Below are 41,564 nucleotides of genomic sequence, written 5' to 3' on the forward strand. Positions count from 1 at the left end.
TCACCTGGTCAACTCCTTTCACCGGCGCGGCATCCACTTCAAGGCCCTGGACCTGGGCATCGACACCACCACGCCGGCGGGCAAGTTCATGCTCTCCATCTTCGCCTCGCTGGCCGAGTACGACCGCGAGAGCATCCTGGAAAAGACCAAGGCCGGCCAGCAGCTGGCTGCGGCGCAGGGCAAGCACATCGGCCGGCCAAAAGGCTTGGATGCCGAGAACTTAGCCAAGGTGAAAAAGGCGCTGGAAAAAGGCTTGTCTGTGACTGAAACCGTAGAGTTGACCGGCATCAGCCTCTCCAGCGTCAAACGCTACCGCAAGCACCTGCTGAGTGCGCTTACCTAATGTCACGGCTACCCGGAAGGGCTTAGCGTAATTTTATCCCCCGCTGCTATCAAGAAGGCCAAAACGGCATCTGTTGAAAAACCAAGGATATATTCAGTATGATACTTCCTTAGATTAAGCTTGACCCCTGCTTATTTGGAAGCAGTACAATCTATATGACAAGTGGCAGGCAAGGCGTTGCCCGGATTATTCCAACAACACCCGGACCGCTGCTGGGTGGTGGGACACGCGCAGCAAGTACAGTCCCCGGGGCAACCCTTGCAGGTCGAGTGACAGGGCACCGGACGTGGCGGGCGTCACCGTGGCCCGGTACACGACCCGGCCCAGCACGTCCCGAAGTTCCATCGGGGTTGGGCCCCGAAACGCGCCCTGCACCGTAAGCAGCCCTTTCGAGGGATTGGGCGCCACCGACCACGGGCTTGGTGACCGAGACGCCGTGCCCGCGGCCAGCGCAGTCGTCAGGACGACCGTAAAATCGCGCACCTGCCCCAAACTCTCCTCCCGCTCGCACGGACCCGGGGGCGACAACAGCCGGTTATACGGGTCGCCGGCCCATTGCACCACGCGCAGGCGCAGCGGCTGGCCGGTCACGGCGGTGGCGGGAACCGCGAGGGTCCCCACGATGGCATTTTGCCCCTGACCAGCCTCTAGCGAATTGAACACCAGTTCGCCCGGCGCCTCGAACACGCCGTTGTCGTTGGCGTCGAGCCAGGCAAAAAAGCCGGCGCCGGCGGGGTTAGAATCGACAAAGCGCACAGGGTAACCCACGCCCCGGACCAGGTTCAGGGGCGCCTGCGTACAGGTTTCGTCCCGGTAGCCGGGCGAATTGTGGGGCTGGTGGTACCGGAAGGCCGGGCCAATGCGCAGCGTGTCGATGCCGTGCTGGCCGGCGGTGCGGCCCGCCAGCGGCGAGGGCAGGCACTGGGCTGGCCGCGGCCCGGCCGCCAGGGCGCTGACCCGCACATAGCCCGTGCGGGCCAGCGTGCGAGTGCCATAGGCGTTGCTGGCCTGTAGCGACACGGTGTAAGTGCCCGAGGCAGCGTACCGATGCAGCGGGTGCTGCTGCGGCGAGTTGCCGCCGTCGCCAAACGCCCACTGCCAAGCGGTGGGCGCAAACCAACTCGTGTCGCGAAACTGCACCAAGCCGTTGCAAGCAAGCGGCAGGTCGGCGTGAAACCCGGGCTGTGGGGCAACCGGAGGGGGAGTAATGACGACGGTGTAGTCCTCCACGGCCCCGTTCAGGAACGAGGGGGTGCAGGCCGCCGGGTACACGTACTGCGACGGCTGGTGGATGATAGCCCGCAGCCGGGTGGCCCCGGCTTTGGCCCCGGCCGGCACGCGAAGGGATACGAGTTGGGGGCTGAACTGGGCCACGGGCCCGGCGCGCTCCGACTGACTGAAGACGCCGTCCTGGTTGTAATCTATCCACACGCTGACCGCGGTCGGGGGCGCGCTGCCAGAGAAGGGGTACGGCGGGGTCTCGGTGCGCAGCGGGTAGCTCTGGCCCGCCTGCAAGGTGGCGTACTGGTTCGTGAAGTCCCGGTAACCCACGCCGGCCCCCCGGAAGTCGCGGTTGTCGAGTTCGGCCAACTGCAGGCGCGTGAAGTACAAGGGGCTGTTGCCCGAACCGCCCGTGCCGCCTGCAACGCAGTAGCTCGGGCAGGCGGCCGCCACGGCCACTTGCTGGCGAGCCGTATCGCGGCCAAAGGCATTTTGCGCCACCAAGCGCACCTCGTGCACGCCCGGCGTGGCGTACGTGTGGGACGGCGGATTGGGCTGGCTGGCAGTGCTGCCGTCGCCAAAGTCCCAAGCGTAGGCAGTAGCCCCGCCCGTGGTGGTATTCGTCAGGTTCACGCGCACCGGGCCGCAAAGCTGCTGGTATTGCAACGCGAACGAGGCCGTGGGCCGGGCAGCGTTGGGCAGTAGCGTAACCGAGTAATCTTCCACTTGGCCCGACTGCACGGCCGTGCAAGGGCTGGTGCCGGTACTGCCTGCCACATCGGCGACAATGCGCAGGCGCAACGCCCGGTGGTAAATTGGGGCCAAGGTCGAGGCAATGGTGAAGGGTACCGTGGGGCTCTGCACGGCCAACCCTTGATAGAGCAGCTCCGAAGTGCTGCTAAACTGACCATCGTCGTTCAGGTCGAGGTACACGCGCACGTCATGCGGGCTCGGGCCGGTTGTCAGCTGCAGCAAGTTGGGCTGGTCGGCTGTAAGCGTGGCCCGGGCAGCGCAACTAAAGTCCTCGTACCCAGCTTGCCCATCGGCCGAAGCGTGGTCGAGGCCAGCCAGACGCACGCGGGTGATTCCATACTGGCAGCAGTACGCCGTGGTAGCCGGCCGACAGGTGCTGGTCCGGGGACCGTCGGTGCGCACCCGCACGTAAGCGGTGCGGGTAAGTGAGTCGCAGCCGCTAGCATTACATGCGCGCAATTGCACTGCATAGGTACCAGCCGTTGCATAGGTGTGCGTAGGATGCTGCTGAGTACTCGTGCCGCCATCTCCAAATTGCCAGAGCCAAGTGGTGGGAGAGTTCAGCGATGCATCTTGGAAGGCCACTACGCCGCTGCAGGTCATTGTATCGGCCGTGGCAAAACGCGAAACTGGGGGCGCATTGCCCGCCACGATGCGCACTTGGTAGTCTTCGGTTTGGGAGTACTGCGGCGTGGAGCAAGCCGTGGGAACGGAGGCGTTGGCATAGTCAGCCGCGATGCGCAGCCGCAGGGGCTGGTTGAGGGTCGCAGTGGCTGGCACCGTGAAGCTGGCGGTGTGGGCCTGCGCGTTGAGCGAGTACATCACCCGCTCACTTGGAGCGAAGGTGCCGTCGTTGTTGTAATCAATCCATGCCACCGCGTTTTCGGCGGCCGAGGTGCCCGTTTGCACGCGCAAGGTGTAGGTAGAGCCTTGCAACATGTTGGCCCCGCGCCGGCAGCTGTAGTCGCGGTAACCGTCGGTGCTGCCGTTGGTGGTGGTGTCTAAGTTGGCTAGTTGCACGCGGTAGATGCCCATGCCGAACGCAGCGCTAGCGGCCGGGACGGAGTTAGGGGTGCAGATATTAATAATGGGACATTGGGCATTGCAATCAATGCAGCAAGTGCTAATAAAATAGCAACAAGCAGCGAATATGAATGGGCTATCAATACATCCGATTTTTTTCATATTTTATTGTAATTTTTACTGCAATAATTGAATTATTTGCAAGTTAGCCTTGCTTAATGTTGGTTGTATTACCTCTAATAACACACTATTGAATATAAGAAGCAGGCAATAGTGTTATGCAAAAAAATTATTTAACTATGGATAAATTATAACTGTAACAGTCCTTGCAACTGCCTTCTATTTTAACCTTTTTTACTAAAAATACAGCATTGATTGGAGTAAGGAAATGCGGTTTTGTATTCATGAGGCTATCAGGTATTTCAAGAAAATTTATTACCGAATTATTGTAGTCAAATGACTCAAAATCTTCTTCGTAAACAATCTCATTGTTCAGTGTGAATATCATTCTTCTGTAATCATCACGCACGCCATTACCATGGTAATGAATTCCCGTAACCTTGCTAATCGAATCTGAGGTAATCCATGCCCCAAAAAAGTAAAGCCTATCCCATTGAAAAGGTGTCACTTCTCTTAACGACAGGTTGCATATGGGTTTTTCTATATTGCCACAATCTTGACTGACTTTATTTATTAGCCTGTCTGTCATGCCTGTCTTACATCCCGTAATAGCGGTAACAAAAAGTAAAATACTTATTTTATTACTTATCATTGATTTTGTTTTAATTAGGGTGAAGGAATTACTAGTATTTATGAGAATAGCACCTGCTCTATTCTTATAACAGTCTATGGATGGTACCCTACAGTCTAAAGACAAATGTGTTAATCTGTACTTGCTTGCATATGCGCTATTTTTTGGCATTTCGGTTGACGTACTTAATTGTCCAGATATTGTGTATTAAACAAGCTGGCAATGAATAATGTGTTCACGCCTACCTTACATGGAGCATCATTTCATCGTGTTTGGCTTTATCTGCTTGAGCTTGTTCGGTTTTAGTTCTTCCAGCATCATTAAGCTGTTGAAATCTTGTTTGTAAGGACGTATACTGCTGAGGAGATAATTGACTCATTCCTATTTGATATGAGCCATCCTTCTGTTTAGTAACTGTCCATAGCCCGTCAGTCGCAAATTGTTCTAGTACTTTGCCAGCAATATCTTTCATGCCCTGCCCCGAGTTTGCTGCCCCGATATCTCTTCCAATTTGATTGTTTAACAAATCAACATGCATATCAGCCTCATTCTTTGATGAAAACATTGTCTGAGAAAGGTCAGCATTTGGATTTCTTTCGTGAGCATCTGCAAATGTTTTGGCATCATCTGAGCCAAATTGACTTGTCATAGTACCTGACCATAACGCATGCCTAAAGGCATTACTTTGATTACCATCATCTCCTAATAATACAGAGTGTTTAGAGGCATCTGATGCCCCTCTTGTCGCAAATCGTTCAGAACTCATCGAAATATTGGAAGAGCCCTTAGTCGGTTCACCAATCCATAAAGCTTCAAAAGGATGTGCCAAGGCTGCTAGATACATTCTTACTCCGGAAGGTAAGCTGGGCGGGTCGTGTGGGCCGTCATGAGAATCTTGAGCAGCCATCCCATCAGGGTCGATGAAGCGAATGGGGTTGTCGAAAGCGTAATTATAAGGGCTATGCCGCCGCATCTGGTCCGCCAACGGGTCCACCGCGTGCCACCGCCCAAGCTGCGCATCATACATCCGCGCTCCATAGTCAGTCCAGTTCAGCCCAAAGTCCTCCTGCTTCTCTTTGCCGTTGTATTGGTACTTGCTGTCGTAAGCGCTTGACGACTCAATGCCGACCAGATTCAAGCCAAAGGGGTCGTAGTGGTTTTCCTGGACCACGGGCGAAGTCAATCGCAGCTGCACGTCGTCAAAGTAGGCTGGAGTATCGCTCTCGTTGATTAGGCTGACCTGCACGTAGCCGGCACTGTCCGCTCTTAATCCGGTTTGCAGGTGCTGCCACTCGTCCCGGGCCGTGCGCCGCAAGGGCAGGGTTCGGGTCGCCACGAGCTGGCTGTCCCGATTGAAAAGCTCGTACCGCAGGAAGGCCGTGGGCACTTCCGCCCGCCGTGAGTGAAGCAACTCGGGTACCACCGCCAGCGAAGCCCCCAGAAAGGGCAGGCGCCGCCGCTTACCCGGCAGGGCTTGCTGCTGGTCAGAGGCGTTAACGTTGGGATTGCCTAGGACGGCCGCCCCGGCAAGAATCGTCCCTTTTTGCCCGAAGGAAACGAGGGAGGCGGTACGGTCGTAGCGGCCATAGGCTTCCGTATGGACGCTGTCCCCGGCGGCGATGGCCAGCCGAATGCTGGGGCCCTGCCGGCGTCCGCTGCGGGCTTCTAACCGGGCGACGTAGTCCCCGCTGCGGGCGTGGGCCGCGTCGCGCAGGCGTGTTTCAGCCACGTGCGCAAACTCCTTTTCCTCTTGCGTGCCGTTGGCCGGCTCCATGCCGGCCGTGCGCTGCAAGGTGTTGTCGCCTTCGTCGGTGAAGGCGAAGCGCAGGTTGCCCAGGTGGTCTTTCAGGTGGTATTCGTACTTCCAATGCAACGAGCCATTGCTCGGCACGTGGGTATACAGCATTCGTCCTTCGGCCGTGGGCGTGAATTTTAACACCTTGTCTTCGTAGACGAAGCTGCCGGCATAATCGGTGTTGTGTTCAAAGGAGTACGGCTGACCGGGCGCGCCATAAGCGGGGTTCATCTTCCAGGTGTGCTTCTGCAGCTTGGCTCCGCTGGCCGAGTACGTGAAGCGGATGCTCTGGCGGGTATTATTACGAATCAGATAAATCCACTCCGGTTTATTGAGCACGTTGTAGGTAATGTTGGTGATGCCCTTGTTGCGGTCCGAAGACAGGTTGCCCATTTGGTCGTACGTGTACTCGGGGGCGCTCGCCGGACTGTTGGCCGTCGCGGGAGTGTAAGGCCCGGTGAGGTCCTCAAAGTCGTGGGTCGCCGCCGTGGCAGGAACGTCGTCCACCGCGACGAGTCGGTTGCCCTCGTGGGCATACGTGAGTTGGTCGAGCACCCCCCATCCCGCCGCTTGGCCGGGCGCGGAGGTTTGCCCCATCCGTTTCATCGTTTTCAGGTTGCCGTTCGCGTCGTAGGTGACGTTGTCAACCGAATAGTTCTGGTTGTTGTATATACCCCACCCGCTTGCTCCGTCCGTACGGTAATCAGCGGCACTAAGCCGGTTGGCGGCGTCGTACCGGTAAGCGTACGCGCGCAGGGAGTTTCCCGTGGCGGCGTTCCGCGTGTGCCACATCACCCCTGAAATGTTCCCGTTGTACTGGAAGGGAGTGGTGCCAATGCCGTCGTTGAGGGTGTTGTACATGAGTTCCATGCCAAACAAGTCGGGTTGTTCCGAGGGCCGGTCCGCGTTGGGGTCGGCCCCGTTGAAGGAAGTTCCGTTGTTGGACAGTCTGCGGTCGTTGATGTTGGCCAGCCACCCCCGGATATTATACCGGTGGTCCACTGACTGCAAAAAGGACACCCCTTTCCCGGCCGGGGTCAGGTCCGTGCTGTGCAGCTTCTTGTCGGTCATCTGGCCGACTTCGTTGTAATCGTAGTGAGCCAACACGATTTTAGCCTGCCCCGTTACTTGCTGGCGGATGTCGGTCAAGCGGCCGGCATGGTCGTAGTCAAACTCCTGCAGGACTGTCTGGGGAATGGCCCCGTTCTGGCTGTTGGTTGGGTAGACGTGGGTGGTCAGCGACTTGGTCGTCCGCCCCGCAAAATCCACGAGCTGGGTGGTGCGCTCCATGCCACTGGGCGCACTTGAAGTCAACGAGTATAAGTCCCGTTGCGTTTGAATGGTCCGGTAATTTTCGTCGTAATACGTAACCGTAGTGAGCCAGGGAGTGAACCAGGGACTGGCGTTGGCGCCGAGCACCCTTTCCGAATACCCCGTTATCTGTCCGTTAACGTTTAAATTACGCTTATCCACCGTGACGCTGTTTTCGTCCACGAACGAATAAGCGGCTAACGCCGTGTGGTCATAGGAATCGTAGTACGTGCGGGTGAGCACGTCGTATTCCGTCGCCGAGGTCGGAACCGAGCGCGTCAGGGTGTAATCGTACTTGGCCGGATTCGCTGAATTGGGCACGGCGTCTTCCCACTGGCCAACAACGCCGTCAACCTGGGCCTGCAACGGGATGCGGCTTAGAGAAGTCAAGTACTGGCCGGTCATGATGGGGCGCCCTAATGCGTCGTACTTTATGAATTGCCACGTATTGCCCTGGTTGGCCCGATTGGTTAGCACCACTTGGTCCCGGCGGTTGTACACCAAGAGCTCCGGACCGGCGCCGGGCACCTGCTTTTCCACCAAGCGCCGGAGGCCATCGTACTCGTAGCGAAAGCACCACGTATCCACGAAAGCGGAATTGAGCCGAATGGCATCGGTGGACAGCCGGCTGCTGGGAATGGGCTCCTCTTCGTTGCCGTCGGGCATCCTCCATTTAACCGCAAGGTTGTCCCCTCCATCATATTCTTTTTGCAAGGCTTCGATGTAGTAACGTTGCCCGCCAACCAGCGTCACGGGCGCCGACTGTTGGGTGGCCTCCCAACTCCAGACCCGGGAAGGGGTCCAGTTGTTGACCGCCGCAATCCGTTGCTTTTGCCCAGGGCTTTCCGATGCGCTGAGCCACAATTCCGAGTTATCGTCCGAGGCAATCCAAAAGGTGTATTGGCCCGAAAGGGGCGCCGTCACATACCCTCGGACCCGTTGGCCATATTCATCCGCTACGTCGGTCGGCGCTTCGAAAGAGAAAAGCGCTTGAGCAGCATTATTGGAAGGCACCGCAATGGGGGTGCGAAAATTATCAGGAACGGCGCCCAGCGGAATATTCTTGACCTTCAAGCCCGGAGCGTTAATCCAAACTTCGCGGGCCAGCTGGCCCGCTCCACCGGCCTGGGGCAGGCGCCGGGTCCCTTCGGGAGAGATGACCACCCGTAAGTTTCCCAGGTCGTCGTGTACATACTGAGTAATCAAAAAACTCGCGTCGGCGCTGGTGGAACTTGCGGCAGTTGCTTCCTGCACTTTTTTCTGAACCACCCTGCCTTGTGCATCGGTGTAGGTCACCGAGAGTAGGTCGTTTTCATCGCGGGTTTCGACCACAAGCAGCTGGCCCGCGCCGTAGTAGCCGGGGGAAGCGACGGCTTTGGGCTCCAAGCCGGCTTCCCACTGGCGCACTTCGCCCGGGCGGTTGGTGCGTTGCACCGTTCGCTGCGTGTGGCCCGTGCCCGAGGCGTTGGGCTGCCAGGCCGTTCCGGGGGCCCCTTGCTCGACGGGACGGTTCAGCGGCGAGGCTTCGAACACCGTTTCGGCAAAAGCCGCCGCGTCGTGGGCCACGTTTAAGTTCCCGTTCTGGGTCGTCCCGGTTTGGCCGTTGGTGTTATAAAAGGCCGGTTGGCCGGTCGTGGGGTTGAGCGCATCGGTTTTGAAGTCGCCGTTGGTCCCTTTCACGTAGGGCAAGTACGCCCGGGGAGAACGACCAAATGGGTCGTAGGCCACGGGCACGACCACGTCCTGCGAAGCCGGGCTTCCTTGTTTGACAACGGTTTGGTCAAGCCGGCCCAGCCCATCAAAATACTGCGTGGTTACCTGCAGTGCTGCCGTGGAAAGTTGGTTGAAGTCATAAGGCGTCTGCAGCCCGGCGATTTGAGGAGTACGCGTGGTGACAAAATTGCGATTGGACTGAATCACTCGCACCGTGACCGGCGTTTTCACTTGCTGGCCGTTGCAGTACGTTGCCGTCACCTGATACGTCGTCGTCTGGGCAGGAGACGCGCCAACATTGCCCCCGCTGTTCGCGTCAAGGCCGGTCGCGGGTTCCCACTTGTAATCCGTAGCAATTGCCCCGTTCAGTTGCGCTCCCAATCGCACCGCGTTGCCCGGCGACACGTCCACGGTGCCGTTGCTAACGAGGTTGCTTCCGACATAAACGTTTAGAATGGGCACGGCGGGCTGGGCGGTCATTTCCACGTGCAGAGCTCCCATGGCCGTGCCCGCACCTTCGGCAATGAGCTCGTACTCCCCGGCGGGCAGCGCGACGCGCAGCAGCGACGCGCCGTTGGAGCACGTGGCGCCGGGCAAGGCCCCGTTGTCGTTGTCCCACAGTTGCCCCGTGGCCACGGACCGGAGGTGCAGGTACGTGTTAAACCCCGACCCGCAGGTAGTGGCCACGACCTGGCAGTCGCGCGTAAGTCTGAAATGGTAGAAAACGTCGGGAGACGGCTGAGCCGCTGCGTTGTTGGGAACGGATAAGGTACTGCCCGGAAAGTAATCATTCAGAAAACAACTGTTGGCCGTGTTGACGTCGCTCACGTAAGGGGTTGGGACGGCGGTGGGGCAATTCCCGACATCGCCCCATTCGAACGGGTTCTGCGACGTGGCGCCTAACTCGGGTCGACACGCGACCACGTTAATGTTAAGAGGATACCTTCCCGAGCGAGCAACGTAGGTGATTTGCGCCGGACCCGTGGCCTGCCAAGTCGCCATTGCCGTGACCAGGTCATTGGGTGGAGGCGCCGGCGCTAGCACCCCTTGGCCGCCTGTGATTTCCCAGCGCAGAAAATCGGAGGGGTCCACTCTGCCCAGCCATCGGTATTCCACCGCCGTGTTGACGGGGGTAAACCGCGCGTCTTCGCTAATGGAAATCAAGGGCCCTTGCTGGGCGCGGGTTGACAGCACCCCTGGCCCCGCCAGCAGCGCCACCACGAACCCAACAGTTGCCATTAGACGGGCAAGAGCACCGGCACCGCGTACTTTCGGGCGACTGCGGGTATAAACGTTTACCATAATGCAAAAAGGTAAGAGAAGAGCAGCTAGGAGAGCCAGGCCGCTTACTGCTGGAAGTGATAATCCAATGCTTTTATGATGTTACCCTGGGGGTTTCGGACGAGCTTCAGGCGCTGCAGCCCATCGTAGTCATACCGCGTGGGCTGATTGTTGGCATCGGAAACGCTCGTCACCCCCACTTGCGGGGTGTGCGTGTAAGTCGTCATGAGGGCGCCGACGGGGTGCAGCCGTACGTCGTCCACGTCCACTTCCCGCCCGTAGGCATCGATGCTCACCCCCGTGCCTTGGTTCACCCGCACCCGCACCCGCACGAGGCGATAGCCCTGCGCGTTGGCCGGTCCTTCGGACCGGCTCAGTTCTTGGCTAACGAACACCGCCACGTTGGCACTGCCTCCTTTGGCCCAAAAGCTGACTTCGTAGTCGCCAGCGGGCAGGTTGCCGCGCCCAACGCCCCAGGTGCCGTCCAGCCGGTAGCAGCCCTGGCCAGTGAAACCGCCACTGGTTTGCAAGTGCGTTATTGAGCCCGGCCGAGGGTCGTACTCCCAATTATTCGGGTCAAAGGTGACATAAGCGTTGTTGATGAACTGGCCCGGCACGTCCGCCTCAAAACCTGCGTAAGCAAATTGGTTAGGGGCAGCATTTTGTACCACTGCCACGGGCAGGGACTTGCCGTAATCCCACAAATAGCTCGCCGGCGCCTGGCCGGTTTTTGTTATGCTGCGGACATTCCCTGCCGCGTCATAATTGTCAATTGTTTGGCGCAATTTATACCTTCCGTCCACATTCAGGGGAATGAAATTGCTTGCTGAAGATGTAAAGGACGCAGGGGTGTATTGCGCAGGGTCGAGGGGCCCGCTTAACTCCAGTTCAAGGAATTGAAAGGGAACGGGAGTCGCGTTCGTAGTCGCGGGAAGCGACAGCGTTCCGCCAACAATCAGCCCGTTTCGGTAGCGCACCGTTTCAACGGGTTCGGATATCATATTCTTCCCAACGCTTACTGCTATACCCCGGGTGATGGGCAGCAGAGGGTCCGGGCCAACGTACGGGATATCCGGCGGGTACCGGTACGTCGTGCTCAGGCTTTGTCCCTGGCTATCGGTGGTGCTCTGCCCGCTGACCAACCGGTAGGCGTTGTACTCGTACGTCGTGGTGGTCACGATTGGAGCAGAGCCCCGGGAATACTGCGTTTCGGTGCGTTGCTTCAGGGAAGGATAAAAGGTGTACACCTTGTAGGCCGTGGCCCGGACGAAGGGGAGCCGCATGCCAAAAAAGAGCACCGCTCTTATATTCTTGACATACTCGTTATAGCGGTTGGGGTCGTCGTTGTAGGAGTTCTCCGTTTTTCGCAGCAGATTACTGCCTTCGTCGTACACTTCCGTGGCCAGCAACAGCCCCCGCTCCAACTCCCGGGACGTGACCGGGTCCCTAACCACCAGGGAGCTGAAATTGCCAAGGGAACTTACCGGGTCCTCATCGTGGTAGAGTAGGTCGTTGCTGGCGCTTCGGGTGTCGGTGTTGGTATACTTGTAAACGGTGTAACCGTTTCCTGGGCTTTTTTCAACGACCCGCGAGTAGGTTACGTGGTTGCCGTTGGTGCTGCTGAGCGGAGCCTGAGTGCCCTCCGAGATTATATATAAACCTTGCGTAACAGATTTGGGGTCAGGGTCAGGAAACAGAAAGTTTTTATTGTAAAGTGCCCAGTACTCATAGGAGTTGTATCCTTTAGTCCAGTATACTGGGAGACCGGATAATACACCGCTGGAAGTATTATTCTCATTAACATATGAGTACTCCCGCACCCTCGGGTGGGGGTCAGTGGCCGAAGTAAAGGAGGTAATGCGACGGATGCGCAATCCGCCGGCCATGGTAAAAGAACTAGGGGCGTTATCGAGCGTGAACAGGTATTGTCGCGCTATTTTGGAATAATCGTGTGGCTCAAACTCAAACGTTGTCCAGCCGCCGGTCGGATAGGTGATTCTGTGCAGTTGTTCGGCCTGCATCTTCACCGCATCGGGCGCGCGGTAATCAAATAGATCCTGATTGTACTGTCCGGACGTGGGGAAGTTGCTGTTGAAGTTGTCAAGGCTCTTGCCGTTGTAGAACCCCCAGTTGTCGGTCTGTTTGGAATTATAGGCGGGAAGAAACAGGGCATTCGGATTGTTGTTGTAGGCAAACTGGTACTTGACAGGGGCTGCAACGGCCCCGTTGGTCGCCTCCACACTCCCCAGCCGCAAGCGCTGGGTGGCGTTGTTGACGTAATTGAAAGAGATGGTGCGAACGCCCTTGACTTTGATTTGATTGAGTTGCAGCAGGTAATTAAAATTCAAGTAATCCGGATTCCACTGGGCAAGGTTGCCCAGGTTGCGAAACAGGATATCAATGTCCTTTTCAGCGTTGGGGGGAGTGGCGGCGCCGACGGGAGTGTAGTCGTAAGGGAGCTGATATGACCTGTCGCTGACAAATTCCACCTCGGAGCCGTCAGGCGCTGTGATTTTGGCCAAGTAGCTTGGGCTCTGTAGGGTGTACTGAACCTGGTTGTCGCTGGTAACAGAATTATTATTCGAACTGACCGAGGGGACCGCCACTAGACGATTCCGGACGGTGCTTTTGGCAAAAAAATCGCCTTTTCTCTTGTAGTGAAAATCAACAGCATGGCCTTTCGGGGATTCGATTTTTGTCAGCAGCCAACTCGTTGCCAACGTTGCGCAAACGTCCTTTCCGTGGAGAGCAGTGTTTAAGTCTACCGCCCCCAGGCTGCCCCCAAAGTAATACTTGGTGCCATCGGTCCGGGTAATGGCAAACCCGATGAATGAGCGGCGCAGGGTTACTTCCGGCGTGCCCTTGTACGCATAAGCGAATCTATTAATTTCTTTGAATACTTCCAGGCGAAGCGGGGCCGTCGAAAGGGTTTGCTCTATTTTTAAGTATTCACCGCTCTTAGATTTTACTTTGACCTTCAAGGCATTACTAGCGTCGCGACACATAAAGAAGCTGCCGCTCAAGTCTCCGGCGTTGAACATGAACTCATCGGCTTCCCCGTCGTAAGGGCTTTGTTCGTTGTTCCAATTGCCGTTGCTTGTCAGGTATGGCCGCAGGAAAGCCTCCTCGCCCCAGTCCGAGCGTTCAAACGTATTGGAGCGAAAGAAGTACCCATACTCTTGGTTTGTAGGATAGGGCAGAGGAGACCTGGGAGAGAAATTTGCAGGGTAGGGATAAGGAGACGCGATGTTGACAACTATGGGGGCGTTGATTTCTTCGACCGTTACCTCGTCGGGGCGTCCGTTCACAATCCGGGTGATGGCCCCGCCCGCGTTGAGGTTCCAGCCCAACCCCACCCAGCCCGGATACGCATCGGGCCGGTTGCCCCCGGCATGGTAAGTCAACTCAATCGGGATGACGATGTCCCGGTACTGGAACGTGTACAGGGGCACCGCAATGGACGGCAACCCGTTGAAGAAACTCACGGGGACCTGCCCAAATTCGCCCAGTGAGGCCGCGTTGGGCGTCGGAACGTCGGCGGTGGATTTTGGCTGGGCGCTGACCGGAGCCGTTGCGCTCATGCATCCCACGAAGAAGGCCAGCAGGGCCAGCCGGACCCGGTAGAACCAGGTAATAGCGGCGTGCGAAGGCGGCTTCCTTTCGGGTTGGCGCAGTAGCTGGGCGTCCGGCCCTACCGGCAGCAGCGATTGGGTAACGTAGAAAAACATAGGTAAGAGACGCATGGGGTTAGCAGAGCAAGAGAAGGGATGGCGGAATTACAAGACGATGACTCATTGCCGACCGGGCGTGTCCCCAAACTGTAGCAGATAGATCTCGGGGGTGGGGTGCCCATGGCCACTTGGCTCTCTGAGTCCACGCGCACGGGCAGGGCGCGCACCAGGCGCACGCCGTCCCACAGCTAGACCATCGCGGCGTGGCCCGCCAGTGGGGTCACGCGGGCAGCAAAGGTCTCGCACCTGCCCGCCTTCCGGCCAAAAGCATGGTTCAGGCACCGCGGCCGAGGCATCGCCGTCACCCAGCACCTGCATGCGGAGCCGCCGCTTCCCAAACATCAAGTGCAATGCAGTAGGGATATTCAGCAATTGGTCTCGAAACGCTCCGGAACACGTCACGATGTCCACGGCCGTGAAGCGGGCCTGCGGTCGTGGCGGGGCCGTGGGAACAAGCGCGTTGGTGTGGTCGGCCGCAATGCGCAGGCGCAGGGGCATGTCCGTCGGCGCGGGCGCAGTGCATAAGCCGGCACGAACCGCTGGGCAAGCACCGCGCCCGCGCAGCCGTTGAGACCGGGGCACCCAGAACCAGCCAAGCCGTAGGGGCCAGTTGGGGCCGCGGTTGCAAAAAAAGCACGTAGCGTTGTTATCATCCAGGGGTTGAAAAAGAAGTGAAAGCCCCGCGCTTCATCGGCGTGCCGGCTGCGGGTATTGCGCGGGCCGAGCGCCCCAGCCACGCTGAGCCATCGGGCAACAAAATGCCTGCACCCAGCGCGCGGGTGGCTTGCCAACAGAAAACCAGAAGTGCGCCTGTAAAGGGCACGCGCAAAGCGGCTGCCTACGGGAATAGGGGGTAAAGCAACGGGTAGACACGGGGCCGGGCCAAAAATAGGCCGACCGGGCCCGCAGCGTGCGCGCCCGGTTTCCCTAGAACGGGAAACACCGGGGACTCACGAGCAGCAAAGGGACTGCAGTGGATAGCCAGCAAGTGTGGAAACAGTGCTGGACAGGATAATACAACCGGCCGGTGAAGGAACGAGCGGTTACGGATTCAAAACAACAGCGCCGCAGTGAACTTTCCAATAGGCAACAATAATAAATATATTTTCCTATTTTTATTATCAAAATAAAGTGTTATAATTCAAACTTGATTTACCAGTGTGGTGGATAACAGGTACGCCCGGGAAACAATGACCTGCTGGCACTTTAGATAAAGTTGGCAATGTGAAAAGCGAGCACATGTTCATGACAACAGCAAAAGGACGCTTTGCGTGAGGCTTTCTTTTCAGCCCGTCATTTTTGACGGCGCAGGTGCATAACGGCACAGATGACCAATGCCGTGTTGTGCGCTCAGACGGCCCGCCCGGGGGCAGTGCGGTATCCCAGCCGCCCCGCGCCTGCCCCTGACACCGGAGAGCCCGATCGGCTGCAGCCCCTTCTTTTGAACAGCACAGCGAAGAAGCCGCTGTGGCGCGCCGGACGTCTTTGCTACCGCCCGCAACCCAGGCAACATCCCGGCTCGTGCAAAAAGTCGTTTTAATTTTCTTCACTAGCAGAAGACTTGCGCCGACGCTCAACAAGGAGACCAATCCCTGCCGGGGCACGCCGCCGGACAAACTGGGCCGTTCGGCACGTGCTAGCGGGTGGCAGTCTTCGTTACGACGCTGCGAATCCCGCCGTTTTCACTGGTGGAAATCACCACCAGCTTCTGCGCCGTCAGTTCGGACACGTGGTCGGCGGCGGCCGGGTAGCCCGGGTAAGTGGTTGTCAGCGTCGTGCCGCGGAGCGTGTAGGTAGCGATGACGACCTGCGCCCCGTTCGAGGCGCGCGTTACGTTGCCGCCGGCGTCGTACGTGAGGTCGGAGCCGGCGGGGTAGGCGGAAACAACGTCGGTGTCGGGGCGCGCGCTGCCCAGGTAGGTCGCGTGGACGCGAACGGTTTGCAGGGCCCACGTGCCGACAATCGGGCGGCCGTAGTTGGCCGCTGGGTCGGGCGGGGCTTCGTTTTTTTTGCAGGCAATGAGGAAAAGCAGCAGCGCGGGCAGCAGGCATCGTTTCATTGAGATAGGGAAAAGCAAGGGGTGAGCGGGGCAAAATAGCAACAAAACCAGCAGTTTCCGTTTCCCGGCCGTCCCGACCGCTGCGACGGCAACCCGTAACGCCCTTCCCCTGAGCTCCCGCGCGGGCGGGGCGTTAGGTGGTTTCGCGGGCAAAGTGGCCCGCTGCCGGCGCCCGTTGGGTGGCCCCAGCGAACCACCGCCGACGCAATGAATGCCGGCTGGCGGTTCGGTCCGGCCGGCATCAGCCCCTCCAGCGTCAAACGCTGCCACAAGCACTTGCAGGCAACGCTTACCTGATGGCACGACTGCCGGGAAAGGCTTAGCGTAATTTTATTCCCCCGCTGCTAGAAGAAGGCCCAAATGAAGTTTGGGCATCAACCTAACTCTATCAATCAACTCCCTAATCCCTCAACAGATACTCAAAAAGCCAGCAACGGACCGCTGTGCGACGCTAACGATGTTTTCAGGCTACCCCGCCTGCCGCGTCGTTTACAGCGCGTCCCTGGGCTTTTTCCGATTGGTGGCCTAACGAAGCCTTGGCAAATCCATTCCAATCACAAATCGTCAAGTTTTTACTAGGGTGTGTGGACAGTTAGCGTAGCCAATCGAGTGCGGCGAGCAGGTGGGCGGTGGCTAAAAAGGAGGCGGCCGTTTTCTCGTAGCGGGTGGCCAACCCTCGGGCTTCTTTGAGGCGGCCAAAGAAGCGCTCGGCCTTGTTGCGGTCCGCGTAGAGGTTCTGGTCGTACGCCCGGGGCTCGTTGCGGCTGGTTTTGGGCGGAACGACGGGCTCGGCGTGGCATTTTCCAATGGCCTGCAACACGGCATTGGTGTCGTACGCTTTGTCGGCGACCACGGCGCCGGGCGAACGGCGCAAGGCGCTCAGCAAGGCGGGCAGTTGCCTGCAGTCGGCCCAGTGGCCCGGCGTCAGCACCAGGTGCAAGCAGTTGCCCAGCGCGTCGACCACGGCGTGCAACTTGGTGGAAAAGCCGCCCCGGCTACGGCCTAAGCTTTCGGCCGCGGGCGTGCTTTTTTTTGCCCCGCGGCGGCTTTGTGGGCCTTGACCGTGGTCGAATCGACCAGCACCCAGGCGTAGTCGGGCTCCTGCACGGCCTGAAACAGCGCTTCCCACACGCCGGCTTGGGCCCAGCGGCGAAAGCGCCGCGCCACCGTGTTCCAGGGGCCGAACCGCTCGGGCAGGTCGCGCCACGAAATACCCGTTCGCACCCGGTACAGCGCCGCGTTGACAAACAAGCGGTTGTCGCGCCCTCGACTCAACCGGCCCAGCGTGTGGGGTTCGACGGCTTTCCATTCGTGTTCACTTAATTCGTGGCGGCGCATGCGTCAAAACTACCCCTTACTGTCCACACTCTCTAGTAAAAACTTGACAAAAAAGGCTTAACCCTTTAACTACTCATTGCTTTCGGGCCGTCGTCCCTGCTGGATACGCTGCCGGCGCTGTTGCTCTTGCTCCCGCGCCTGGGCCGGCCGGGGTGGGGCCGGGGCAGCGCCAGCAAAGAGCAACTCCAAGGCCTCCTGCAGGGCTTGCTTCTGGGAGTAGGTATACTCTCCCTGGGCGCGGCGGGCATGGACGTAATCGCGCAATTGCTCCAAGTGGCCCCGGCTCAGTACAAATGTTTGACGTACCCCATCCGGTGCAGTCTTAGTGGCAAGGGATGGGAATGGGGAAATGGCATCGGTTACTTCATTGGTATTACCAGTTTTACCCATGTTACTCGTATTACCTATGTTATCGGTACTACGCACCGATTTCAGCTGCTCAGTGGGCTTTTTCGCGGGTGCTGGCTCGTCGCTAAGGTCAAAAAAGTCGCGTTCGGATGTGGGCTTGGGCGCGTTCGGCTCACCGGGGCGGGGCAGGTTTTTGAAGGTCTTGGCCATGAAAAGCGAACGGATTAGCTGGTGAGAATTTCGGCTACCAGCGCCTGGTAGTCGGCCGCCCCGGCGCTTTGCGGGGCGTAGGTAAAGATGTCCTGGCCGAGGTGCGGCGCTTCGCCTAAGGCAATGCTCTCGCGGATGAAACTGGTCAGCACCAGCCCCGGATAGAGCGTCCGCAGTTCTTCCGCCGTTTCGCGGCGCAGCACCTTACGGCCGTCGTGGCGGGTGAAAAAGATGCCGCCTACCGACAACTCGGGGTTCAGCCGCCGCCGCACCCGGCCGACCAGTTCCAACACTTTCTCCAATCCGTCGGCAGCATACATCTGGGCTTCCAGCGGCACGTAGAGCGCCTGGGCACAGGCGTAGGCGTTCAGCGTGACCAAGCCCAGGGCCGGCGGGCAGTCCAGCAGGATATAGTCGCAGCGCTCGCGCACGGGTTCGAGCAATTCCTTTAGCAGAAACTCGCGGTCCAGCTCGTCGCCTTTGACCTTCTCAAAGCCCGACAAAGCCGGGGAGCCGGCCACCAGCGCTAAGTTCTCGTGCAGCGAATAGGCTTTCAGGCGGTACTCGCCTAGCAGGGCGCCGTAAACATTCTGCTCGGCATCGACCAGGCCCAGGCCCTTGGTCAGATTGGCTTGCGGGTCCAGGTCCACCAGCAGCACCCGCTGGCCGGCCCGGGCGAGGCCCGCCCCAACGTTGGCCGTGGACGTGGTTTTGCCGACCCCCCCCTTTTGGTTTGTAAACGCCAGAATCTTGCTCATGCCGTAAACATACGCAACCGAATGTTACTGGTATTACTTGTATTACCTATGTTATCAGTGTTACTCTAATTGAAAACCTTCTAAATCACCAAACAGGCCTATAGGGCCTACATTTAGACGAAGTACTTTGTAGTGGATTCCTGCTTTTACCTCATGCCATTTGAATACCCCACGGCTTATCTAGCCCTGCGCACCTATTTAAAGTCCCTGCTTGCGGCCTCCACCGACCAAGCCTTTTCCGACATTCCGGCGGCATTACGCTCCAACCTGGCCGTGTTCATGGAAGGCAAGACGGTGTATCAGAATAGCGCCGGGCAGCGGATGGTGTACGCGGCAGACTTGGCGGCATGGGCCAATGAGGTGGTGCACGGGTCAGGCCTGGCTATTGCCCTTCCGCTGGCCTCCCTCAGCGTGGCCGAGTTGCAAGCGGCCACCAGCCCACCAGCGGAATGCTAGCAGCAGGGCGTGCGCGCTGACCTGGTTCCGGGGCTGCTGTATGCCGGGTAGCACGGCCGCCTCACCAACGCCGTGGCGCAGCAGTTGGGCGTGAGCAAGCTCACGGCCACGCGCTGCCTGGGCGAGTTGGAGAAGGGCAGCTACCTGCAAAAAGCTCGGACCCGCGGAGCCGGGACTGAGTACCCGTTGATAGGCTCATGATTGGCTCACCACGCGCCGGCACCCAAGTGCAAACCCTTAAATGAGCGCCGTGAAGGTGCTTTTTTTAACAGGCAAATTGGCTCACGATTGGCTCAGGCAGTAGAAGTCGGCCGGCTTGGCTTTCAAAGCTGTTATCAGCAGTGTTACCAGTGTTACTGGCATTACCTATGTTACCAGTATTACTATTATTACCAGTGTTACTGGTGTTACCATTCCTGTCAGCAGCGCTTCCGAAATTCGGCTAATTTTGCTGGTGCAGTAGTCAAGCTACCGCGCTAGCCCTGTGTATGGACATCGATGTCGTCAACAAAATCAAGCACCTCGCCTTCATTGCCCTCGCTTCCGATGACGAGCTGAGTGAAGCCCTTGTGCTAAAGGGCGGCAACGCCATCGACTGAGCTTACAGGGGAGTTCTCGTTACAACGGGATACTGTTGGCGAATTCATTTTGGGATAGAAAGGCTATTTTCGGAGGCATCTTAACCGCTTCTAATGATGAGCCTACACCCCCAACCCAGCGCGCCTGTTCCGCCCCAAACGCGCCAGGTCGCGCGGGCGGCTTTCCCACGTGGCAATTGCTATATGAAGCTACGCGATGCCTTGGGCACGCTGTACGACGATGCCCTGTTTGCCGACCTGTTTCCAGCGCGGGGGCAAGCGGCACAGGCTCCCTGGCAGTTGGCGCTGGTGACGCTGCTGCAATTTGCGGAAAACCTCTCCGACCGCCAAGCGGCCGATGCCGTGCGCAGTCGCATTGATTGGAAATATCTGCTGGGCTTGGAGTTGACCGATGCCGGGTTTGATTTTAGCATTCTCTCTGAATTTCGGCAGCGGTTAGTGACCGGCAAGGCCGAGGAACGCTTACTTAATCACCTGCTGCGCTGTTGCCAGGACCACCAGTGGCTGAAAGCCGGGGGCAAGCAGCGAACGGACTCGACGCATGTGCTGGCGCGTGTCCGGGATATGAACCGCGTGGAGTGCGTGGGGGAAACGATGCGCTTTACCCTCAATAGCTTGGCTACCCTCTTGCCCGATTGGTTAGCCCGCCAGCTGCAACCGGAGTGGGCCGCCCGGTACGGTCCCCGAGCCGAGGAGTATCGCCTGCCGCACACCAAACCGCAGCGGGAAGCCTACGCGCAGCAAGTCGGGCAGGACGGTTGGTGGCTCCTGGAACGAATAGCGCAGGATGACCAGGCTGCCTGGCTGTGGCAACTGCCGGCCGTGGACATCCTACGCCGGGTCTGGCTCCAACAGTTTCGGGTGGTGGACGGTCAGCTCCTCTGGCGCGTGGAGAACCAGGACGAGTTGCCGCCTTCCGCGCAGCTCATCAGCTCTCCCTACGATATAGAAGCGCGTTTTAGTCGCAAACGCACCACGACGTGGGTGGGCTATAAAGTCCATTTGAGCGAAACCTGCGAAGCCGACCAACCGCATCTGATTACGCAAGTCGCCACAACCGTCAGCACCGAGGCGGATTCGACGACCTTGCCTAATATTCAGCAGGGATTAGCAGACAAGTCGTTGCTGCCATCGCAGCAGTTGGTCGACACCGCCTATGTGAGCGCCGAGTTGCTCGTCCAGAGTCAGCAACTCCACCACGTGGAGTTGGTGGGGCCCGCTCGGAAGGACCAGAAGTGGCAGGCGCTCGCGGGGCAAGGGTATGCGGCGGCGGATTTTAAGGTAGACTGGGACGCGCAGCAAGCCACGTGTCCCCAGGGGCATCCGTCGCAATCTTGGATTAAGACGCTGGAAAAAGGCCAACCCCGCGTGTTTATCAAGTTTTCTCGGAAGCACTGCGGGCCCTGTCCCGTGCGCGCACAGTGTACGCGCATGAAACGCCGAGCCATTAAGCTGCGCGCCGATGCCCCATACCACGCCTTGCAAGCGGCCCGCGCCCGAGACAGTCAGGCAGACTGGCCTCTGCTGTACAATCAGCGGGCTGGCATTGAAGGCACCCTCTCGCAAGGAGTCCGGGGCTTTGGCATGCGCCGTTCGCGCTACATGGGCTTGGCCAAAACGCATTTGCAGCACGTCTTTATCGCGACGGCGATGAATCTGTGCCGTATCGTTAACTGGTTAAACGAAATGCCGTTGGCCCAGACGCGTCAGGCCGCCTTCAAGCGATTAATTCCTTAGGCAATGGCTTAAAACCAATTCGCCAACAGTATCCCATTGTAACGAGAACCCCGCGAGCAAATCCTCCAGCAGAACCCGACGGTGACTGCCTACCTTCTTAAAGGGGAGCGCCCCCTGCTCCAGCAGCTTGACCAGACGGGGCCGGGGAACGTTAAGCGGCAACCTGATAACATATCGGCCGCTTGCTGAGTCGTGACATCTAAATCGGAGGCGACCAAAACCTGGAACTACAGCTCGACGCCTTACACAAGGCTGGGTGCGAAACCATCTTTCAGGAAAAAGCGTCCGGGGCTACCAAAGCACAAGCGGAACTGGACCATATGTTGGCCCATCTGCGTCCCGGCGATACGGCCTACGTCTACAAACTGGACCGACTGGGCCGCTCGTCGAAGCATTTGCTGGACGTGGTGGCGGAGCTGGAATTTCTCAGCGTGGGCCTAGTTTCACTCACCCATGCCATCGATACCAACTCGGCGGGCAGCTCGTATTCAACCTATTTACCTCGTTGGTCGAATTTGAGCGGGAGCTGATTCGAGAACGGACCAATGTCGGACTGGCCGCGGCGCGGGCGCGGGGCGGATAGTCGCCGGTGGGGGCTATCAAAAGAAGCAGAGCGTACGACCATCGTCGTCGAGACATTCTATCGTGAACAGAAATCGGGCGTGAATGAAACTGCTCAGCGCCTACGCATTTCCAAGGTTACGCTCTACAAATACCTATGCCATCGGGGCGTCGTCATTCATAGCCGTAGGAAAGCTGCAGGAGCCAAGTCGACAGGTTGAGTTTTATGCCAGCTTTTCGGTCAAATTTCTTTACATGAGTTATTTTCCGTTTTCTGAGAGGACCCCAGACAGGCTAGTGTTGCCAAGCTTAAACTATAGCAGCATGGCATCCCATTCCGGTGCTTCCCCGGCCACTGCGGACAAAAGCACCAAGCCCACGCCTAGTAGGCCGCGGGGCAGTTCCCATTCGCAGCTCTCATAAAATCCAGTGGCTAATTCTTGGTGTAGCCACTGTTGGGTTTGGGTGAGCCAATACTCTTGGCCCGTTTGGTAAGCCGGCTGCCCGCTGGCTAGGTAAAGCTTGCGGTAGAGGTGCGCCACCCCGGCTGCCCCCTGGTATAACTGGGAGGAAGCGACTCCGGTTGCCTCCCGCGTGGTGCGCAGCAGGGTATTGAGGCCGACCAGCTCGGCTATGCGGGCCAGTTCTGCGTCGCGCAGCAGGGAATGAGCTTCATAAAGCAGCAACGCCTGCCCGAGGTCGCCGTGCGGCCAGCCAAGAGCGGCACTGAAACAAGGTTCGAGGAAGGGGCCCTGTACTTGGTAGGGAAATACCGCGTATTTCTGGTCGCCAAAATCAACCTCCCGCCGCAGGGCCAGCAAGTAGCGAATGCCCCGGCGTAGCTGCTCCAGGGTGCCCGGGGTTGACAGGCCCGCCTGCTGGAGCCACAGAAGCACTCGTAGCTCAGCGGCCAAGCCGTCGGATAGGCCCAGCGGCAGGGCTTCGGAAGAAACCAGCGACGCAAACGGCAGGGCCAGCAGCGGTGCCAAGTACGCCTGGGCGAGGGGCGAGCGCAAGCCGAAGTAGCGCACCACCCGGGCAAAGTTGCGGCCACCGGCGGCTTGCGCGCGTAGGCGCAGCGCTTCCTGTTCCATCACAGGGTCGAGGGCGGCCAGCAGGGCCGGCACGGGGGCTTGCGCCAAGCCATCGGCCGCAAAGCCCGCGCTCAGCCAAGCCGCGGCGCAGGCCTGGTCGAGTTGGCGGGTGGGCCAGGCGCAACCGGGAAGAAGCCACCCGGCCATCTGCCCGCCCGCATGCTGCAGCATGCTTTGGGCAAGCGCCGCATCCGGTGCTTGCCCAAAAGCTTTGTACACGCTGTAGTGATAGGTGGCCCGCCCCAATGCCTCGGACAGCAAATAGGGCGGCTTCGTGGGCTGGGCCAGCAGGCGGTGAAGGAGGTGCCAGCTCTGCGCCAAGCTGGGCGACGAGGACATGGGAAGCTTGGCAGATGCCGTTCCACCGGGCGAAAGAGCAATGGGGGGACCGGAGAAAAGCACGGGTATTGGGGACTAAGCGTGGGCGGCAACAAGGGCATGCCGGGACCCGGCCAAAACGAATACTTGCCAACGAGCCCGCGAGCAACGCAAGCTTCGTTGTGTGCGGGCTATACCGCTTGGCTTAGCGAGATAATGCTGCTCGTGAATATGGAACTGCTGGCATGCTTTGCATTCGTGGAAGTGGCGGTGAAACGCGTAACAACCAATTTTTTGAGTTTGAATGCGGTGGCCGATTGCAGGGTTTTCATAGACATTAAATAAGGGTTGAAAAGAGATGGCGCCGCGTTTTTGCGTTGCCTGAAACAAACATAGTTGCGGCCCTCGGCTCGGTAAAAAGTATTACACCAACACCCTTTTTCGCGGGACTAAAAGCACGTCTTGGGCCGTATCAAGGCCCTTTGCAATCCCCGTGTTGCTGGCGGCCCGGTGCGTACCTTGGCTTCGTGCAACCTATTTCGAAGGCCGCAAAACCCGTTCTGTACCATGCCTTGGCCTGGCTGGGCTTTTTTGGCTACGAGCAAGCCACTCTGTTTTTTACCGGCGGCGCGGAGTACAACGCCTGGCTAATCGTGGCCACCTACCTGCTCAACGCGGCGTTGTTTTACGCCAACAGCAACTGGTTGCTGCCGTGGTTCTACAAGCAGTCGGGCCACTGGATTTGGCGCTACCTGCCCGCCGTGGTTGTGCTACTAACCGCCTACGGCGTGGTGCGCTGCGAACTTTACCTGCACTTGGCCCCGGCCCTGGGGGCACCCGCGCCGGGGCTGACGTACTCCTACCGGGGGTATTGGCTGCTGGCCGTGTACCGGGGCACGTTCTTTCAGTTTGCCAGCATGGGGTATTGGTTTGCGCGCAACGCCATCCGGGTGGAGCAGCAAAAGCGGGCCCAGGAGCAGCAACTGCGCGTGGCCGAGCGCAGCCTGATGGAAGCCAACCTGGCCTTTCTCAAAAGCCAGATTAGCCCCCATTTCCTCTTCAACACGCTCAACTTTCTTTACGCCCAAGTGTATCCGCACTCCGAAAATGCAGCCAAAGGCATTTTGCTGCTTTCCGAAACCATGCGCTATGCCTTGAGCGAAGACCACCAAGGAAAGGTGATGCTCGACCAGGAAGTCAAGCACCTGCACAATTACATTGCCATCAACCAGTTGCGTTTCAACAACCAGCTGCAGATAGATTTCGAGGTATCGGGCAACATTCATTTTTTGATGATTCTTCCCCTGGTGCTCATCACGTTCGTCGAGAACTGCTTCAAGCACGGCGACCTCAGCGACCCCGCGGACCCGCTCACCATTCGGTTGGCGGTGGTGCAGAGCGAGCTCACCTTCATGGTTCGCAATAAGAAACGCGACGGGCCCAAAGAAAAGAGCATGGGAATTGGCCTGGTCAACACCCAACGCCGGCTCGAACTGATGTACGAAGGCCGGTTCCACCTAACAATCAGCGACGAACCGGCTTATTACGTTTGCACCCTGACCATCACCCTGTAGTTCCTACCCTTTCTACCCATGATTACCTGTTTTCTGGTTGATGACGAACAAAGCGCCATCGATATCCTGCGCGCTTTTATTGACAAAACGCCCTTCCTAACGTTGGTGGGCAGCAGCAGCAACCCCCTGGAGGCGCTGGGCATTCTGCAAAACCAGCCCGTGGATTTGCTGTTTCTCGACATCCACATGCCCCAACTCTCGGGCTTGGACCTCATGCGGCTCATGCCCGGCCGCACGCGCGTTATCCTGACCACGGCCTACAGCGAATTTGCCGTCGAAGGCTTCGAACTCAACGTGCTCGACTACCTGCTCAAGCCCATTGCGTTCGAGCGCTTCCTGAAAGCTGCCCAAAAGGCCCTCAACACGGCCATTGAGCCGGCGGCGCGCTGGCAGCCCGAAGAAAAGCCCGATACCTACATCTTCGTCAAGACGGAGAGCAAGGGCAAGATGACGAAGGTTGACTTCGATGAAATCATGTTTGTGGAAGGCATGAAGAACTACGTCTCCATCAACACCAGCACCGAGCGCATCATCACGCTGTTAAACATCAAAGACCTGGAGGACCGATTGCCGGGCAAGCAGTTCATGCGGGTGCACAAGTCGTACATCGTGTCGCTGGACAAAATCCGGGCCCTGGACGGCAACCAGATTCTGCTGAAGGGCATGAAGGCCTACGTCCCGCTGGGCGAAACCTACCGCACGGCATTTTTTGAAGCGCTGCAGGAAAAGGTCATGGGCAGTGGCCGCAAATAGTCCGCGCCCGGCCTTGTGCCTAAACCGCTGCCCGCGCCTGGCAGGCTTGGTAATGCCGGTGCAGAAAATCGTAGAGCACGAGTTCGTGCAGGCGGGCCTCGGCGGGCAGCAGGCGGTTGAGGAGCATGTGCGCATAGCTGGCCAACAGCTCATCCAGAGGTACTTCGAGTTCGCCGGCGGCCTCCAGCGCGAGCAACGGCTGCACGGCGGCGGCCAACTCCGGGGCGGGCGGCGCCTCGGCCTCACCCAGGGCCAGTTGCATGGCGGCGCGTTGGGTTCGGTATTTGGCATCGAGCTGCTGCCGCAGGGCTTTGGTCATGCCAAACTCCTGGGCAAAAGCCGCCCGCAGGCGGGCCAGCAGCGCCAGCTTGCGCGCCAGCGGGTAGCCAAAGGCAGTCAGCAGCTCGTCCAGCGCCGTCAGTCCCCACAGCCAAAGGCCGGGTAGGGTGCCCTCGGCATCGGCTTGGGCCATGTGGGCGAGCAGCGCCTGGCTCTGGTAGCCAAAAAGCATTTCGGTAGCGCCGATGCTGCGGCGGCCGTAGCGCTCCAATTCCCGGTTATACGTGTCTGCCTGAATTTTCCAAACGCCGGAAGGGCCGCTGACGGCGGCCAGGTACTCGCTCACCAAGCCCACCACTTCGCCCAGCCGGCTGGGCGCGGCCACGTGCCAGCGCACGCGCAGGTGGTTGTCGGGGTCTGCGTAGCGAATAAAAAACCAGGTGTCGATTAAGCCCCGCGAGCACAAGTCGGCCGCCAGGGGGCGCAGTACATCAAGCAGCACCCGGTCGGCAACCAATTGGCCGCAGTAGAGCTTGTAGTAGAGCCATTCGGAACCCAGGGTGAAGGTGCGCTGCACCGATGCCGACTCGGACGGGGCCGGCGGGGCGGGGACGTAGCACGTGGCCTGCCGCAGCAGCAGGGCCAGCCCCTGTGCCACGTAGGGCCGGCCGGCCGCATCGCGCACGGGGCTGGCCGCCGCATCAAACAAAAACTCCTTGAGCACGATGCTCGGGCGGGTGCGGATGGCATCGAGCCAGACCTCCACCAACAACTCGTTTTCGGCATCCACAAAAAGCTCGTTGTCGCCATCGGCCAGGGTGAACAAGCGCGGCAGCTGCCATGCCCGCCGCCAATCCGCCAGCGCTGCCGCCCGCCCAGCAAGCGGAGCCGCGGCCAGGGGTTCCCAATCGGCCGGCGCCAGGCGCCAGGTTGCGGGGGCCAGCACCACCGGCCCGCAGGTCAGCCGCGGCGTAAAGGCCGCCTCCGGGGCAATGGCTTTCCAGTCGATGCCCAAGTGGGGCTGCAAGCCTTGGGTTTGCAAATCGCACAGGAACTGGTAGACCGGCAGCATATCGCCGCCAAAGTTGTGCGCCGTGCTCAACCGGGGCACGATGCGCTCCCCCGTGGCGGCCACGCGCAGGTCCAGCTGGCCGCCGCGCGCGGCCAGCGCGAGGCCCTGCACGCGCAGCTGCTGGGAGGCCGGCCGGGTGGACTGCGCCAAATAAGGGATTTCGAAGGACCTGAAGTGGGGCCGCTGCAGCAAGTTGCCGATGCGGCTGGCGGGCAGGTGGCTAATCTCGGCAAAGGCCACTCCGGGGTTCTGCGCTTGTTCGTGAGCAGTCAGTTCCTCGATGAGGGGGCCAATGCCTGGCACGGCGTGGACAAAGCGCCCAAGCAGGTTGGCCGCGCTCGAGCCACCCGCACTTTCCAGCAGCATTCGGTGGCCATCGATGAGGCGAAACAGCACTCCCATTGAGGGCGGCAGCGGCAGCACCCCTGGGGCCAACCCGGCCGCGCGCAGGCCAGCGGCCGTCAGGTCGAGGCTATAGCAGCGGGTGCGCTCGGCCGCGCGCAACTGCTGGAGAAGCCACTGCTGGGCCGCGCTCAACGAGGCAGGGCGCAGCACCCGGCCGGCACCGGGTAGGACCAGGTCGTGAACTAAAGTCGAGTAGCGGTTACGCCCATAGCTGGCATAGGGCACGCCACTTTCCGTGTCGAGGGCAACGAGCAGGGGCACGGCTTGCCCCTCGTAGCGCTCTTCAAAGCGGCGAGCAAAGTCCGTGAGCCGGGTGTTTTCGGGGGACGCCGAGAGGTAGGAAAGCACTGTCAGGGCCTCCAGAAGGGGGCCTTGCAGTGCCGCGTCAAGGCTGGCCGGGCTGGTGCTGGCGGTTGAACCAGCTTTCTGGCTGGGGCCAGCGGCCAAGCCATGCTGGGCATCGGTTTGAAAGAGCTTGCCCGCTTCAACGGGCACGCCCAGTGGCGCAAGCAGCGCCTCAATGCGCTGGTATGCGGCGGCGGAGTTGGCTCCCGGCGCGTCGAGCTGAGCCAGCGCCTGCTGCACGGCAGTCAGGGTAGCCAGCAGCGCGGGCAAAGCCGGGTCAGAAACCTGAGCCGCCAAGCGCCGCACCACCGCTAGTAGGTGAACAAAAAACTCGTCGCCGGTGACGGTGGGCTCCAATTCGCTTACCAGCAGTTGAGCCGCCACGAGGTCCGCCAGAAAATTGGCTACTTCCGCGGTTTCGGCGGCGTCGTTTTCAGCAAGCAGGGCGGCTGCCAGTTGGGGGAGGGTGCGGCCCTGCTCGGCCAGGGCCAGTACTTGTACCACGGCTTCGGACGCTTCAACGGCGCTAATCTGGTGCGTGCAGCGGCCGTCCAGATCGTACTGCCGCTCGATGTAGCGAATGGCCGGGCCGAGGTGGTAAAGGCTGGTATTGGGCCAGAAGCGCAAGCCGGACTGCACGTCGGGCCGGGCCGCCAGGTGCTGGGCTAGGGCGCAGAGGTAGTGCATGTCGAGGCGGGTATAGCGCCCGTGCTGGCAGGGGCGCAGCTCGAGGCAGCTTTTATCGCCCCACGCCAGCACCGAGCAACCGGCAAACAGCCCAAATGGCGTGCTGCGGCTCATAAAGCGAGCATAGTAGCGCGTGAGGGTGCCGCGTAGCCGTTCTATCTTTCGTGCGTCGGTCAACTCGTTGCGCTGCCACTTGCCGCACTCGGCGTGTAGCGCGGGCGAGGCCAGGTAAATGGCCTCCATGAACCCGTCGTCGGTGAGGGCGGCCTGCACGCTTGCAGCCGTGATGTCCAGCGTAAAAGGGCGCGCCGGGGTACGCAGGATAAGCTGCGGATGGAAAGAGTAGACGGATTTCATGCCGAACCAGGTAGGTAGTTGGCATAAAGCTACTCGTTCGGGCCGGGGCGCTGGCCGGGCGTTGCGCCCCTAGGCCGCCAGCCGGATGGCGCGGCCTTCGGGGTCGGTAATGTGGTGGCGGGCAAAGTCCCGGATGGAACGGCTGATGGGCTGATGCGCAGCGGCCGGCACTTCCTGACGACTATGCCAGATGACCTGAGCCAATAAATTGGCTTTTAACACATTGTAATTAGGCGCAACGGCTTCGTCGGCCAAAAATCCGAGTACGTTTTCCAGAAAGGCAGCGGGGCCCTGCTCAAAATAGGAATCTTTCACGTACAGCCAGTTGTAAAGCACCACCCGGTTGTAAGTAGTGGTTTCGAGCTGGGCCAGCAGGTCTTTGTAGAAGAAGCGGTGGTAGAACGCGTTGTCGTGCGTGGCGTGGTCCATGCTGCCCATGTTCTGGTGGGCTATTTGGCGCAGCACCGCGTGCAGGGTGCCCTCCCGCAAAATGGGCGTTTGAGCCAGGGTGGCGGCGTCCCAATCGTCGATGAGCAAGCCGCTGCTCCGGCCCGAGTGCATGAGCGTGGCCACGTTGCGCAGCAGGAGGTGCGCCTCGTCGTCGTGCCCCTGCTTGAAATGAATATTGGCAATGTTCTGCAGCTGCTCGATGCGCCGATAGATAAACGCCCCGAAACCGCGGCGCTCCAGGTCGGCGCTCAGGTACAGGCCCTCCCGCAGCATGCCGATGGCCCGGTCGGCGTCGCGGGCCTTGTAATGGTAGTTGCCCCAGGCGGAGAGCCGGAAAAGCGTGGCGTAATCGAGGGCGTTGGGGGGCAGGGCCGGCCGCAACGCATCGGTGCTTTGGAGCTGGGCCAGGGCCGCCTCCAGCTGGTTTTCGCGGCACAGCAGCACCGCTTTGAAGTACTCGGCGATGATGTAGTCGGTTTCGCGGTGGAGGGCCTCGCCAACCTGGGCGCGCAGCTCGTTGCTGAGCAGGGCCCCGAACAGGGCCTGGCTGTTGTAGCTTTTGAGGCCGTCGGCGGCCGTGAGCCGGCGCAGCTCCAGGACAGACAGTTTTTCGGCAAATACCTGAAGTTGGATCGTCATGGCGCTACGGAAAAAAGTGAGAGAATGGGTTATGCTACTAGTGGGGCTTAGTTGCCCAGTTCCAGCTGGTTTTTGATGAGAGTGAAGTAGTAGCCGCGCTGGCTCACCAGTTCTTCGTGGCTGCCCTGCTCGGTCACCTGGCCGTCGTTGAGCACAATGATGTTGTCGGCGTTTTTGACCGTGCTCAGGCGGTGGGCCACGATGAGGACGGTTTTGCCCTCGAAAAACGCGTTGAGGCGCTCCATTATCACTTTTTCGTTGTGCGCGTCCAGGGCGCTGGTGGCCTCGTCGAGGAAGATGTAGTCGGGGTTTTTGTACACCATGCGGGCAATGAGCACGCGCTGGCGCTGGCCGCCGCTCAGGCCCTTGCCGTCTTCCCCGATTTTCGTGTGCAGGCCCAGCGGGAGGCCGCGCACGTACTGGTCGAGGTTGGCCACATGCAGGGCCCGGTTGATGGCCGCCTCGTCGCGGTGTTCGGCATCCAGGGCAATGTTATTGCCGATGGTGTCGGAAAAGATGAAGCCGTCCTGCATCACCACGCCGCAGTGCTGCCGCCAGTGGCGGGGGCTGATGCGGTCCACGTCAGTTTCGCTCACCAGCACCTGTCCATCCGAAGGGTGGCAGATGCGCAGCAGCAGCTTGAGCAAGGTCGTTTTACCCGAGCCGCTCGCTCCCACGATGGCCGTGGTTTTGCCCTCCGGCACCTCGAAGCTCAAGTGCCGAAGGGTGGGCTTGTTGCCCGCGCCGGGGTACACGAACGACACGTCGCGCAACGTGAGGCTGCGCCCGGCGGGCAACGTTGCCTGGTAGTCCTTGTGGGGGTCTTCCTCCTCCACCAGGGCCTGCACCTGGCCCAGGCGCTCCATGCTGATTTTGGCGTCCTGGTAAGTTTGCAAAAAGGCCGCCAGCTGGGCAATGGGGCTGTTCATTTGGCCCACAATGAACTGGATGGCCATCATGTCGCCCAGGCTCATCTGCTGGTTCATGACGAGGCGCGCGGCCAAGAAGAGGATGAAAATGTTCTTGGCCTGGTTGATGAACGTGGAGCCCACCTGCTGGTACTGGCTCAGGGCCAACGACTGCACGTTGAAGCGAAACAAACGGGCCTGGATGCCTTCCCACTCCCAGATTTTCTGCGTGCCGCAATCGTTGATTTTTATTTCGTAGATGCCGCTGATGAGCTGCAGGGTCTTGGCCCGGTTCTGCGCCGATATCTCGAAGCGCTTGAAATCGAGTTGCTTGCGGCGGGCCAGAAACAGGTAAATCCACGCGAAGTAGAGGGCGCTGCCGCCCATAAAAATCCAGCAGATGTTGGGGTTGTAGGCATAGAGGATGCAGCCAAACACGCTGAAGGTTATCATCGAAAACAGGGTGTTGAGCGAGCTGCCGGTGAGCAGGGCCTCCACCCGCCGGTGGTCTTCGATGCGCTGTAAAATGTCGCTGTTGAGCTTGGTGTCAAAAAAGGAGAGCGGCAGGCGCAGCAGCTTGTGCAGGAAGTCGGAAAGCACGGCCACGTTGACGCGGGCCGTGACGTGGAGCAGTATCCAGCCCCGAATCAACTCGACCGACGTTTGGCCCAGCGTGATGAGCAGCTGGCCGAACAGGATGACGTACACGAAGTTGAGGTCGTGGCCCCGGATGCCGATATCGACCAAGCCTTTGGTGAGGAACGGCAATACCAGCTGGATGAGGGCCCCCACCACCAGGCCGGCCAACAGCTGCCGCACCAAGGCTTTGTACTGCCAGATGTGGCCTAGCAGCTGGCTGATGCCGGCGTTGGCGGGCTGCACGTCGTCTTCGGCCTGAAAGAAAGCCGGCATGGGGCTGAGCAACATCACGATGCCGGCGGCCTTGCCGTGGAGGGTGGTGTAGGCCCAGTTGTTGAGGAATTCCTCGCGGGTGTAGGTGTGCAGGCCGCTGGCCGGGTCCGAGACGTACACCTTGTTGCGCTTCACCTTGTAGAGCACCACGAAGTGGTTTTTGCGCCAATGCACGATGCAGGGCAGCACGGCCTGCTCAGCGAGCTTCTCGAACGTCATATTGCCGCCGATGGCCTGAATGCCCAGCGTTTCGGCGGCCTTGCTGATGCCGAGCAGCGACACGCCCGTCTTGCCTATCTGGCTGAAGGCGCGGATTTTTTCGATGTTGAACAATTTGCCATAGAACTTGCTGATTATCAGGAGGCAGGTGGGGCCGCAGTCCATTACGTCGTGCTGGCGGTAGTGCGGGAAGTTGATAGCAGTCATGGCGGAAGGCAGGAAAAGATTAGGCGAGCCAGATAAACTCGTCAAGCGGCAGCCGTTGCTCGGACAGGGCATGGAGCAGGGTGAGCCCGATGCCCACCAAGCCAAAATTGAATCCCCACTGCACCAATGGGTTATGGCTCACCCGGTGGTAGTTGGTGCTGAAATTGAGGTCCTCGTTCTGGAATACGGCTTGGGATGGAATGGCCTGTAGCCAGCGGGCCCCGGCCGTGGCAAAGGCCGCCACCCCGGTTTGCCGGTACAGGGCGTCGTACACGAGGTAGGCCCCGCTGGTGCCGTACCACACCGAGGCGTCGTGCTCGAAGGGCGCGTGCGGGGCCCCTTCCCGGGTCGAAAGCAGGGCAATGTCAATGGCTTCGGCCAGCAGGGCGTCGTCGCCGAGCACCTTGGCGGCCCGCACCAGGGCGTAGGCCGTGCCGGGGTCGCCGTAGATGAGGCACAGGTTGGGGGTGGGCTCTTCGCGGCCCCGCCAGATGGGAATGCTGGACATGAAGAGGGCGGGGTCCATGCGGGTTTGCAGGACGAAGCGCGACGCGTACCGCAGGAGCCGGGCGCATTTCTCGGGCTCGTAGCCGGCTTCGGCCACGGCCGCCACCAGGTTGATAACCATGGCGCTGCCGTGCGACAGGCCGGTGTACACGCGCGGCTCCTTGATGAGGTGACACGTCCAGTAATAGCCCTCGTCCTTGTCGCCTTCCTGGGCCGCCTGCAGGTAGTTGAGCAAGGCGGTGAGCACGCGCCGGGCGGTGTCGGTGTGCGGCAAGCGGCGCAGGAAGTACTGCCCCACGCCCACGGCGCCATTCACAATTTCCAGGTTTTTGATGGCCAGAAAGTGGTGCAGTCGGTCTTCAAGCAGGGCGTCAAACTGGCGCAGCAACGGCTCGGCTTCCCAGTCCAGGTGGCCGGTTCGCACCAGGTAGCCCAGCAGGGCACCCAGCTCCGCCATTTCCTGGAAGTATTTGGTGCCCCCGTGCGCTTGGTAGGTGAGCGGGTTGAGCCGCGTCAGCACTTGCTCCAGCTGTTGCAGGGCCAGGGCGTAGTAGCGGTCGTCGCCCGTGAAAGCCGCGTAGTGGCAGTTGAAAAGCAGCAGCCCGCCCTGGCTCTGCGCCACCCCAAAGTTGGGGAGCTCCACGGGCGTGTCCCCGCTCAAACGGCCGGCAATGGCTTGCAGCAGCTCGGTCAGTTCGGCAGTGGTGGCGGTGGGGAGGGCAGGGGCGTCCACGGTGTTCATGCGAGTTGGGTAAAGGGCCGTTGCGGCAAAGCGTTAGGAAAAATCAAGTCAGCGAGCTGCTATTTGCCAAGGCGGTTTACCTCGTCGGCGTTGCCCCGGGGACCGGTGGATTTGCTCTTCAAATCCGCTTTGCCGAGGTTGTAGGTGAAGGACAGGCGCACCTGGCGCGTGTCGTTGCGCGTCAACTCCTCCGACACCACCGGTATCAGGGTGGACGATACCCGAAAGTTGGTCTGGTAGAACAAGTCCACCACCGTCAGATTCAGCGAAGCCCGCTTCTGGAGGAAGGACCGGCGCAGCCCCACCGACACGTAGGAGTAAGCGTCAAAATCAAACAAGCCGTTGAACGAGGGCGAATTGTAGAGCCCGTACACGCGGGCCGACCAGCCGCTGCCCCAGGTCAGGGTGTGGTCAGTGCTGAGCGTAACCGTCACCTTGTGCTTGGCGAGCAGGCCGGCTTCGGCGAGCGGACTCGGAAAGCGCAGCTCCTGGTACTGCACCACGGCGCTGTTGTTGATGCTCCACCAAGAAGCCGGCGCCCAGGGCGCCGTGAGCGTGGCGCTGGCCAGGTGGCGCTGGGGCAGGTTGAGCTGGGTGCTCACAAAGCGCAGGTTGGCAGCCTCGTACACATACACGGCCGAGATGGCTCCCACCGTTTGAGTATACGCCAGTTGCAAGCCAAAGCCCTTGTAGAGGTGGTTCCAGGAGAACGTGTGGGCGTATTCGGGCCGCAGGCGGGCGTTGCCCCGGCGGGTGGTGTAGGGGTCCACGAACCGTTCGTACGGGATGAGGCTTTCGTAGGCGGGGCGGCGCAGGTTCTTGGCGTAGGCCAGCGAAGAGGTGTAGTCGGCGGAGAACTTGTAGTCGGCCCGCAGGTTCGGAAACAGGTTGAAGTAGCTCGAATCGACGCCGCCCGTTACCTGGTAATGGGTGCGCTCGGCGCGCAAGCCGGCTTGCAGGCTCAGCGCCCCGGTGGTGTGGTTGAGGCTGGCGTAGGCGGCGGCCACCTGCTCCTGGTAGCCCAGCTGCGAGAAGGGCGTCAGGGGCTGGGGCTGCCATTCGCCGCCCGCGCCCAGGCGGGTCAGTTCCTGGCGGCTTTCGTTGCGGGTGTCGGTGTACTTGAGGCCGGTTTCGAGGCGCGTGGCGGGACTCCAGTGCTTGCCGTAGTCGGCCCCGGCGGTGTAGATGCGGTAGCTGGCCGGAATGACGTTGCGAAAGCTGGTGCTGGCCAGCACCGTGTCGAGCGGGCCCTGCACCTGCTGGGCAAAGGCCTGCTGCTGGCGGTTGGTGTACGCCGCGTAGTTGGCGGCCACGCCCAGCGTCGAGCCCAGGCTGTCGAGGGTGTGGCGGTAGAAAAGGGCGTAGTTGGAAAAGGCATCGTGCAACTGCACGTCCTGGGCAATGTTGCTCGTGGTCACCCCCTGCTTTTCGCTGAGCACCGTTTGGGCCGCGCCGGTGGCGTCAATGCCCGAGCGCAGCACGTCCACGTCCACGCCCACCGTGGCCCGCGCGCTGGGGTGGTAGTGGAGGCTGCCGCTAAAGCTGCCGTCTTCGCTCACCTTGTCAAGGTCGCTGCGCTGGGCCAGGCCGGCCACGGGCGTGCGGCCCTGGTACAGGGTGCGCGCGCTGGTGCTGCGCTCAAAGCCCCCGCGCCGGTTGAAGCTGCCGCTGGCGGAGAGGTCCAGGGCGGCCGTGCTCACGCGCAGGCCCGCGTTGAGGCCGGCACCGGTTCGCTGGCCCTGGCGGGCGTTGGCCCCCAGGTTGGCCGTCCAGCCCAAGCCCTTGGCCCGCTTGGTATAAATTTCGATGACCCCACCCGACGCGTCCGCGTCGTACTTGGCCGAAGGGTTGCTAATCAACTCAATGTGGTCAATCTGGTCGCCCGGGATGCTGGCCAGCAAGGTTTCGAGGTTGGTGCCGGCCGGAAGGCGCTTGCCGTCAAGCAGGATGAGCACATTTCCCTTCCCGCGGAAGCTGACGCGCCCGTTGATGAGCTGCACCGAAGGCGCTGCGGCCAGTACCTCGGCGGCGCTGTTGCCGGCCGCCAGCAGGCTGCCCGCCACGTTCATGGTTACCCGGTCGGGCTTTTGCTCCAGCAGGGGCTTTTGGGCAATTACCACCACCTCTTCCAGCTTTTGAGCAGCGGCGGTCAGCGGCAGCGGGCCGAGGTCGAGGGGAGCGGTGCCGGCGGCCAGGGTTACGGCTTTGGTGTAGGTGGCGAAGCCCAGCTGCAACACCTGCAGCTGGTAGCTGCCCGGCTTGGTTTGGAGCGTGAAGTGGCCGTTCTCGTCGGTGAGGGCGGCCTGCGCCACCTGGCCACCGGCGGCCTTGAGCACCACATTGGCAAAAGGCACGGCCTCCTGTTTGAGGGAGTCGAGCACGGTGCCGGTGACAACATTTTGGGCGGCCCCCTGGGTAGCCCAAGTCAGCAGCAGGGCCAGCAGCAGGGCCCCGCGGCGCAGATTAGGTACAAGCGCTTTCATACGAAGTATAATTTATGATGCAGGTTTAGCAAGCAGAACGTCGGGTCGGAAATCGGCCGGTATTGAAGCAGGCCCACGGGAAGGGGCAGTTTAGTAGCCCAGCAGACGCTGCAGGATGGGGCGGGCCGGCTGGGGCAGCAGCAACGTGCCATCCAGGGCGGTGAGGCCGGTAAAGTGCCGGGCCAGCGCCACACCCGACAGGCTGTCGAGTTGGCCGTTGTAAGTCACGGTGCCCTCGTGCACCGCAGGGTCCAGGTAGGTCAGGTGGCCACGCAATGCCAGCAGGCTGGTGGTGCGCCCGGCCAGCGGCACTTCCAGGCGCAGCTCCCCGGCGGCGCGCAGTTCGGGCAGCCGGCCCACGGCCAAGCGCCCACTGAAGCGGTAGGCCGTGGCAAGCGGAACCAGCAAGCCCAGCGTGTCGCCGGCGCGGCGCGAACCGGCCGCCAGGTCTTCATACAGCAGCGTGCCCGTGAAGGGGGCACGCTCATCCGCGGCCGGGTTGAGGGGGTAATGCAGCAGCGGCTGTCCCCGGCGCACCACCTGGCCGGCGGGCACCGCCGGCTGCCCGTTAGCCAGGCCCGGGCGCAGGTAGTAGGGCGGGGTGGCGTTCCGCAGGCGCACGGCCAGCACGTTTTGCTCCGGAATGCTGATGCTCGCGGCCAGGGCCCCGAAGCCCAGCACCAGGCCCAGCAGCAATCCACCGCCCACCCGCATTATCCAACGGGGCGGCGTGCCGATGATTTCGGTGATTTCGGCGGAATAAAGGGGGCTCTTTTCCATTGCGGTGGGCTATTGATAGGCCAATTCGGCGCGTGAAACAGTTTTTTGGCGAGCGGCCACCGACTTGTAGTGCTTGCTCAGGTAGTGGTACACCACCAATTCGTGCAGGCGCTGATTGGCCAAAAAAATGCGGTTCAAAAACATGTGCAAGTAGTTCGGCAGCAGCTTTTGCGCGGCGCGGGCGGGCGCGGCGGGCAGCGCGGCATAAGCCGCCGCCAGGGCCGTGCCACGGGCGGCAAACACGGCCACGGCGTCTTCGGTGTAAGCAGTGTCCTGGGCGCAGTCGAGGAAGCCGGCCAATTCGCGGCTCACGGCGCGGTACTTGTCATTGAGCTGATGCGTGAGGTCTGCATTCCCGTTGAATTCCTGAAAAAAGCTGTGGTACAGCTGCTCGGCCAGGGTCAGCTTGGCCGCCGGCGCCAAGCCGAAGGCACTCAGCATCTCATCGACGCCGCGCAGGGCGAAAAGCCACCGGTAACGCTCGCCCTCGTCGCCTTCCAGCAGGTCCAGGAATTGCACCACCGCCCGGCTGTCGTGGTGAAACACGGTTTCGCTGAATTCCATCGTGGCGGCCCCATACCGCTCCAGTTCCCGGTGGTAAGTATCGTATTGAATGGTTTGCACCACCCCGGCCTGCTGCAACCCGGCCAACGCTTGGTGCAGACCCGCGATGATGGCCGCCACCTTGGCGGGGCTGCCGTCGTGCAGCAGGCGCAGGCGCAGGTGGTTGTGCGGGTCGTTGTAGCGAATGAAAAACCACTTCTGCACGATGTGCTGGGCTTCGAATTCTTCGAGGCAGGGTCGCAGGTGGTCGGTCAGCAACTTGTCGCCCCACTTTGCGCCGCAATACACCTTTAAGTAGGTCCACTCGCTGCCAAGGGCGAAGGAGCGCTGCACGGCGGGCTCCGCAGCAGCGGCCTGAACTGGCGCAGGTGCTGGCACGGCCGCCCCGGCACGGGCCAGGGGAATGATGACCTCGTGGAGGTAGCTCTCGCCTTGCCCGTCGGTGAGTAGCTGCGAGGCCGGACATTGCACAAACTCGGTGAGCAGCGCCGCCCCTTTTTTGAGGCGCTGGGCCAGCAGCGTAACGGCCAGTGGGCAGTCGAAGTCAAGCAGCAGTTCGTTGTCGCCCTCTGCCAGTATCACGCGGCCGGGCAATTGGTAGCGCTCCCGAAAAGCAGCCAGGCCGGCCGGCGTGCAAAGCGCGGCCACCTCGTCGTGCGCTTCGGCCGGCAGCAGCCATTGCGCCCGGCGCACGATGATGCGCTTGTACTCAACCCGCGGCAAAAAGGACTGCGTGCCCAGCTGGCCCCAGTCCCAGAGCACGTTGAAGGGCTCGGTCTGCTGCTGCAAGTCGCACAGAAAGCGGTAAATGGCCAGTCCGTTGCGGTAGTTGTGAGCCGAAGTGAGACGGGGCTGCACAACCCGGTTGAGGCGCTTGGAGCGCAGCACCACGCACCCCTGCTGCACCGACACAAGCAAATCGCCCACGGGCAACTGCTGGTCGAGCGGCACCGAGGCCTGGCCCAAAAACGGGATTTCATAGGCCCGCAGCTGGGGCCGCTGGAGGATGTTCCCCACCCGCGCTTCGGGCAGGTGCACCACTTCCGCGAGCAGGGCTTCGCCGGCGGCGGCTTGCTCCTGCGCCCCACAGGCCTGCAGTTGAGCGGCCAGGCCGGCGTCGGCGTGGGCAAAACGGGCCAGCAGCGGCATGGCACCCGGCCCCGCGAAATTCACCAGTTGAAACTTGAACTCGCCCCGGTCCAGGGCCGCGGCATCCGGGGCCAGAAAGCTGCCCATCGCAAACAGCGTGGCGGGCAATTGGGTGGGCTTGGTGGCCGCTACCAGGGCCGTCAGGTCCTGCTCGGTGAGTACCACCGGAGCCGTGCTGTTGACCGGGCGTTCCTGAAATTTGCGGAAGACAAGTTGGCGGTAGGCCGTCCACGAAACTTGTGGGGTACCGGGCTTGCGGGGCACCCGTACGCCGTCCACGAAGGGGGTGTGGTTGGCTTTGCTGCCCGCGATGGGGCCGTAGCCCAGGCCGGCTTCGCCATCCAGCACTTCAAGCAGCGGCACTTCCTGGCCCTCGTAGCGCTCCACAAAGCGTTTGATGAAGGCTTGCAGGTCGGGCGGCACGCCCACTCGGTAGAGGTCAGCCAGCTCGTTTAGCTCTTGAGTGAGCTCGCCCACCGCCGATTGACTCAATGAATTGTGCGTCATGTCCAGCCGCAGGTCGGTCTGAATCAAATCCTTGCTGGTCGCAGCCGGAAACGACTCGCGCACAATCGCCTGCACGGCTTGGTAAGTCGGCACCCCGGTTTGGGCGGCCCCAAGCAGCGCGTCGATTTCCTGCAAAGGCCCCAGCTGGGGATGGGCCGGACTCAGGGCCGCTACTTTGGCCACGAGGCATTGATAAAACTCGGGGCCCGTCACGGTGGGGTCCAACTCGCTCACCAGCACTTGCGCGGCCACCAACTGCGTTACATAAGACTCGGCCCGGTCTTCGGCCACGCCAGCAGTGCCCAGCAGGGCCTGCAGCTGCGCCGGCGTAGCGCCCACCTGGGCCGCCGCCAGCACCTGGTCGAGATAAGGCGAGGCCTTGAGGGCTATGAGGTAGTAATGCCGGCGCTTGTTGCGCATGCGGTATTCGTAGTAGCGGTAAGTCTGCTCTTTTTTGTACAAGCTCGTGTTGATAAATAGCTTGAGCTGCGCCTTGAGCGTGGGCTCGGCCGCCACCTGGCGGGTCACCTCGGCCACGTAGTTCATGTCGAGGCGCGCGTGCTTGTGGGCGCGCCCGGAGCCGGCAGCCAGCTGCAATTGCGTAGCGGCCGTGCCGATGCTGCCCGTGCTGAAGCCGGCAAACAGCCCATAGGGCGTGCTGCGGCTGCTCATGCGCAGCATGTATTTGTAGAGCGTCAGCAGCAGGCGTTCGTCCTGGGCCCCGTCGCCGGCGACCGGTTTGGACAACCACTTGCGTAACTCTTGGTATAACTCGGGACTAGCCAGGTAAATCGCCTCCTGGATTTCCGGGGACTGGTAGAGCACGTGAAGCGCTTGCGCCAGGGCCGCCGGCTCACGGTGCGCATGCAGCCGCAGCAGTCCACTAACGGGCAGCGCGGGCAGCCGCAGCAGGTAAAAATCAAGGGAAGTGAGCGAAGTACGCATGGCGCTAGGTGCGGAAAAACACGTTCGGACGGGCAGGCAAAACGGCGCCGTGGCCGGCATTCATTTTTTATGGACTGGGCGGTAGGTTTAGCGCTTTTTTTATAGTTTGCTCTGCTACCGTATTTACATTTCTATTTTATTGCTTATCAAGTTTTTACAAAGTAGCAGTTTGCTTAAAGCAGACACGCTCGCGCGTGTCTGCTTTAAGGGCAACTAGTCCGGGCTGAAGGTGAGGAGCTCGCCGCTGTGCCTATCACGCCAGGGGGTGCCATAGCGAGCACGGGGAGGGGTAAGGTGAAGGTTCAGGGCAGAGCCAATCACCATCAGCCGACGGGATTAGTCTTCGCTGGACGCGCCCTCGGGCGTGGTCGTCACGATGATGATGACACACGAGCCGTTGCCGCTGGTGCAGGAGGTATCGGCATCGGCGCCGGCACCGCCTTCAATTTGCTGGAGCTGCTCCTCGGTCAGGTTGGCAACGATGTCTTTGCTCAGGTCGAGCTGGTCGGTGAAAAGTACTTTTTTCATCTTGGTAAGTGGTAAATGTGGAAAAATAAGAAATTGCTAATCAGTGGCTTAACCGGTGATGCTGGCAACTGGTAGCGGGCAATAGTCTTCCTGTCGGCCAACAGAAAGGCACTCAAAATCCGGATTCGTTTTAAGGTTAGCGGGGGTAGCGGAGCATGCCGCTCGGGACTACCACCGCACTACCACGGCCGTGAAGTAGGCGGTGGGAAATGCTGGGGCCGGGGTAGGCAGTGGGAAGCAAGGGCACCCCGGCAGTATTTTAAAGCAGGTAATCGTCCTCGTCTTCTTCGAAGGCCCCTTCTTTGGAACAGAAGTCTAGTGACTGTTCCTCGCCGCCGCCGCCCATGACCATCGCTAGGTCGTCCTCGCTGAATGGCTTGAAATCGTATTGCTCTGTAGCAAAGTAGCTGTCATTACCTTTTTTCATGACGATTTGGGGCGATTAATAAGGAGAGGAAAAGAAAGGCTGTATTAACGGGATTGACGAACAGTTACCTGCTTGTAGCCTTTTGTAAGCCAGACAATTTTGACTATGGTGACTACTTGTTAACTGCGCCACCGGCTTTAGTTGCTAGGAATGATTCAAAAGTATTGGACCTTCCTACCCCTGCAAAAAATATTACACCATCCGGAGCATTCACAGGACCAAGGGCCGCGTATTGCGGACATCCTCTTTAGCACATCCCGCTAATTATCTCAATAAGGCAGTCGACGGGTAACCAACAGGTCTGCAATTGACCATCTCATAACTGGCTTTAATTGAAAGTTTGGACCCGAAGTCGCGTTTGGCTTTGCCGAGCGAGGACTACATAAATTCGCGCTACACCTCTACTGGCTGCGCCAGCAATGGGGAGACGGTCAGTTGAGGTGGCCGGGTAAATGTGGACATAATAGGGTCTTATCTTTCGAACGTCATGAAAGACAGCTCCCAATTCGCCGAACGTCGGCGTTGTGACGCCGCCTTCCGCGCCGAAGTGCTGCGCTTGGCCAGCAAAGCCGCTCGCCCCAAGCCGGCCTTGGTTAAAAGTTTGGTCCAAAAGTTAATCGGCCAGAGCCCGAGCCTGCTCCCAGTTGAAGGCGAAGAGGGCTTCGATGTCAAAGCGGAGGGAGTCTTTGAGGGCGTCGTCGGAGAAGTCAAATTCGCCGTGCAGG

25 protein-coding genes and 2 pseudogenes are annotated in these 41,564 nt (G+C 60.3%); 8 read left to right on the plus strand and 19 right to left on the minus strand.

Annotated elements, in window-relative coordinates:
* On the plus strand, positions 1–343 hold a 343-nt coding region (locus VF629_RS12275; protein ID WP_331058778.1), incomplete at its 5' end, for a recombinase family protein.
* A 186-nt stretch (positions 344–529) separates the two neighbouring features.
* Here the strand turns inward: VF629_RS12275 and VF629_RS12280 are convergent.
* From VF629_RS12280 to VF629_RS12320, 8 genes and pseudogenes are all read right to left on the minus strand, one after another.
* A complete protein-coding gene (locus tag VF629_RS12280; RefSeq protein WP_331058779.1) occupies positions 530–3,352 on the minus strand; it encodes a GEVED domain-containing protein in 2,823 nt (940 codons plus the stop codon).
* A 277-nt stretch (positions 3,353–3,629) separates the two neighbouring features.
* Positions 3,630–4,112 carry a hypothetical protein gene (locus tag VF629_RS12285; RefSeq protein WP_331058780.1) on the minus strand — a complete coding sequence of 161 codons (483 nt, stop codon included), beginning with the start codon at positions 4,110–4,112 and terminating at the stop codon, positions 3,630–3,632.
* Between the two features lie 220 nt (positions 4,113–4,332).
* Entirely contained in the window at positions 4,333–10,149 is a 5,817-nt protein-coding gene (locus VF629_RS12290) for a DUF6443 domain-containing protein (RefSeq protein ID WP_331058781.1), read from the minus strand.
* A gap of 107 nt (positions 10,150–10,256) precedes the next feature.
* Positions 10,257–13,919 carry a hypothetical protein gene (locus VF629_RS12295; RefSeq protein ID WP_331058782.1) on the minus strand — a complete coding sequence of 1,221 codons (3,663 nt, stop codon included), beginning with the start codon at positions 13,917–13,919 and terminating at the stop codon, positions 10,257–10,259.
* Positions 13,920–15,558: 1,639 nt separating this feature from the next.
* Complete coding sequence (locus VF629_RS12300; protein WP_331058783.1) at positions 15,559–15,981, minus strand: hypothetical protein; 423 nt, start codon at positions 15,979–15,981, stop codon at positions 15,559–15,561.
* Between the two features lie 592 nt (positions 15,982–16,573).
* Positions 16,574–17,292, minus strand: a pseudogene (locus tag VF629_RS12305) (IS5 family transposase); the annotation flags it as partial.
* Between the two features lie 96 nt (positions 17,293–17,388).
* On the minus strand, positions 17,389–17,877 hold the full coding sequence (locus VF629_RS12315) for a hypothetical protein (protein WP_331058785.1): 489 nt from the start codon (positions 17,875–17,877) through the stop codon (positions 17,389–17,391).
* A 14-nt stretch (positions 17,878–17,891) separates the two neighbouring features.
* Positions 17,892–18,635, minus strand: a complete 744-nt coding sequence (locus VF629_RS12320; RefSeq protein ID WP_331058786.1) for a ParA family protein — start codon at positions 18,633–18,635, stop codon at positions 17,892–17,894.
* 153 nt (positions 18,636–18,788) lie between these two features.
* Between VF629_RS12320 and VF629_RS12325 the strand changes: the two genes are divergently transcribed.
* From VF629_RS12325 to VF629_RS12340, 4 genes and pseudogenes are all read left to right on the plus strand, one after another.
* A complete protein-coding gene (locus VF629_RS12325) occupies positions 18,789–19,091 on the plus strand; it encodes a hypothetical protein (protein ID WP_331058787.1) in 303 nt (100 codons plus the stop codon).
* A 72-nt stretch (positions 19,092–19,163) separates the two neighbouring features.
* Positions 19,164–19,292 carry a hypothetical protein gene (locus tag VF629_RS12330; protein ID WP_331058788.1) on the plus strand — a complete coding sequence of 43 codons (129 nt, stop codon included), beginning with the start codon at positions 19,164–19,166 and terminating at the stop codon, positions 19,290–19,292.
* Between the two features lie 494 nt (positions 19,293–19,786).
* Positions 19,787–21,427, plus strand: coding sequence for an IS1182 family transposase (locus VF629_RS12335; RefSeq protein ID WP_331058804.1), 1,641 nt, complete (start codon positions 19,787–19,789; stop codon positions 21,425–21,427).
* Positions 21,428–21,693: 266 nt separating this feature from the next.
* Positions 21,694–22,010 (plus strand): annotated as a pseudogene (locus VF629_RS12340) (recombinase family protein).
* A 292-nt stretch (positions 22,011–22,302) separates the two neighbouring features.
* Here VF629_RS12340 and VF629_RS12345 read toward each other — a convergent pair.
* Complete coding sequence (locus VF629_RS12345) at positions 22,303–23,421, minus strand: lanthionine synthetase LanC family protein (protein WP_331058789.1); 1,119 nt, start codon at positions 23,419–23,421, stop codon at positions 22,303–22,305.
* A gap of 170 nt (positions 23,422–23,591) precedes the next feature.
* Positions 23,592–23,732 (minus strand): hypothetical protein, encoded by a 141-nt coding sequence (locus tag VF629_RS12350; RefSeq protein WP_331058790.1) that lies wholly within the window; start codon positions 23,730–23,732, stop codon positions 23,592–23,594.
* 195 nt (positions 23,733–23,927) lie between these two features.
* Here VF629_RS12350 and VF629_RS12355 point away from each other — a divergent pair, with 195 nt between their 5' ends.
* Entirely contained in the window at positions 23,928–24,974 is a 1,047-nt protein-coding gene (locus tag VF629_RS12355) for a sensor histidine kinase (RefSeq protein ID WP_331058791.1), read from the plus strand.
* A gap of 18 nt (positions 24,975–24,992) precedes the next feature.
* Entirely contained in the window at positions 24,993–25,727 is a 735-nt protein-coding gene (locus tag VF629_RS12360; protein ID WP_331058792.1) for a LytTR family DNA-binding domain-containing protein, read from the plus strand.
* 19 nt (positions 25,728–25,746) lie between these two features.
* Here the strand turns inward: VF629_RS12360 and VF629_RS12365 are convergent, their stop codons facing one another.
* From VF629_RS12365 to VF629_RS12405, 9 genes are all read right to left on the minus strand, one after another.
* The gene (locus VF629_RS12365; protein WP_331058793.1) at positions 25,747–28,872 is read right to left on the minus strand and encodes a lantibiotic dehydratase; all 3,126 of its coding nucleotides are present in this window, start codon (positions 28,870–28,872) and stop codon (positions 25,747–25,749) included.
* 69 nt (positions 28,873–28,941) lie between these two features.
* On the minus strand, positions 28,942–29,961 hold the full coding sequence (locus VF629_RS12370; protein WP_331058794.1) for a hypothetical protein: 1,020 nt from the start codon (positions 29,959–29,961) through the stop codon (positions 28,942–28,944).
* A 47-nt stretch (positions 29,962–30,008) separates the two neighbouring features.
* The gene (locus VF629_RS12375; RefSeq protein ID WP_331058795.1) at positions 30,009–32,207 is read right to left on the minus strand and encodes a peptidase domain-containing ABC transporter; all 2,199 of its coding nucleotides are present in this window, start codon (positions 32,205–32,207) and stop codon (positions 30,009–30,011) included.
* A gap of 19 nt (positions 32,208–32,226) precedes the next feature.
* Positions 32,227–33,456 (minus strand): lanthionine synthetase LanC family protein, encoded by a 1,230-nt coding sequence (locus VF629_RS12380; RefSeq protein WP_331058796.1) that lies wholly within the window; start codon positions 33,454–33,456, stop codon positions 32,227–32,229.
* Positions 33,457–33,515: 59 nt separating this feature from the next.
* Entirely contained in the window at positions 33,516–35,939 is a 2,424-nt protein-coding gene (locus tag VF629_RS12385) for an outer membrane beta-barrel protein (protein WP_331058797.1), read from the minus strand.
* Positions 35,940–36,029: 90 nt separating this feature from the next.
* Positions 36,030–36,719, minus strand: coding sequence for a hypothetical protein (locus VF629_RS12390; RefSeq protein WP_331058798.1), 690 nt, complete (start codon positions 36,717–36,719; stop codon positions 36,030–36,032).
* Positions 36,720–36,728: 9 nt separating this feature from the next.
* The gene (locus tag VF629_RS12395; protein ID WP_331058799.1) at positions 36,729–39,884 is read right to left on the minus strand and encodes a lantibiotic dehydratase; all 3,156 of its coding nucleotides are present in this window, start codon (positions 39,882–39,884) and stop codon (positions 36,729–36,731) included.
* Positions 39,885–40,220: 336 nt separating this feature from the next.
* A complete protein-coding gene (locus VF629_RS12400; RefSeq protein WP_331058800.1) occupies positions 40,221–40,412 on the minus strand; it encodes a class I lanthipeptide in 192 nt (63 codons plus the stop codon).
* A 259-nt stretch (positions 40,413–40,671) separates the two neighbouring features.
* Positions 40,672–40,839, minus strand: coding sequence for a hypothetical protein (locus VF629_RS12405; RefSeq protein WP_331058801.1), 168 nt, complete (start codon positions 40,837–40,839; stop codon positions 40,672–40,674).
* Positions 40,840–41,326: 487 nt separating this feature from the next.
* Here VF629_RS12405 and VF629_RS12410 point away from each other — a divergent pair.
* Positions 41,327–41,564 (plus strand): hypothetical protein (locus VF629_RS12410; protein ID WP_331058802.1); only part of this gene is annotated, 238 nt, incomplete at its 3' end.

This window comes from Hymenobacter sp., assembly GCF_036388155.1.
GTDB lineage: Bacteria > Bacteroidota > Bacteroidia > Cytophagales > Hymenobacteraceae > Hymenobacter.

Excerpts from the sequence above, each read along its gene's own strand:
- VF629_RS12280 (WP_331058779.1), bottom strand. The coding sequence starts at position 3,352 with ATGGGCATCTACCGCGTGCAACTAGCCAACTTAGACACCACCACCAAC.
- VF629_RS12285 (WP_331058780.1), bottom strand. The coding sequence starts at position 4,112 with ATGATAAGTAATAAAATAAGTATTTTACTTTTTGTTACCGCTATTACG.
- VF629_RS12290 (WP_331058781.1), bottom strand. The coding sequence starts at position 10,149 with ATGGCAACTGTTGGGTTCGTGGTGGCGCTGCTGGCGGGGCCAGGGGTG.
- VF629_RS12295 (WP_331058782.1), bottom strand. The coding sequence starts at position 13,919 with ATGTTTTTCTACGTTACCCAATCGCTGCTGCCGGTAGGGCCGGACGCC.
- VF629_RS12300 (WP_331058783.1), bottom strand. The coding sequence starts at position 15,981 with ATGAAACGATGCCTGCTGCCCGCGCTGCTGCTTTTCCTCATTGCCTGC.
- VF629_RS12315 (WP_331058785.1), bottom strand. The coding sequence starts at position 17,877 with ATGGCCAAGACCTTCAAAAACCTGCCCCGCCCCGGTGAGCCGAACGCG.
- VF629_RS12320 (WP_331058786.1), bottom strand. The coding sequence starts at position 18,635 with ATGAGCAAGATTCTGGCGTTTACAAACCAAAAGGGGGGGGTCGGCAAA.
- VF629_RS12325 (WP_331058787.1), top strand. The coding sequence starts at position 18,789 with ATGCCATTTGAATACCCCACGGCTTATCTAGCCCTGCGCACCTATTTA.
- VF629_RS12335 (WP_331058804.1), top strand. The coding sequence starts at position 19,787 with ATGAGCCTACACCCCCAACCCAGCGCGCCTGTTCCGCCCCAAACGCGC.
- VF629_RS12345 (WP_331058789.1), bottom strand. The coding sequence starts at position 23,421 with ATGTCCTCGTCGCCCAGCTTGGCGCAGAGCTGGCACCTCCTTCACCGC.
- VF629_RS12350 (WP_331058790.1), bottom strand. The coding sequence starts at position 23,732 with ATGAAAACCCTGCAATCGGCCACCGCATTCAAACTCAAAAAATTGGTT.
- VF629_RS12360 (WP_331058792.1), top strand. The coding sequence starts at position 24,993 with ATGATTACCTGTTTTCTGGTTGATGACGAACAAAGCGCCATCGATATC.
- VF629_RS12365 (WP_331058793.1), bottom strand. The coding sequence starts at position 28,872 with ATGAAATCCGTCTACTCTTTCCATCCGCAGCTTATCCTGCGTACCCCG.
- VF629_RS12370 (WP_331058794.1), bottom strand. The coding sequence starts at position 29,961 with ATGACGATCCAACTTCAGGTATTTGCCGAAAAACTGTCTGTCCTGGAG.
- VF629_RS12375 (WP_331058795.1), bottom strand. The coding sequence starts at position 32,207 with ATGACTGCTATCAACTTCCCGCACTACCGCCAGCACGACGTAATGGAC.
- VF629_RS12380 (WP_331058796.1), bottom strand. The coding sequence starts at position 33,456 with ATGAACACCGTGGACGCCCCTGCCCTCCCCACCGCCACCACTGCCGAA.
- VF629_RS12385 (WP_331058797.1), bottom strand. The coding sequence starts at position 35,939 with ATGAAAGCGCTTGTACCTAATCTGCGCCGCGGGGCCCTGCTGCTGGCC.
- VF629_RS12390 (WP_331058798.1), bottom strand. The coding sequence starts at position 36,719 with ATGGAAAAGAGCCCCCTTTATTCCGCCGAAATCACCGAAATCATCGGC.
- VF629_RS12395 (WP_331058799.1), bottom strand. The coding sequence starts at position 39,884 with ATGCGTACTTCGCTCACTTCCCTTGATTTTTACCTGCTGCGGCTGCCC.
- VF629_RS12400 (WP_331058800.1), bottom strand. The coding sequence starts at position 40,412 with ATGAAAAAAGTACTTTTCACCGACCAGCTCGACCTGAGCAAAGACATC.
- VF629_RS12405 (WP_331058801.1), bottom strand. The coding sequence starts at position 40,839 with ATGAAAAAAGGTAATGACAGCTACTTTGCTACAGAGCAATACGATTTC.